Below are 41,515 nucleotides of genomic sequence, written 5' to 3' on the forward strand. Positions count from 1 at the left end.
AAATGTTATAACGTAACGTTTTGGCCGGCAAGCCGACATGACGATCGGCAGGGTTCAGGCTTGCTCGGTAGGTGGCGTGACTTCGGCCTCTGCCTGCTGCGCCGCCAGGTACTTGGCGCGGATGGCGCGGCGCTTCATCAACTGGATGCGAATCACGATAAAGCCGGGCAAGACCCCGGCAAACAGAAAAGTGAAGATGCCCGAGGCGATATGGCCGTCGGCAATGCTGACTACGGCGACGATGCCGATGACGTAGAGATAGGCGAGCGAGACGATAAGCATGCGCAAGGGGGGGGGCTGGTGCGATCAGGCGCGTATTTTAGTCGGTATCGCCAGAGGGCAGCGTGTTTGATCGTAAATCAAGCAAGCGCTCGATTAATGCCTGGTGCGGCGCTAGAATAGCAATATCAAGCCCTTACCCAACGGAAGCCCGCCATGCGTACCCGCATCACCGAACTGTTCGGCATCGACAAACCGTTGATCTGCCCCGGCATGAGCTATATCGCCGTACCGGAGCTGGTGGCCGCGGTGGGTAACGCAGGCGGCCTGGGCATCCTTGCCAGCGGCCCCTGGACGGCCGAGCAGACCCGCGCTGCTATCCGCCGTGTGCGTGAGCTCAGCGACAAGCCCTTTGGCGTGGGCGTGACCCTCCTGATGCCGGGCGCCGCAGAGAACGCCAAGTTGGCGCTGGAAGAGAAGGTGCCGGTGATCAATTTCTCGCTCGGCAAGGGTGACTGGATCGTGGAGGGGGCCCACCGTTACGGCGGCAAGGTGATCGCCACCGTCACCACCGAGAAGCACGCCCGCGCCGCCGAGAAGATCGGTGCCGATGCGCTGCTGGTCACCGGCCATGAAGCCGCCGCCCACGGCGGTGCCGTGACCTCGCTGACCCTGATCCCGGCAGTGCGCGATGCGGTGAGTCTGCCCATCATTGCCGCTGGCGGCTTTGCCGATGGTCGCGGCCTACTGGCGGCGTTGGCGCTGGGGGCCGATGCGGTGGCCATGGGCACCCGCCTTGCCAGTACCCGCGAGAGCCCGGTGCATGCCGCCACCAAGGGCATGATTGTCAGCAAGAGCGTCAACGATACGATCTACAACGCCAATTTCGACGGCATCCCCTGCCGCATCATGGATACCCCGACTGCCCAGCGTAAATCGCGCCGCGCACTGACGCTGGTCGAGGCAGTACCGCGCGCCATGCTGGCCGCCCGCCGTATTGGCATGCCGTTCTACAAAGTCCTGGCCGGCGCCCTGGCCCAGCCGGCCGCCATCAAGCAACTGGCTCAATTTGGCGCGGCCACCGAATCGATCCGGCTGGCCATCGAAGAGGGCGACCACAAGCATGGCGTGCAATTGATCGGTCAGGCGCAAGGTTTGATCAAGGATATCCCCAGCGTGGGCGACCTGTTTGAGCGGGTGCTGCAGGAGGCCGAGCAGGTGCGCGGCCGGCTGCCCGCCTGATACACGCGGCGCCTTCGGCCCGCCTGAGCCATGGGCGGGCCACGACATAATGTGTAAGTCGCTACCTTCCCCTGTTTGGTGGATGTTCCGAGCCTGCGCTTTTGCTAAGCTCGCCCCGCGCGCAATCTCTGTAGTCGTTCTGCATGCGGGCGTAGTGGCTAGCAGCCGCCTATGAACATAAACAAACAAGGGGGAAAGGCCAAAGCGTTTGGCTAGGGGACATTTGCGCTTGCAAGGGGCGGGCCTACTGCTGGCTTTGTCGTTGGCATGCTGTGGTGGCGGTGGCTGCTGCGAAGGCATTACCACGACTCCGGTCAACCTGCAACTGAGCAGCAGTGGCACTGAAGCGTTCAGCGGCGGCGGGTCGATCATTACCCATCACTGCGAGCGGTCAGGCTAGTAGCGATACGGTCAGTTGGGAGCTGGAGGGCGTCGGCGGCCTGAGTGCTACCACCGGTGCCAGTGCGCAGCACACACTGCCACCGACGATCGCCTCCGCCGGAGTGTCCACGGTGACTGCCACGGTGCGTGGTGTGAGCCAGAAAGTAAATATCGAGCTGCACCCCTATGGACAGATCACCCTGATCGCGGGGCGGATGGATGCGGAGAGTAATCTGGATAGCCCAGACCCGTTGGCAGCCAGATTTTTTGCCCCGGCCAACTTGACGCGAGACGCAAACGGTGGCCTTTACCTGTGCGACGCGCAAGGCCCCCCCTCTGGCGGCGTACTGCGCAAGATGGTACCTGATGGCACGGTCAGCACCCTGAGCACGTTTGACGTGCAGGGGAATCCAGTCACTTCCTTCAACTGTGGCGACAGAATTGGTTGCGGACGGCCGTGGGGGACTGTACTTGGCTACCGGGGATCGTATCGCCTTTCGCGCTGCCGACGGGAGGTTTCGCAATCTGATGGCCACGTCCGCACCGGCCGCCCAACGCGACGGTCCGATTGCTTCTTCACTGATGGGTGCGCCTCGCGATATCGCCGCGGACGGCCAGGGAGGCATCAACTTCCTGGATCAGCAGGGCGGGTCACATTTGCTAGACGAACTTGACGATCCGGTCATCTGCATCCGTCATCTCTCGGCACAGGTTGGGGTCAGCACGCTGATGGAGTGGTGGACATTCAGCAAGGCCCCGGGCTGGCCAACGAGATTGGCGATGGGCAGCGATGGCAATCTCCGCGTGCTTTATACAGACCGTGCATGGCCTTGCTAGTTTTGTATCCAACGTACAACTCAGACGCCTGCGATCTTATGTTCTAACGGCACGCAAATTGGACCTGTTTATACGATCAATCCCCAAAAACCTTTTGATCAATATAATGCCAACACCCACCGCGGCTATATGGTGGTAGATGGGAGCGGAAATACCTATTTCCTCATTGGCAAGAGCGACGTGCTGGGAAATATACCCAAATGATCCCAGAGGTGGGGTGGTCGGCGAGCAAGGCAATCTTCTGGTGGCCGATGCAGGTAATCGGACTATCCGCCGCATTACTAAGGGCCGGAAGATTACGATCTTGCCTGCGCCACGTCTACCCGCCGGATGGTAGATGGTCCCGCAGCCGAGCTAGCTTCAACTATATCGCTGCAATCACTCAAGACGTTGACGGTAGGCTGCGCGTGCTGGAGTAGTGAGAGCGTGGGCTGAGCTGGGTGGTCCCCTAGCCTGGGGCACTAGAGTGCTACGTGACGTCTCGCTGGATTGCACGGTGTCGGATTCGCGAATTCTTCCCGATTCCAACGGCCTAGTGGGGGAAGCACTGCCTGGGGGGCTGTCCCAGGACAAGCAGGGTAATGCCTACGCAGTCATTTGTTCGTCTGATCTTTCCGCATACAAGCGGCTTCTCAAGTTGGATGCAACTGGGGCGACGAGCATGTTATTTGAAGATTCGACGAAGACTGGTTATGAAAACGGTCCGCTGGCGCAGGCTTATTTCAAATCTTCCTACGCTACCGCCATCGATGCGGCCGGCAACCTCTATGTGACAGATACGTTGACACATAGCATTCGCAAAATCACACCATGCGGCATGGTCAGTACCTTCGCCGGCAATATGGGGCTGGCGGGGGAGAGATGGCCTCGGCGATATGGCACTCTTCTATTCGCCCGGACCGGTCACGATTGATGTTGCGGGTAATCTCCACGTATTTGACATGGGGGTGTGGGCAGGATACAGCCCGGTGACAGCTGCATTGCGCCAGACTAACCCCGCCGGTGAAGTCGGCACGCTCTACACGGTTCCGTCGAGGAATTCGAACGGGGCGTCGCTATTATTGGCGTGTGTGACTGGTATGGCCGCTGGCGAGCAGGGAATGTTCATATCACTGGCGGCCAAGACCCCGAATATGCTCTTCCAAAGATTTGCTCGGGTTGGGGCTATGTTCCGAAGGGTGTGGTGCACAAGGTAATGCCAAACGGCAGGCCCCAAGTGGTGGCCTGAGACGCTAGCAATCGGCTTGTCGATACTCGCTTGGGGCTTTGCCAGGTAGCCTCGACTATCCGACCCGCATCAGCTATCTAGGCAAGCGCCGTTTTGAGGTGGCGGTGAGCGACAGTGTGCTGATGCTGACCCTGCCCTAAAGAAGGACTCAAACAAAAAGCCCCCGGTGTTTGCGGGGGCTTTTCTTGCCGGCAGACAGATGGCCTGCGCTGGGTGGATCAGCCCAGACGCTTGGCAACCACGTCCCAGTCGACCAGCTTCCAGAAGGCTTCCAGGTAGTTGGGGCGGCTGTTGCGGTAGTCGATGTAGTAGGCGTGTTCCCACACATCGGCGGTCAAGAGGGCGGTGTCCGCGGTGGTCAGCGGGGTAGCGGCGGCGCTGGTGTTGACGATGTCGAGGCTGCCGTCAGCCTTCTTTACCAACCAGGTCCAGCCCGAACCGAAGTTGCCGGCGGCGGCGGTATTGAAGGCCTTCTTGAATTCATCCACCGAGCCCCACTTGGCGTTGATGGCGTCCAGCAGCTTGCCGGCCGGGCCGCGGGCTTCGCCGCTGGCGTTGGGCTTGAAGCCCAGCCAGAAGAAGGTGTGGTTCCAGACTTGGGCGGCGTTGTTGAACAGACCGCCGGCCGGGGCCTTCTTGACGATCTCTTCGAGCGAGGCGTTCTCGTGCTCGGTGCCCTTGATCAGATTGTTCAGGTTGGTGATATAGGTCTGGTGGTGCTTGCCGTAGTGGTACTCGAGCGTTTCCTTGGACATGTGCGGGGCCAGGGCGTCGATTGCATAGGGCAGTTCGGGAAGCTTGTGTTCCATGACTTATTCTCCAGGACGGTTAAGAGCCGGGCCCGGGTAGGGGCCGGCCTGGGATCGGGGTGGGCCATCATAGCGCGCACGCGTGGCTGCGCCAATGGTTGACTAAAACACTACGCTATTGCTGCGGGCTATATAGATGGCCCTTGCGGGGCGGGCCGGCGGGCTTTGCGCTATCATGCCGCGATCCCTACGCAGATACACGATCATGATCTGGCTTGCCCTCGTCTTTGCGCTGCTGCTCGAACAATTCCGCCCTATCAACCGCGGCAACCTTTTCTATGGGGCCTACCGGGGCTTCGTCGACGCGGTCGAACGTAACTTCAACGCTGGTGAATACCAGAATGGCGTCGTTGCCTGGGTGATCGCCGTGCTCACGCCCACCGCCATCGTCTCTATCGTCTGGGGGGCGCTCTTTATGGTGCACTGGAGCGCGCCCTGGCTGTTCGGCCTGGCGGTGCTCTACGTCACAATGGGCTTTCGCCAGTTCAGCTCCGCCTTTACCGGTGTGGCCGACGCCTTGAAGGAAGAAGACCTCGCCAGCGCCCGCAGCCTGCTGGGAAGTTGGACCCGCGAGCCGGCCAGCGAGTTGCATGAGACCGAGGTGGCCCGGGTTGCCATTGAGCAAGGCCTGATCGACGTCTACCGCCACGTGTTCGGCCCCATGTTCTGGTTCATCCTGCTGGGCCCGGCTGGCGCCGTGGCCTACCGTGCCGCCACCATCCTGCAACTGAAGTGGGGCGTGCGTGATCGCCGTCGTGGCGAGCTGTTCGGCAGCTTTGCTGCCAAGGCGGCCGACATCATCGATTGGCTGCCCATCCGCGCTACCGCAGCGAGCTTCGCCATCGTTGGCGATTTTGAAGATGCCGTGTTGTGCTGGCGCCAGCAGGCCGAGCGCTGGAGCAGCGAAGCCTACGGCATCCTCCTGGCTGCCGGAGCCGGTGCCATCGGTGTGCGCCTGGGCATGCCGCTGCACCAGGAGCATACCGTCCGCTTCCGCCCCGAGCTGGGCCTGGGTGAGGAGGCCGACGCCAATATGTTGGCCAGCGCCGTGGGCCTGGTCTGGCGTACCTTGCTGTTCTGGCTGCTGCTGATCTTGCTGATCACCGTGGCCGGCCATTTTGGCCGTTTTGCAGGGTGATGATGAGGGTGTTTCGGCTTTAAGGTTGGCTTAATCTGGGCTGCCTAATGTGTGAACCGTTGCCGGTGCTGGCCTAAGGCCAAACACCTAGGACCAACGACCTCACACCTGAATGGAGTTCACCATGAACAAGCTGCTCGCCGCCCTGATCGCTTCCGCCTTCGCCTTCGTTTCCTTCGGCGCAGTTGCTGCCGACGCTCCTGCCGACAAGCCGGCTGCTCAGAAGACCGAAAAGAAGGCCAAGAAGCACCACAAGGCTGCCAAGCCGGCCGCCAAGACCGAAGAAAAGAAGTCCTAAGCGGACCTCTGCTTCGCCTAGAAAAGGACGACTTCAGGTCGTCCTTTTTCTTTTGCTCTGGTCGACGGGCACTTTAGTCTGCGCGCAGGGTCGGTGAGGACGTTAAGATGACAGTCTCACAGGAGTCACCATGCCCAGCATCCATTTCCAGGACGGTAGCGCCCGTGCTGTCGCCAATATCTTTTGTATAGGCCGCAACTACGCCGCCCACGCCGCCGAACTCGGCAACCAGGTCGAGCCTGAGCCGGTGGTTTTTCTCAAGCCTACCTCGGCCCTGCTGGAAGAAGGCCAGCCGCTGCGGCTGCCTGCCTTCTCGCAGGATGTGCACCACGAGGCCGAGCTGGTCGTGCTGATCGGCCAGGGGGGCAAGCACATTGCGCCCGAAGCCGCCCTGCAGCACGTGGCCGGCTATGCCCTGGGCCTGGACCTGACCGCGCGTGATCTGCAGACTGTCGCCAAGCAAAAGGGTCTGCCCTGGACCTTGGCCAAGGGCTTTGACGGATCGGCCTGTGTGTCGCGCTTCGTGCCGGCTGCCGCTCTGCCGGCGCCGGGCGAGGCCACCTTCAGCCTGGACGTGAACGGCCAGCGCCGCCAGAGCGGCGACTGCCGCATGATGATCTACGATCTGCCCTTCCTGATCGCCTATTTGTCCGACCGCTTTACCCTGCAGGCGGGTGATCTGATCTATACCGGCACTCCGGCCGGCGTGGCGGCCCTGCAAGCGGGCGATCAACTGGCGCTGAGCTTGCCCGGCCTGATCGACGCCCGCTTCGAGGTAGCCTGAGCCATGGCCAGGCCGCGCCGGCTGCGTGCGCGTGGGCCCTGGCAGGACGAGCTGCCGGATCACCGGCTGCTGCCGGCCGAGCCGGTGCCGCGCTGGTGCAAGCACCTGGCGCTGCTGGGCTTTGGCTTGTTTTGGTTGCACTACCTGGGGTGGCTGGGGGACGGGGGCGAGCGCGGTCTGGAGACCGGCTTCACGCTATTCCTGATCGCCCAGCTACCGCTGTTGTGGCGCTGGTTGCGCGGTCAGATCGGCCGCTGGCGCGGCCGTTGAGCGGCCGCTGGCGCGTGTTCAGTCTGCCTTGGGCAGGCTGGCCAGGTCCCAGCGCGGCTTGACGGCGAAGGGACCGGCAACGCGGCCATGGCGCAGCCGCTGGGCGCCAGCGTAGGCGATCATGGCGCCGTTGTCGGTGCACAGGTCCAGCGGTGGGTAGTAGACCTTGAGCTTGCGCTTGGCCGCCATGGCGTCGAGCCCGGCGCGCAGCTGCCGGTTGGCACCCACGCCGCCGGCCACCACCAACTGCTTGAGCCCGGTCTGCTTGAGCGCCTGCCAGCACTTGGCCACCATCAGTTCTACAAAGGCAGCCTGAAAGGCGGCACAGATATCGGCGCGGGTGGTCTCGTCGATCTCGCCCTGCTTCTTCACCAGCGTCAGTACGGCGGTCTTGAGCCCGGCAAAGCTGAAGTCCAGATCGCCGGAGTGCAGCATGGGGCGCGGCAGGGTAAAGCGTAGCGGATCGCCGCTATCGGCCAGCTTGGAGAGCGCCGGCCCGCCGGGGTAGCCCAGGCCCAGGAGCTTGGCAGTCTTGTCGAAGGCCTCGCCGGCCGCATCGTCCAGGGTCTCGCCGAGCAGTTGGTAGTCGCCCACGCCGTGTACCGCCATCAGCTGGGTATGACCACCCGATACCAGCAGCGCAACAAAGGGGAAGGCCGGTGCCGGCTCGGCCAAGAGTGGCGAGAGCAGATGGCCCTCCAGGTGGTGCACGCCGATCACCGGCTTGCCCAGTGCCACGCCCAGGCCATTGGCCACGGCGGCGGCGGTCAGCAGCGCACCAGCCAGGCCCGGTCCTTCGGTGTAGGCAATGGCGTCGAGGTCGGCCAGAACCTTGCCGGCGTCCTGCAGGCAGGCCTCGGTCAAGGGCAGTACGCGGCGGATATGGTCTCGCGAGGCCAGCTCAGGCACCACGCCGCCATACTCGGCGTGCATGGCCATCTGCGTATGGATATGGTGGGCCAACAGGCCACGCTCGGTGTCGTAGAGCGCGACACCGGTTTCATCGCACGAGGATTCGAGACCAAGTACCAGCATGGGTGTTTCCGTTCAGTCCAGCGTGACCGTCAGGTCACTGCGCTCGGTCGAGACGATGTTGAGCACATCCATGATGCGCAGGAACCAGTCGCCCAGGGCAACGCGGGAGAAGCCGGCGTCGTGCCAGACGATCTCCACCTGGCCTTCCACGTCGTTGGACAGCACGTCGTAGACGGCATCCAGCGTGTGGCCCAGTTCGTGATCCAGCTCCAGCTGGCCTTCCAGCTGCTCGTAGAAGTCTTCGACCTGGGAAATGTTGACGAATTCGATGCGGGTCAGCGGCATGCGGGTATCTCGGTAAATTGCTGGTAGTGGTCGACCGTCACGTAGCGACGGCCGGTCTGCCGGGGTTCATAGATCAATCGCTTGGCGTTGCGCTTGCCGCCACGGTAGTCCAGATCGGCCTCACGCCAGTCGCCGCGGGGCAGGCGGCCTTCAAAGTTGCCAAAGCGATCGCCACCTATGCTCTTGCCTGCCGGTAAGGGCTGGCCCGGGCGCCAGCCTTGGTCCTTGGCGGCACGCTTGTCGAGGTAGTCCTCGGGCAGGCGGCCATGCTGGTTGAGCTCGCTCAGGGTGGCAGCCAGCCTTGGCGCATCCAGCTTGGCGGGCAGTTCGCGGTTCAGTTGCTCGGCGACCTGGCGGCAATCGGCCAGGGGGGCGGCAAAGGCAGGCAGGGCAAGCAGCAGGAGCAGAAGGATGCGCATTGTAGGGCCGGCTTGGACAAAGAGGCGAATTATCGACCGCGGCGGCGGCCAGGTCAAAACCTGATCGGTATGGCAAGTCCATGATCAGTAAGGGGTTTGCTGTAAGTCAGCGAGCCGGGCATGGAACCGAGGGCCGAGCCTGCTTATCATAGCCAGCATGAACAGACGCACTATCCACCTGGCCAGCCTGCTGGCGCTGGCATGTTGCGGGGTTCCGGCCAATGAGCTGCCGGACCTTGGCGATTCGGCATTGGCCAACCTGCCACCGCATGAGGAACGCCGCATCGCGGACCTGACCACCCGCGAACTGCGCCGCTCCGGTGCAGTGCTGTCGGACGTGGAGATCGCCGACTACCTGCAACGCCTGGGCTATAAGCTGGTGGCCGCCAGCAACGACAACCGGGTGAACTTCCGCTTCTTCCCCATCGACGACGGCGCCATCAATGCCTGGGCCGTGCCGGGCGGCGTGATCGGCGTGAACGGCGGCCTGATCGTGCTCACCCAGCACGAATCGGAGCTGGCAGCGGTGATGGCGCATGAAATCGCCCACGTCACCCAGCATCACTATGCCCGCATGCTGGAATCGCAGAAGGGCTCGGGCCTGATGTCGCTGGGGGCCTTGGCGCTGGCCATCCTGGCGGCTTCGCGCAGCTCCACCGGTGACGCGCCCATGGCCGCAATCGCCGCTACCGAAGGCTACCAGGCCCAGCGCTATCTCGATTTCTCGCGTGACTTTGAACGTGAAGCGGACCGGGTGGGCATGCAGACGCTGTCGAGTGCCGGCTTTGACGTGCGGGCCATGCCGACATTCTTCGACCGCATGCAGAAGTACTACCGCAATGTGGACAACGGCGCTTTCGCCTTCCTCCGCACCCACCCTGTGACCGGTGAGCGGATAAGCGACAGCGAGGCGCGCGCTGCCCAGCAGCCCTACAAACAGTGGACCGACAGCATGGACTACCTGCTGGTGCGCGAGAAGGCACGGACCCTGCAGCTGGGTAACCGCGGGGCGATCGATTACTACCGCGGCACCACCGAGCAAAAGAAATACGCCAGCGAGGCGGCGCAGCAATACGGCTACGCCTATGCCTGTCTGTTGGCCAGCCAGTACGAGGAAGCCTGGAAGCACCTGGAGCTGGCGCGCAAGGCGCTGCCTGCCGGCCATCCCATGCTGGAATCGCTGGCCGGCAACATTCGCAACCAGCAAGGCAAGTACGAAGAAGCAACGCAGATCTACCAAGCAGCGCTGCAACGCTACCCCAGCGCGCCGGCGCTGGGCTACGGGCCCATCGACGTGCTGCTCAGGCAGGGGAGCGCCAAGGAGGCGGTAGCGCAGATTGAGAAGGCGCTGGGCGAGCGGCCCAGTGACCCCGAGCTGCACAAGCGGCTGGCGGAAGGCTACGAGAAGCTCAACCAGGCCGGCCCGGCCCATAGGGCCATGGCCGAATACTACGCCTTGATCGACGAGCCCACGGCGGCCATTGAACAGCTCAACGTTGCTCGCCGCAGCGGCGGGGACTTCTATCAGTTGTCGGCCATCGAGGCCCGTATCCGCGAGCTGCGCGACCGGATTCCGCTCGACAAGAACGGCAAGCCGATCAAGGATCGCGACGACGGCCGTTAGTGCCACTCAGCGAGGCTTGGTGCCTCGCTGGCGTTCAATCGTCGTGGTTTAGCCGCCGGCCTGCTCCATGCCCGCCTTGCGGCGCATGCAGGCAAGATAGAGATTGCCGTCCGGGCCGGTACCACTGCGCTGGGCGTGCCAGATCATTTCCCCCAGGCAATCCATCATCTCGTGCTGGGCGCGATGTTCGTCGCCCGTGTGCTCGCACAACGCCTGGTAGAGCTCGCGTACGCCATGCGGCTGGTTGATGGACAGCTGCTCCTCGATGGCGAGGTGCATATTCATATGTAGGAAAGGGTTGGTCTCGCCGAACTCGGGCAGATAGTTCTGCTCCAGATAGCGCTCCGGTGCGTCCACGATCTTGTGGTACTCGGGGTGGCGCACCAACACGGCGAATGCGATCTTCTCCAGGTCGGTCAGCGGCGCGGACTGCTTTTGCTTGGCCCAGGTGTCGAACAGAAAACGCCGGGCCTGGTCGCGGGTGGGATTGAACATGGGAAGCGCGATCGGGTAGGGGTAAGAAACCCGCTATTGTCCTCTCTTATGCCGAACTCTGCATAGCGAGACTATCCCGCATTAGCCAGGTAGACCGGCCAAAATGACGCTCTGGTGCAATAGCCGGTTGGCGCCGCCCTGGTGGCTGATCTGGCCGTTTCCGTAGAAGCCGGCCAAGGGCGTGCCCGGCCAGCGTTCGACCACGGTCTGCCATTCCCGATCCAGGCCACCGTGCAGCGCTGCCCCGCGCGAGGCGCAGGAGAACATCAGCGCGGCAGCCGGCGACGGCGCTTCGGTCAGTGCCCGCATCTCGGCCAGGGCGGTATCGGCCGAGCGTTGCACCCAGGCCACCCGTTGGCCGGGAAAGAGTTGCGCCGCCACGGTGACGCCACAGTCCGGGTTCAGCGACACGATGGGCCAGCAACCCAAGGGCTGGTCGCGGTCGTCCAGGGTGGCGAGGCCCAGTTCATGCAGTGGCGGCAGGTGGTTCTGGGTGCGTCGCAAGGTGGCGCTGGCAAGGCGTCCGTCCAGGGTCTTGAGGTCAAAGCCGGCGCTATCGGTGACTCGGTAGGGTGGGCTGATCAGCGCCATGCCACGTGAAAGGCCCAGCTGCGCAGGGGGGAGCGCAAGATCACAGCAGCCATCCGGCACAAGCTGCCCCTGCCGCCATACCTTGTAGGGCCCGAGGCCGGTCGCGTCGCCGGCTATGCCGCCATAGCGTGGGGTGGCGGTCTCCAGCCAGGCAATATCGATGGCATTGGGGGCAGCCAGGCTCAGGCGCGGGCCTGCCACGGCAGGCTGGGGCTCGTCCCAGGCCAGTACGCAGGCGGCGGGTGCGTCTACCACCCAGTCGTCCTCGTTGAATACCCCCAAGGCGGTGCAGCCGGTTACCGCCAGGGTCTGGGCGGCCCGTGCCGCCGCCACCAGGGCGGGGCGCGGGTCTTGGGCAAAGTCGGCGGTCAGGAACAGCAGCAGTGAAGCCGCGCGCGGCTGCCCAAGCCGGGATAGCGCCCGCTCGACCGCTTCGGCCGCCAGTTGCGGGTGGGCGCGCGCAGCGCGTGCAAGCCCGGAGGCATAGTGGATCGACATGTTTACATTATCCTTCATGCCGCCCGGCTTCGCGCAGCGCTATCATGTTGTGATTGCAACCGCGAACGGAGATGTGCCCATGGCTGACACCGTCTATGACTTCACCGCCAACCGTCTGGATGGCAAGGCCGAAAGCCTGGCCGACTACCGCGGCAAGGTACTGCTGATCGTCAATACCGCCAGCGAGTGCGGTTTTACCCCGCAATACGCCGGGCTGGAAAAGCTGCAGCAGCAGTATGCCGACCGGGGGTTGGTGGTGCTGGGCTTCCCCTGCAACCAGTTCGGCAGCCAGGAGCCGGGGGATGCCGCGCAGATTGGCGCCTTCTGTGAAAAGAACTTCGGCGTCAGCTTTCCCATGTTCGAAAAGATCGACGTCAATGGCGACGGGGCCCACCCGCTCTATCGCCACCTGAAATCGTCGGCCAAGGGGTTGCTGGGTACCGAGGCGATCAAGTGGAACTTCACCAAGTTCCTGGTCGACAAGCGCGGCCACGTGGTGGATCGTTTTGCACCGACCACCAAACCCGAGGAATTGACCGGCCAGATCGAAGCGCTGCTGTAGGCGAGCGACAGGGTGTAGGGGATACCGGCAGGGCGATAAAGGCCTGCCGTCATTGCCCGGCGAGGTGATTTCGGCTAGAATTCATGGTGAAAATCACTGAATTATCAGAGGGAACGGGATAGGCGCGCCTATCCCGTTTTCTTACGTCTAGGGTAGGGTGCGCCTGCCCGGGCCGATATACGCAATCTAGGAGTCGCTGGTGTCCCAACAACGTCCCCAAGCCCTGCTCGCCCTTGCCGATGGCACGCTGTTCCATGGCATCAGCATCGGTGCCAATGGCCACACGGTCGGTGAAGTCGTTTTCAACACCGCCCTGACCGGTTACCAGGAAATCCTGACTGATCCGTCGTACTGCCGTCAGCTGGTCACGCTGACCTATCCCCATATCGGCAACGTCGGTGTGAACAAGGAAGACTGCGAGTCGAACGGCGTGTTCGCCGCCGGCCTCATCATCCGCGATCTGCCGCTGCGTTCCTCCAACTTCCGTCAGGAAGAAACGCTGGACGCCTACCTTGCGCGTAACAACACCGTCGCCATTGCCGATATCGACACCCGCAAGCTGACCCGCATCCTGCGTGAAAAGGGTGCTCAGCCCGGCTGCATCATGGCCGGCGAGATCGATGTGGACAAGGCTATCGCCCTGGCGCGCGGCTTTGGCAGCATGGCGGGCCAGGATCTGGCCAAGGTTGTCAGCTGCAAGCAGCCCTACGCCTGGTCCACCCGCGAGTGGCAGCTGGGCATGGGCTATGCCACCCAGACCGATAGCCGCTTCCATGTGGTCGCCTACGACTTCGGCGTCAAGCACAACATCCTGCGCATGCTGGCCGAGCGCGGCTGCAAGCTGACCGTGGTACCGGCCCAGACCTCGGCCGAGGACGTGCTCAAGCTCAATCCGGACGGTGTCTTCCTCAGCAACGGCCCAGGCGATCCTGAGCCTTGCGACTATGCCATCGCCGCGATCAAGACCTTCCTGGACAAGAAGCTGCCGGTATTTGGCATCTGCCTGGGTCACCAACTGCTGGCGCTGGCCGCCGGTGGCAAGACCAGCAAGATGAAGTTCGGCCACCACGGCGCCAACCACCCGGTCCAGGATCTGGACGATCGCCGCGTGCTGATCACCAGCCAGAACCATGGCTTCCAGGCGGATGAAACCAGTCTGCCGGCCAATGTGCGGATCACCCACCGCTCGCTGTTCGACGGTACCGTGCAGGGTATCGCCCTGACCGACCGTCCTGCCTTCAGCTTCCAGGGCCACCCGGAAGCCAGCCCGGGCCCGCATGACGTGGCCTATCTGTTCGATCGCTTCACCGCCGCCATGGCGCAACACAAGCAATAAGGACACGCCATGCCCAAGCGCACAGACATCCAATCCATCCTCATCATCGGCGCCGGCCCCATCATCATCGGCCAGGCCTGTGAATTCGACTACTCCGGCGCCCAGGCCTGCAAAGCCCTGCGCGAAGAAGGCTACAAGGTCATCCTGGTCAACTCCAACCCGGCCACTATCATGACCGACCCGGAGATGGCCGATGTAACCTATATCGAGCCCATCACCTGGGAAGTGGTCGCCAAGATCATCGAGAAGGAGCGCCCGGACGTGGTGCTGCCCACCATGGGTGGCCAGACTGCACTGAACTGCGCGCTCGACCTTTGGCGCCACGGCGTGCTGGAGAAGTTCGACGTCGAACTGATCGGCGCCACCCCTGAGGCCATCGACAAGGCCGAGGACCGGCAGAAGTTCAAGCTGGCCATGGACAAGATCGGCCTGGGCTCGGCCCGCTCCGGTATTGCCCACACGCTGGAAGAGGCACTGGCCGTGCAGGCCCGCGTCGGCTTCCCGGCCATCATCCGTCCCAGCTTCACCATGGGTGGTACCGGTGGCGGCATCGCCTACAACATCGAAGAATTCGTCGAGATCTGTACCCGCGGCCTCGACCTCTCGCCCACCCACGAGCTGCTGATCGAAGAATCGCTGCTGGGTTGGAAAGAGTATGAGATGGAAGTCGTGCGCGATCGCAACGACAACTGCATCATCGTCTGCTCGATCGAGAACTTCGACCCCATGGGCGTGCACACCGGCGACTCCATCACCGTTGCTCCGGCCCAGACGCTGACTGACAAGGAATACCAGATCATGCGCAACGCCTCGCTGGCGGTGCTGCGTGAGATCGGCGTCGATACCGGCGGTTCGAACGTGCAGTTCTCGGTCAACCCCAAGGATGGCCGTCTGATCGTCATCGAGATGAACCCGCGCGTGTCGCGTTCCTCGGCCCTGGCCTCCAAGGCTACCGGCTTCCCGATCGCCAAGGTCGCCGCCAAGCTGGCGGTGGGTTATACCCTGGATGAGCTGAAGAACGACATCACCGGTGGCCTGACCCCGGCTTCGTTCGAGCCCTCCATCGACTACGTGGTCACCAAGATCCCGCGTTTCGCCTTCGAGAAGTTCCCGCAGGCCAACAGCCGCCTGACCACCCAGATGAAGTCGGTGGGCGAGGTGATGGCCATCGGCCGCACCCTGCAGGAATCCATGCAGAAGGCCCTGCGCGGCCTTGAGACCGGCCTGGCCGGTTTTGACGAGCGCACCACCGATATGGACGTGCTGGCCGCTGAGCTTGGCGCGCCTGGTCCTGAGCGCATCCTCTATGTGGCCGATGCCTTCCGCGTTGGCATGTCGCTGGACGAGGTGTTCAGCCACACCAAGATCGACCCCTGGTTCCTGGCCCAGATCGAAGACATCATCCTCGACGAGAAGGCGCTGCAGAGCGTGACCCTCGACAACCTGGATGCTGCCGAACTGCGCCGCCTCAAGCGCAAGGGCTTCTCCGACCGCCGTATTGGCACCCTGATCGGCGCCGAGGCCGCCGCCGTGCGCGCCCGTCGCCACAGCATGGGCGTGCGCCCGGTTTACAAGCGGGTGGATACCTGTGCGGCCGAGTTCGCCAGCAACACCGCCTATATGTACTCCACCTACGAGGAGGAGTGCGAGGCCGCGCCGACCAACCGCAAGAAGATCATGATCCTCGGCGGCGGTCCCAACCGTATCGGCCAGGGCATCGAGTTCGATTATTGCTGCGTGCACGCCGCACTGGCGCTGCGTGATGATGGTTACGAAACCATCATGGTCAACTGCAACCCCGAGACCGTCTCGACCGATTATGACACCTCCGACCGCCTGTACTTCGAGCCGCTGACGCTGGAAGACGTGCTGGAGATCGTCCATGTCGAGCAGCCGGCCGGCGTGATCGTGCAGTACGGCGGTCAGACCCCGCTCAAGCTGGCCCGCGCGCTGGAAGCCAACGGTGTGCCCATCGTCGGTACCACTCCCGACATGATTGACGCTGCCGAAGACCGTGAGCGCTTCCAGAAGCTGCTGCAGGATCTGGCGCTGCGCCAGCCGCCCAACGCCACCGCCCGCAACGAGAAGGACGCGTTGGTGCTGGCGGCCGAGATCGGCTACCCGCTGGTGGTCCGCCCCTCGTACGTGCTGGGCGGCCGTGCCATGCAGATCGTGCACTCCGAAGACGACCTGAGTCGCTATATGCGCGAGGCCGTCAAGGTGTCCAACGACAGCCCGGTGCTGCTGGATCGCTTCCTCAACGATGCCATCGAGGTGGATGTGGATGCCATCAGCGACGGCGAGAACGTCATCATCGGCGGCATCATGCAGCACATCGAGCAGGCCGGCGTGCACTCGGGCGACTCCGCTTGCTCGCTGCCGCCCTACTCGCTGTCGGACGAACTGCAGGACGAACTGCGCCGCCAGACCATCGCCATGGCCAAGGGCCTGAATGTGGTCGGCCTGATGAACGTGCAGTTCGCCATCCAGGGCGAGACCGTGTTCGTGCTGGAGGTCAACCCGCGCGCCTCGCGTACCGTGCCCTTCGTTTCCAAGGCCACCAGCCGTCCGCTGGCCAAGATCGCGGCCCGCTGCATGGTTGGCCAGAGCCTGCCCGAACAGGGTATGGTCGGCGAAGTTATTCCGCCGTACTATTCGGTCAAGGAAGCGGTCTTCCCCTTCATCAAGTTCCCGGGTGTGGATAGCATCCTTGGACCAGAGATGAAGTCGACTGGCGAAGTCATGGGCGTCGGTGATACCTTCGCCGAGGCTTATGTGAAGTCGCAGCTCGGTGCCGGTGAGCGCCTGCCGACCTCCGGCAAGGTGTTTATCTCGGTCCGTGACGGCGACAAGTCGCAGCTGCCCGAAGTTGGCCGCCTGTTGGTGGATGCCGGCCTGGAACTGGTTGCCACCCGTGGCACCGCCGCCGTGCTGCATGCGGCCGGTATTCCGGTGACCGAGGTCAACAAGGTCAAGGAAGGTCGCCCGCATATTGTCGATATGATCAAGAACGGTGAAATCGCGCTTATCATCAACACCGTTGACGAGCGCCGTGCCTCGATTCAGGATTCCTACTCGATCCGTTTTGAGGCACTCAAAGGTCGCGTTCCGATCTACACCACCGTGGCGGGCGGGCGTGCAGCGGCCTATGGCATCAAGCACATGAAGGAATGGACGGTCTACTCGGTGCAAGGTCTGCACCAGCGTTTGCAGACTGCCTAAGTCCCACTGGTCCCAGCTGGCCGCCGCGCCTTTGCGCGGCGGCCCTGTTTTTGTCCCGATGGTTTTGCCATCGGGTTTGTTTTTAAGACCCGGCCCGACAGGAGGCCGGCATGGAGAAGTTGAGCATGGTCAAAGTACCCCTTACCACCCTGGGCGCCGAGATGCTGAAGTCGGAGCTGCAGCGCCTCAAGAGCGTCGAGCGTCCCAATGTCATCGCTGCCATCGCCGAAGCGCGCTCGCACGGCGATCTGTCGGAAAACGCCGAATACGACGCTGCCAAGGAGCGCCAAGGCTTTATCGAAGGCCGTATTGCCGACCTGGAGGGCAAGCTCTCCAATGCCGTGGTGATCAATCCGGCCGATATCGATGCCGAAGGCCGTATCGTGTTCGGTACCACCGTCGACCTGGAGGACCTGGAGTCCGGTGATACCGTGACCTACCAGATCGTGGGTGACGACGAGGCTGACATCAAGCTCGGCAAGATCTCGGTCTCCAGCCCCATTGCCCGTGCGCTGATCGGCAAGTCCTCTGGCGACGTGGCCGAGGTGATGGCGCCTGGTGGCATTCGCGAATACGAAGTACTGGACGTCAAATACATCTGATCGTCACCTAAGAGGCCCGGATGCAAACCTTTCCGAATGCATTGCGCTCCTTCCTGACCGTGTTCTGGATAGGTGGCATGTGGATCATCGGCGTGCTGGTCGGTCCCCTGTTGTTCCATTACCTGGATAACGGCCTGGCTTTCCGCGTGGTCACGGTGTTTTTCCGTGCCATGGCCTGGGTCGGCATCGTCGCCGGCCTGTATATCCTCCTGCACATGCTGTGGGAGGAGGGGCTGCGCGCTTTTCAGACACTGGAGCTGTGGCTGATCGTCGGCATGCTGGCACTGACCCTGGTCAACCACTTTGCCGTCTTCCCCATCCTGTCTGACGTGAAGCCCACCATGCATACCGCAGCGGAAGGTATGTTCGGCGGAGGTTTTCAGAGCTGGCAGACCATTTCCAGTCTGATTTACCTGATCCAGAGCGTGTTTGGCCTGATCTACGTAATCCGCGGTCCTGTCAAATAGTATTCGGGTGTTCTGTCGTATCGAGACGACGGCCGATCGATAAATGCGACTTTTTTGTGACGGTCTCTATCGGTCGGCGCTAATCTTCCTCGCTGCATCCGCACAAAACCCAACGCGGAGCAATCAGGGGAGAACCGAATATGTCCAATACCAATCTTGAGATTGTGTGCCGGCGCCTGCCCGCCGGTGACGGCGAATTGTCCGCGCCGGCATTGGGGCTCAGCATCAACCAGCGCAAGCTGCTGCAGTGGATGGACGGCCAGATCACCGTCGCCGGCTTGGCTGAACGCCTGGCCAGTGGCCACGCGGTCGAGACCGAACAGGTCCTGCGTGATATTGAACGTCTGCACAAACTCAATCTGATCGTGGCGCCCGGCCTTGCTGCCGGCGCCAATCAGCCCGCCGCCAGCGCCCAGTTCGCCCGCAAGAAACGCAGCCCCCTGTGGCTGGTCGGTGGCGGTGCGGTCGCCGTTGTCGGTGGCCTCTTGGCCTTCGGCAGCCTGAGTGGCAACGACCCCAAGCCCGCAGCCGCTGGTCAGCAAGTGGCAGCCAATGGCGCGGCCGGTGGCGAGGTAGCGGAAGAGCCCAAGGACGAAAAGATTTTTGGCGTGATGCCCAATCCGGGCCGCTGGTTCTCGCCAGGGCAAAAGCCCGAACCCAAGCCGGAACCTGCACCTGCCGCCAAGCCCGAGACCAAGCCGGCCGATAACAAGCTGGCACAGGCCACGCCAGCCAAGCCGGCAGCGGCACCTGCTGCCGTAACGCCGGCAGCGGTCAGCCAGCCTGTGGCTGCAGCTCCGGCGCCGGTACAGGCGGCACCGGAGCCCGCACCTGCCAAGGTAGAGCCGGTTGCTCCGCCGGTACAGGTGGCCAGCGCCCAGCCTGCCCAGGCCAAGCCGCCAGCGCCAGCCGCTGTGGTACCGCCGCCGCCCAACCGCAAGCCCATCTACCGCGAATCGCCCGAGTTCCCGCGCGAGGCTTCGCGCAACGGCGTGGATACCGGCACCGTCAAGGCGCGCATGACGGTCAACGAGGCCGGACAGGTGGTCAAGGTCGATATCATCGATGCCAAGCCGCGCCGGGTGTTCGATCGGGCGGTGGTGGCGGCGCTGTCCAAATGGAAGTTCCAGCAGGCCGCGAGTGGTTTCACGGTGGATACCGAGATCGAATTCAAGGACAATTAAGTCCACGGTGCTGCAAAAGCTCTTGGAGCCGCTAAGAAAACAGCGGTTCTAGGTAAAAAAGACCGGCCTGGGCCGGTCTTTTTATTTCGCCTTGTACTTCTGGGCGGGCTTGCCCTTGCTGTTGGCCGGCTTGCCGGCGCGGCCGGTAGCCACGGTTTCCTTCTTGGCCGGTGCCTTGGCGGCGGCCGGCGCGGCCGGACGCTTCTGGCCAGGCTTGGGCAACTGGATCTTGGGCTTGCCATCCTGGGTAGGGCGGTACAGTACCAAGAGCTTGCCGATATGCTGCACGGCGGCACAGCCCAGTGCCTCGCAGATCTCGTCCAGCCAGCCGGCGCGTTGCTCGCGGTCGTCGCCGAGTACGCGGACCTTGATCAGCTCGTGCGCGTCGAGGTTCAGGGCGATCTCGCGCAGCACTGCGTCACTCAGGCCATTGTTGCCTATCATGACGACAGGGTTCAGCCCGTGGGCCTGGGCGCGCAGGTAAAGGCGCTCGTCTCTAGTCAGTTCCATCATGTAACTCCGCGAAAAAGCGACGAATTCTAGCTTATTCAACCACCTGGCGTAGATAAGTCTTTAGTCCATGACACGAAGCAAAACCAGCAAGGCGTGGCTGCAGGAGCACGTCAACGACCATTATGTGCAGCAGGCCCAGAAGGACGGCTACCGGGCTCGGGCCGCCTACAAGCTGCTCGAGATCGACGAGAAGGACAAGCTGCTCAAGCCAGGCTTGTGGATTGCCGACCTAGGTGCCGCGCCAGGTAGCTGGTCGCAGGTGGCACGCCGCAAGATAGGCGACAAGGGGCGGGTGTTCGCGCTGGACATCCTCGAGATGGATCCTATCCCAGGGGTGGAGTTCATCCAGGGCGACTTCCGCGAGGACAAGGTGCTGGCACAATTCACCGAACTGCTGGGTGGCCGCCTCGTGGACCTTGCGATCTGCGATATTGCCCCCAATATGAGCGGCATGGCCGTCACCGATCAGGCCCGCAGTTTCTACCTATGTGAGTTGGCGCTCGATTTTTGCCGCGATTGGCTGAAACCCGGCGGGCATTTCCTGGTCAAGACGTTTCAGGGTTCAGGCTATACCGAGTACATGCAGCAGATGCGCGATACCTTCCAGACGGTGGTTACGCGCAAACCGGCCGCCTCGCGCGACCGTTCGACGGAAATCTATCTGTTGGGTAAGGGAAAAAAGCCCTGACGGGCCTTCTTCCAGCCGATAGAATCCGAATTGCAGTATCAGGCCGCCGCCGGCGCGGCCGTTTCCAGACCGCCGGCAATAGGAGCGTCCCGTGAACAATCTGGGCAAAAACATTGCAATCTGGGTGATCATCGGTCTGGTACTGATGACTGTGTTCAACCAGTTTTCCAAGCGTCAGGAGCAGAAGAGCCAAGTCAGCTACTCGGCCTTCATGCAGGACGTCGAGGACAACCGCGTCAAGACCGTGGTGATCGAGGGGGGGCGTACCTACCCCTTCTACCTGATCCGTGGCCAGAAGACGGACAACTCCACCTTCTCGACCGTCGGGGTGCCCGACGCACGCATGGTCGATACCCTGCTCAAGCACAACGTCGACTTCTCGGCCCAAGCGCCTGAGGAGCAATCGCTGCTGATGAGCCTGTTCCTGAACTGGTTCCCCATGCTGCTCTTGATCGGCGTGTGGATATTCTTCATGCGCCAGATGCAAGGCGGCGGCAAGGGTGGTGCCTTCAGCTTTGGCAAGAGCCGCGCCCGCATGCTGGATGAGAACAACAATACCGTGACCTTTGCGGACGTCGCTGGTTGCGATGAATCCAAGGAAGAAGTCACCGAGATCGTTGAATTCCTGCGCGACCCGAGCAAGTTCCAGAAGCTCGGCGGCCGGATTCCGCGCGGCGTGCTGATGGTGGGCTCGCCCGGTACCGGTAAGACCCTGCTGGCCCGTGCCATTGCCGGTGAGGCCAAGGTGCCTTTCTTCTCGATCTCCGGTTCGGACTTCGTCGAAATGTTCGTTGGTGTGGGTGCTGCCCGCGTCCGCGACATGTTCGAGAATGCCAAGAAGAACGCCCCCTGCATCATCTTCATCGATGAAATCGACGCCGTCGGCCGCCAACGTGGTGCCGGACTGGGTGGCGGTAACGATGAACGTGAGCAGACCCTCAACCAGATGCTGGTCGAGATGGATGGCTTCGAAGGCAACTCCGGCGTGATCGTGATCGCCGCCACCAACCGTCCTGACGTGCTGGACCCGGCGCTGCTGCGCCCCGGCCGCTTCGACCGCCAGGTGATCGTGCCGCTGCCGGATATCCGTGGTCGCGAGCAGATCCTGGGTGTGCACATGCGCAAGGTGCCGATCGCCAACGACGTGGATGCCGCCGTGCTGGCCCGCGGCACCCCCGGTATGTCGGGTGCCGACCTGGCCAACCTGGTCAATGAAGCTGCCCTGTTCGCCGCCCGCGGCAACAAGCGCCTTGTGGATATGCACGACTTCGAGCAGGCCAAGGACAAGATCTTCATGGGTCCGGAACGTCGCTCCATGGTGATGACCGAGGACGAGCGCCGCGCCACTGCCTACCACGAGTCCGGCCATGCCGTTGTGGCCAAGCTGCTGCCGGGTACCGATCCGGTGCACAAGGTCACCATCGTGCCGCGCGGTCGTGCCCTGGGCCTGACCTGGCAGTTGCCGGAGCGTGATGCGATCTCGCTCTACAAGGACCAGATGCTGAGCCGCCTGGCCATCCTGTTTGGCGGCCGTATTGCTGAGGACCTGTTTGTCGGCCGTATCTCGACCGGTGCCTCGAACGACTTCGAGCGTGCCACCGCGATCGCCCGCGATATGGTGACCCGCTACGGTATGTCGGACCTGCTGGGCCCCATGGTCTACGGCGAGAACGACGGCGAGGTCTTCCTGGGTCGTTCGGTGACCACCCACAAGAATCTGTCCGAAGCGACCATGCAGAAGGTGGATTCGGAAATCCGTCGCATCATCGACGAGCAGTACGCGCTGGCCCAGCGCCTGCTGGAAGAGAACCGCGACAAGGTAGAGGTCATGACCGCCGCCCTGATGGAATGGGAAACGGTCGACGCCGAGCAGGTCGAGGACATCATGCAGGGTCGTCCGCCGCGCCCGCCCAAGCCTTCGGCCAGCATCAAGCCGCCGCCTTCAGGCGATACGCCGAGTGGCACGGTGCCTGAGCCGACCACCCGACCCGCCCAGGAACTCTGATCTAAACCCCTCAACGACAGCGAGCTTGCTCGCTGTCGTTGCCATTTGGTAGCCCGTATATGCTGCACGCCGGTCGTTTTCGCCTTGCCCTGGACCGTCCCTTGGTGATGGGCATCGTCAATATCACGCCGGATTCCTTCTCTGATGGTGGCCGTTACCTCGACCTGCACGCCGCGCTGGCACACGCCAGGCAATTGCTGGCAGACGGGGCGGATATCCTCGATATCGGCGGTGAATCCACCCGCCCTGGTGCAGCCACCGTACCGGAGCAGGAAGAGATAGACCGGGTGGTGCCGGTGATAGCGGCGCTGCGCGACTGTGGCGTGCCGCTGTCCATCGACACCCGTAAGACCGAAGTCATGCAGGCAGCGCTGGCGGCCGGTGCCGATCTGGTCAATGACATTGCGGCCCTGGAGGCGCCCGGTGCGCTGGCGGCAGTCGCGGCCAGCGGCGCAGCGGTCTGCCTGATGCACAAGCAAGGTGAACCCCAGACCATGCAGGCCGAGCCGCACTACCAGGATGTGTTGGCCGAGGTGGCCGACTATCTGCTGGCGCGGCGCAATGCCGCGCTCGCAATGGGCATAGGCGCCGAGCGTATCGTGCTCGACCCGGGCTTTGGCTTCGGCAAGACGCTGGCGCACAACCTGACCCTGTTCCAGGCCCTGCCCAGGCTTTGCGGGCTGGGTAGCCCGCTCTTGGTGGGGGTGTCGCGCAAATCCATGCTGGGCGCCTTGCTGGACGGTCGCCCACCACAGGGGCGCGATGCTGCCAGCGTGGCGGCGGCGCTGCTGGCTGCGCAGCGCGGTGCCGCCATCGTGCGTGTGCATGCGGTGCGTGATACGGTGGATGCCCTGCGGGTGATGCGGGCGCTGACCGCCTGAGCCGGCTGGCGTTAGAATGAGTTAGCGGCCCACCGAGTGGCCGCACGAGGATAGGAAAACGGAGAAGATGAGCAGAAAATACTTTGGCACCGATGGCGTACGCGGCCGGGTTGGCGACTACCCCATCACTCCCGACTTCACCATGCGACTGGGCTACGCTGCTGGCAAGGTGCTGTCGGCACGCCGCGGCGACGGTACCAATGCCGCCGTGCTGATCGGCAAGGACACCCGGATCTCCGGCTATATGCTGGAGTCCGCCTTGCAGGCAGGCCTCTCGGCTGCCGGTGTGGATGTACATCTGACCGGCCCCCTGACCACGCCGGGCATCGCCTACCTGACTCGTGCGCTACGCCTGTCGGCCGGGGTGGTGATCTCGGCTTCGCATAATCCCTTCGAGGATAACGGCATCAAGTTCTTCGGCGAGGGCGGGCTCAAGCTCGACGATGCGGTGGAACTGGAAATCGAGGCCGAGCTCGATAAGCCCATGACCTGCGTGACCGCCGACGAGCTCGGCAAGGCCTGGCGCGTCAACGACGCCGCCGGCCGCTATATCGAGTTCTGCAAGAGCACCTTCCCCAACGAGCTGGACCTGCGTGGTGTCAAGATCGTGGTGGACTGCGCCCACGGTGCCGGTTACCAGATCGCCCCGCACGTCTTCCATGAGCTGGGTGCCGACGTGATCGCCATGGGCAATCTGCCCAACGGCACCAATATCAACGATGGTGTCGGCGCCACCAAGCCCGAAGCCATGCGCCAGCGGGTACAGGCTGAGGGTGCCGACTTCGGCATCGCCCTGGATGGCGATGGTGACCGGCTGGTGATGGTGGACAGTGCCGGCACGCTCTACGACGGTGATCAGCTGCTCTATGTGATCGCCAAGTTCCGTCGCGAGCACGGTCAGCTGAGCGGCGGTGCAGTGGGTACCTTGATGTCCAACCTGGGCCTGGAGCACGCCTTGGCTAGGCTGGAGATCCCCTTTGCGCGTGCCAAGGTGGGTGACCGCTATGTGCTGGAAGTGCTGAAGGAGAAAGGCTGGCAGATTGGCGGCGAGAACTCCGGCCACCTCCTGTGCCTCGACAAGCACACCACCGGCGATGGCATCGTCTCTGCCTTGCAAGTGCTGGCGGCCGTACGCCTGTCCGGTCGCAGCCTGGCGGACTTCTGTGCCGACCTGCACATCTATCCGCAGATTCTGCGCAATGTGAAGATCCAGAAAGGCTTCGACTTCCGCGACAGCCTGACCATCCAGGCTGCGCTGGTCGAAGCCGAGTGCGAACTGGCCGGCCGTGGCCGGGTGTTGCTGCGGCCTTCGGGTACCGAGCCGGTGCTGCGGGTCATGGTAGAGGCGGACGATCTGGCGCTGACCGAGCGCTGGGTGGCCCAGCTCTCCGAGGTGGTGGCGCAAGCCGCCATCTGAGGCAGGAAGACCCAAAAAAAAGCGACGCCTTGGCGTCGCTTTTTTTGCTTCCGGCAGGGGAGGGGATCAGCCGAACTTGCCGGTGATGTAGTCCTCGGTTTCCTTCTTGGTCGGCTTGGTGAAGATCTGGTCGGTGGAACCGACTTCAATCAGCTCGCCCAGATACATATAGGCGGTGATGTCCGATACGCGGGCCGCCTGTTGCATATTGTGGGTCACCATGGCGATGGTGTAGTCCTGCTTGAGCTCGTGCACCAGTTCCTCGATATGGGCGGTCGAGATCGGGTCCAGCGCCGAGGTCGGCTCGTCCAGCAGCACGACTTCGGGCTTCACGGCCACCGCACGGGCAATGCATAGGCGCTGCTGCTGGCCGCCGGAAAGGCCCAGGCCCGACTGCTTGAGCTTGTCCTTCACTTCATTCCACAGCGCAGCCTTTTGCAGTGCCCATTCGATGCGATCGTCCATCTCCGAGCGGGAGAGGTTCTCGTACAGCTTCACGCCAAAGGCCACATTGTCATAGATCGACATGGGGAAGGGGGTGGGCTTCTGGAATACCATGCCGATCTTGGCGCGCAGCACATTCAGATCCACACCCTTGTCCAGCACGTTGCCGCCGTTGAACAGGATCTCGCCCTCGGCGCGCAGCTTGGGGTAGAGGTCGTACATGCGGTTGAAGGTGCGCAAGAGGGTGGACTTGCCGCAGCCGGACGGGCCGATAAAGGCAGTGACCTTCTTCTCGGGGATGTCGAGGTTGATGTTCTTGAGGGCGTGGAAGTTGCCGTAGAAGAAATTCAGACCGCGTACGGCGAGCTTGGAAGCGGTGGTTTGCGTAGTCATATCGTCACTTTCTGGCGATGGTAGCGAGGCCTTGGGGCCTTACGCGTGTTCTTTCTTGATCAGGCTGCGGGCGATCACATTCAGGGCCAGTACGGCCAGGGTCACGATCAGCGCACCGGCCCAGGCCAGCGAGATCCAGTTCTCGTAGGGGCTCATGGCGAACTTGAAGATGGTGACCGGCAGGTTGGCAAGCGGCTGGTTCATATTGGCGCTGAAGAACTGGTTGTTCAGGGCGGTGAACAAGAGCGGCGCCGTCTCACCGGAGATGCGCGACACCGCCAGCAGTACGCCCGTGATCACGCCGGCCTTGGAGGCGCGCAGGGTCACCGAGCTGATCACCTTCCAGCGTGGGGCACCCAGGGCGTAGGCGGCTTCGCGCATCGAGTTCGGCACCAGTCGCAGCATGTTCTCGGTGGTGCGCAGCACGACCGGGATCACCAGCAGCGCCAGAGCGATACTGCCGGCCCAGCCGGAGAAGTGACCCATCTGCTTCACGAACACGATCCAGACGAACAGGCCGATCACGATGGATGGGGCCGACAGCAGGATGTCGTTGATAAAGCGCGTGGTCGGAGCCAGCCAGCCACGATGGCCGTACTCGGCCAGGTAGATGCCGGCCAGGATGCCGATGGGGGTGCCGATCAGGGTGCCGAAGAAAGCCATCAACAGGCTGCCGAAGATGGCGTTCCAGAGACCGCCGCCGACGCTATCCGGGCCCGGCGTGACCTGGGTAAAGACCTGCAGGCTCAGTGCGGCCACGCCGTTGCTGAGCAGTGTCCACAGGATCCAACCCAGCCAGAACAGGCCAAAGGCCATGGCCAGGGTGGCCATGGTGAGGTTGAAGGCATTGACCAGGCGACGGCGCGCGTACAGGGATTTGTTCATATCATTGTCCTCGCGCGATCAGGAGTGGCTGCCCTCGCCCTTTTGCAGGCGCAGCAGCAGCAGTTTGGAGAAGGACAGCACGACGAAGGTGATCAGGAACAGGATCATGCCCAGCTCGATCAGCGCGCCGTAGTGCAGGTCGGCGCTCGCTTCGGCAAATTCGTTGGCCAGGATGGAGGCGATCGAGTTGCCGGCGTGGAACAGCGAATCCACCGAGTCGTAGGAGTTGCCGATCACGAAGGTGACGGCCATGGTCTCGCCGAGGGCGCGACCCAGACCCAGCATGATGCCGCCGACTACGCCGTTCTTGGTGTAGGGCAGGACTACATTCCAGACTACTTCCCAGGTGGTGGCACCCAGACCGTAGGCCGATTCCTTGAGCATGGCCGGCACCACTTCGAACACGTCGCGCATGACCGAGGCGATATACGGGATGATCATGATCGCGAGGATCAGGCCGGCGGTGAACATGCCGATGCCGAAGGGCGGGCCGTCGAACAGCTTGCCGATCAGCGGAATGCCCGAGGTGACCTCGGTCAGCCAGGCCTGGATGGGCGGAATGGTGATGCCCAGGCTTTCGAAGTGCTTACCTTCCATCAGGATGGGGGCAACCACGAAGAGGCCCCAGATGCCGTAGATGATGGACGGGATGCCGGCCAGCAGCTCGATGGCAATGCCCAGCGGGCGGCGCAGCCAGATCGGCGACAGTTCGGTCAGGAAGAGGGCGATGCCGAAGCTCACCGGCACGCCGATGGTCAGGGCGATGGCCGAGGTGATCAGGGTGCCCTGGATGGGGCGCCAGGCACCGAAGTGCTGGTTTACCGGATCCCAGGCGGAAGAGAACAGAAAGCCGCCGCCGTATTCGGCGATGGAATTCCAGCTGCCGTGGATCAGCGAGATCGCGATGGCGGACAGCAGGGCCAGTACCAGCAGGGCGGCACTGCGCGTCAGGTTGAGAAACACGGCATCGGCGAGCCGGAAGCGCTGTGTACGGGCTTGATCGGACATGGGTGTCTCAGGCTTGTTTGCAACAAAGCGGCAGGAATCGATGTTGAGCACCAATTCCTGCCGCCTAAGCTTCTCCACAGCCGCCGGGGCGGCCGCGGAGGGAGCGCAGTTTACTTTAGAACAGCAGCGCCAGCGGCGTCGGTCATTTGCTTCCAGGAAGCCTTGATCTGGGCAACCACTTCATCCGGCATCGGGATGTAGTCCAGGTCCAGCGACAGCTTGTCGCCCTCCGGGCCGTAGGCCCAGTCGAAGAACTTCAGCACTTCGGCAGCATTCTGTGCCTTGTCCTGCTTCTTGTGCATCAGGATGAAGGTGGCGCCGACGATGGGCCAGGAAGCCTTGCCCGGTTCGTTGGTCAGGATCTCGTAGAAGCCAGGTGCGTTCTTCCAGTCGGCGTAGGAGGCGGCAGCACGGAAGGCTTCCTCGCTCGGGGTCACGAACTGGCCATCCTTGTTCTGCAGGCTGACGTAGGACAGCTTGTTCTTCTTGGCGTAGGCGTACTCGACGTAGCCGATGGCACCCTTCAGGCGTTGCACATAGGCGGCCACACCTTCGTTGCCCTTGCCGCCGATACCGGCAGGCCAGGCTACGGCGGTGCCTTCACCGACGTTCTTCTTCCACTCCGGGCTGACCTTGGAGAGGTAGTTGGTGAAGATGAAGGAGGTACCCGAACCGTCGGCGCGGCGGACGATATTGATGCCCAGGGTCGGCAGGGTCAGGCCCTTGTTCAGGGCGGCGATCTCAGGCGCGTTCCAGGTCTTGATCTTGCCGAGGTAGATGTCGGCCAGTACTTGCGGGGTCAGCTTCAGCTGGCCGGGGTTGATGCCGGGCAGGTTGTAGACCGGTACCACGCCGCCCATCACGGTGGGGAACTGCTGCAGGCCATTCTTGGCCAGGTCTTCCGGGGTCATCGGGGCGTCGGAGGCGCCGAAGTCCACGGTCTTGGCTTGGATCTGCTTGATGCCGCCACCGGAACCGATGGACTGGTAGTTCAGGCCGGTACCGGTCTTGTTCTTGTAAACCTCGGCCCACTTGGCGTAAAGCGGGTAGGGGAAGCTGGCGCCGGCGCCGGTGATGTCGGCGGCTTGGGCGATGCCGAAACCCATACCAAAAGCGGCGATCACGCCGAGTTTGCGGCCAAGGGACAGATACATGCTGTTTCTCCGTGTGTTGAATTCGGTATTCAAAGCGCTCAAACCTTGCCGGTCCTCGATTGGTCAGCCAGATTTTGCAGACGGAGCGATAGTAATCATCGAATATTTCGGAAACATTACAACTCGGTTGCATGTCCCTCTGACGAGGTGTTGGTTTGACGCAGTGCAAAACAAACCTTAGAATGCCGGGCCTTTGCTGGGTGCTGAGTAAGGCCAAATGATACGCAAGCGGGTGGTGGGCAACTGGAAGATGAACGGCTCCACCGCGGTGATCGGTGAGGTGCTCGATCAGCTGCGCACGGAGCGCTACGGCGCTGAAGTGTCGGTTTGCGTGCCGGCCCCGTACCTGCATCTGGCGGTCGACAAGCTGGCTGGTTCGCCCTTCCAGGTGGGAGCGCAGAACGTCAGCGAGTATGGCGACGGCGCCTATACCGGCGAAGTATCCGCCCGCATGCTCAAGGATGTGGGTTGCAAGCTGGCCATCATTGGTCACTCCGAGCGGCGGCGTTATTTTGCCGAGTCGGACGCGACGGTGGTTGGCAAGCTGGCTCGGGTGCTGGAGGTGGGGCTGTACGGCATCGTCTGTGTGGGCGAGACGCTCGCTGAACGGGATGCCGGTCGTGCCGAGGCAAAGATAGAATCACAGCTGGCCCAGTTGCATACCTTGATGGCGCGCGGGGCTGGTCCGGATCGCTTCTGCGTGGCTTATGAGCCCATTTGGGCGATAGGTACCGGGCGGGCTGCTTCTAGTGAGCAGATCGCCTCCATGCATGAATGGATCAAGCGCTGCTTGGGCTCGTCCTATGCGGTGCTGTACGGCGGCAGTGTAAAGGCTGGCAATGCGACGGAAATCATGTCGATTGCTGGTGTCGATGGCGTGCTGGTAGGTGGGGCATCGCTGGACGTGAAGGATTTTGGCGAAATTTGCCGAGCTGCGGGCTGAGACTAATATGGAAGTTCTGAAGGGCATCATCCAGGTATTGAACGTGCTTTCGGCGCTGGCGGTGATCGTGCTGGTGCTGCTGCAGCATGGCAAGGGTGCTGACATGGGCGCTGCTTTCGGTAGCGGCTCGGCTGGCAGCCTGTTCGGTGCAAGTGGTTCTGCAAATTTTTTGAGTAGAAGCACCGCAGTTTGTGCTACTATCTTCTTCTGTTCTCTGTTTGCACTTGTCTGGGTGGATTCCAAGCCCCAGGGCGGTGCGGCGGTGGGGGTGATGTCCGGTGTGACGCAGACCCAACCGGTTGAGAAAAAGCAGGATACGCCGGTCAAGCCGGCTCAAAACGACGGTCAGAGCAGTATCCCTAACTGATCTCGTTCAAAAATTTGGTGCGCTGCCGACATGGTGAAATTGGTAGACACGCTATCTTGAGGGGGTAGTGGCGCAAGCTGTGTGAGTTCGAGTCTCACTGTCGGCACCAGATTCTTAACTGTCGCGCTGGCCTTCCCGAAGTGGGCCTTGCGACGGTGTCAATGGAAGCTAGACTTCCATCACGTCTAAATACTATTTACCGTACCGGGGAGCTTTCATGCTCGAGAATTACTTCCCAGTCCTGCTCTTCATGCTGGTCGGGTTGGTAGTGGGGGTGCTCCCCATGGCGCTTGGCAAGGCGGTCAGTCTATTGCTGGGTACCAGCCGTCCGGATGCTGAAAAGCTCTCTCCTTACGAATGCGGTTTCGAGGCCTTTGAAGACGCGCGCATGCAATTTGACGTGCGTTATTACCTCGTAGCCATTCTGTTTATCCTGTTTGATCTCGAAGTGGCCTTCCTGCTGCCCTGGGCGGCGGTTATCAAGGAGGTGGGCTTTCCCGGCTTCGTCTCCATGATGGTCTTCCTGGCGGTGCTGGTGGTTGGCTTCGTATATGAGTGGATGAAGGGGGCGCTGGAATGGGAGTAGCCGAAAATCCTGTGGCCCAGGATGTGATGGACAAGGGTTTCATCACCACCACCGTCGATACGGTGGTCAACTGGACCCGTACCGGCTCGCTGTGGCCGATGACCTTCGGTCTGGCCTGCTGTGCGGTTGAAATGATGCACGCCGGCGCAGCCCGTTATGACCTGGACCGCTTCGGCATCGTGTTCCGCCCGAGCCCGCGCCAGTCTGACCTGATGATTGTTGCCGGGACCCTCTGCAACAAGATGGCACCTGCCCTGCGCAAGGTCTATGACCAGATGCCAGAGCCGCGCTGGGTGCTTTCCATGGGCTCCTGCGCCAATGGTGGCGGTTACTACCACTATTCCTATTCTGTCGTGCGTGGTTGCGACCGTATCGTCCCTGTGGACGTGTACGTGCCTGGCTGTCCGCCGACCGCAGAGGCCCTGCTCTACGGCCTGATTCAGCTGCAAAACAAGATCAAGCGCACCAACACCATCGCGCGTTAACCATAGAAACGCATCATGGCAACCAAACTCGACGCGCTGTTCCAATCGCTACAAGCGGCCTTGGGTGACAAGGCCGTTTCCTTGACCAATGCACTGGGTGAGCTGACCCTGGTGGTCAAGGCTGCTGACTGGCCAGCCATCTCCCGCACGCTGTGTGACCACGAAACCCTGCAGCTGAAGACCTGCGTCGACTTGTGCGGCGTGGATTACAGTGCCTACAAGGATGGCGGCTGGGATGGCCGACGTTTTGCCGTGGTCTATCACCTCTTGTCGGTCTCGCTCAACACCCGCCTGCGGGTGCGTGTCTATTGCGAGGACGACGAGCTGCCCATCATCAATTCGGTGCTGGATGTCTGGCCGGGTGTGAACTGGTTTGAGCGCGAGGCGTTCGATCTGTACGGCATCGTATTCACTGGTCACCCGGACCTGCGTCGCATCCTGACCGACTACGGTTTTGTCGGTCACCCCTTCCGTAAGGACTTCCCGCTGTCCGGCCACGTGGAAATGCGTTACGACCCGGCCCAGGGCCGCGTCATCTACCAGCCGGTAAGTATCGAGCCGCGCGAAATCACCCCGCGCATCATTCGCGAGGAGAACTACGGTGGCTGAGATCAAGAACTACACGCTGAACTTCGGTCCTCAGCACCCGGCAGCGCACGGCGTGCTGCGCCTGGTGCTTGAGCTGGACGGTGAAGTCGTACAGCGTGCCGATCCGCATATCGGTCTGTTGCATCGCGCGACCGAAAAGCTGGCCGAACACAAGACTTTCATCCAGTCCGTGCCCTATATGGATCGTCTCGACTATGTGTCGATGATGAGCAATGAGCACGCCTATGTGATGGCAATCGAAAAGCTGCTCGGCATCGAAGTGCCGATCCGCGCCCAATACATCCGCGTCATGTTCGATGAGATCACCCGCGTGCTGAACCACCTGATGTGGATCGGCGCGCATGGTCTTGATTGCGGCGCGATGACCGTATTCCTGTATGCCTTCCGTGAACGGGAAGACCTGATGGACTGCTACGAGGCAGTGTCGGGCGCCCGTATGCACGCGGCCTACTATCGTCCGGGCGGTGTTTACCGTGACCTGCCGGACAGCATGCCGCAGTACCAGGCTTCCAAGGTCCGCAATGCCGCTGCCATCAAGCAGCTCAACGAGAACCGCCAAGGTTCGCTGCTGGACTTCATCGAAGACTTCACCCGCCGCTTCCCCACTTATGTCGACGAGTACGAAACCCTGCTCACCGACAACCGGATCTGGAAGCAGCGTACCGTCGGTATCGGCGTGGTGTCGCCTGAGCGTGCCATCCAGCTGGGCCTGACCGGCGCCATGTTGCGCGGCTCGGGTGTGGAGTGGGATCTGCGCAAGAAGCAGCCCTACGAAGTCTACGACAAGCTCGATTTCGACATCCCGGTCGGCGTCAATGGCGACTGCTACGACCGTTACCTGGTCCGTGTCGAGGAAATGCGCCAGTCCAACCGCATCATCAAGCAGTGCGTGGACTGGCTGCGCAAGAACCCCGGCCCGGTTATCGTCGACAACCACAAGGTGGCCCCGCCCAGCCGTCTGGACATGAAGTCCAACATGGAAGAGCTGATCCACCACTTCAAGCTCTTTACCGAAGGCATGCACGTGCCCGAGGGCGAAGCCTACGCTGCTGTCGAACACCCCAAGGGCGAGTTCGGCATCTACCTGGTCTCCGATGGCGCCAACAAGCCTTACCGCTTGAAGATTCGTGCACCTGGCTTTGCCCACCTGGCAGCGCTGGACGAGATGGCCCGTGGCCACATGATTTCGGATGTCGTGGCGATCATCGGTACGCAAGACATCGTGTTTGGGGAGATTGACCGCTGATGCTGAGCCCGGATTCCCTCGCGCAGATCGATCGCGAACTGACCAAGTACCCGGCCGACCAGAAGCGCTCGGCCACCATGTCGGCCCTGCGCATTGCCCAGGTCGAAAAGGGCTGGCTGACGCCTGAGTTGATCAAGTTCGTGGCTGATTACCTGGGCATTGCGCCCATGGCCGCCCACGAAGTGGCGACCTTCTACAACATGTTCGACCGCAAGCCGGTCGGCAAGCACAAGCTGACCGTGTGCACCAACCTGCCGTGCGCGCTTTCGGGCGGCGCCGATGCCGGCGAATACCTGCAAAAGAAGCTGGGTATCCACTACGGCGAGACCACAGCGGATGGCAAGTTCACCCTCATGGAAGGGGAGTGCATGGGTGCCTGCGGCTACGCGCCGGTGATGCTCGTGAACAACCACACCATGTGCAACCATATGACGCCGGATGCGATCGATCGCAAGCTGGCTGATCTCAACTAAGGCCGGGGACGAAGCGCATGACCGTTTACGTCAAAGGCGTTGTATTCGACGGCGTCGACTTTGATGATCCGAACTCCTGGAGCATCGACGCCTACATGAAGCGTGGCGGCTATGCCGCCCTGAAGAAGATTCTGTCCGAAGGCATCACCCAGGACGCCATCATTGCCGAGCTCAAGACCTCGGCCCTGCGTGGCCGTGGTGGTGCGGGCTTCCCCACCGGTCTGAAGTGGTCCTTCATGCCGCGCAGCTTCCCGGGGCAGAAGTACTTGGTCTGCAATACCGACGAGGGCGAGCCGGGTACCTTCAAAGACCTCGACATCATCCTCAACAATCCGCACGCCCTGATCGAAGGCATGATCATCGGCGGTTTCGCGATGGGCATCGACGTCGGCTACAACTATATCCACGGTGAAATCTTCGAAGCCTATCAGCGCTTCGAGGCTGCCATCGAAGAAGCCCGCAAGGCCGGCTTCCTGGGCAACAACATCCTGGGCAGCGAGTTCAGCTTCCAGCTGCACGCCCACCACGGTTACGGCGCCTATATCTGCGGCGAAGAAACCGCGCTGCTCGAATCGCTGGAAGGCAAGAAGGGCCAGCCGCGCTTCAAGCCGCCGTTCCCGGCCAGCTTCGGCCTCTACGGCAAGCCAACCACGATCAACAATACCGAGACCTTTGCCTCGGTGCCCTACATCATCCGCGAGGGTGGCCAGAAGTTCCTGGAACTCGGCAAGCCCAACAACGGTGGCACCAAGCTGTTCTCGATCTCCGGTCACGTCAATCGTCCCGGCAACTACGAGATCCCGCTTGGCACGCCTTTCAGCGAACTGCTGGAAATGGCCGGTGGCATGCGTGGCGGCAAGAAGCTCAAGGCAGTCATCCCCGGTGGCTCGTCCGCCCCGGTACTGCCCGGCCACATCATGATGGAAACCACCATGGACTTCGATGCCATCGCCAAGGCGGGTTCCATGCTGGGTTCGGGTGCCGTGATCGTGATGGACGAGACGGTCTGCATGGTCAAGGCCCTGCGTCGCCTGTCCTACTTCTATTACGAAGAGTCGTGCGGCCAGTGCACCCCCTGCCGTGAAGGTACCGGCTGGCTGTACCGCGTGGTCGACCGTATCGAGCGCGGCGAAGGCCGGCCCGAAGACCTCGACCTGCTGGATTCGGTAGGTAAGAACATCGCCGGCCGCACCATCTGTGCGCTGGGCGACGCCGCTGTAATGCCGGTGCAGGGCATGCTTCGTCACTTCCGTGACGAATTCATGCACCACATCGAGCATAAGAAATGCATCGTGCCGGGATATTGATCCGCCACGTGTTTTAGCAGCAGATTGCAAGACCAACTCCTGTCGGCGGGTGAGGCGTAAGCCTGCACCCGCTTGCAGTTAAGACGAAAGTTCGGGCAGCCCGACCATGCTTGAAATCGAAATCGACGGTACCAAACTGACAGTTCCCAACGGCACCACGGTCATTGAGGCCGCGCGTTCCAATGGCACCCACATTCCGCACTTCTGCTACCACAAGAAGCTGTCGATTGCGGCCAACTGCCGTATGTGTCTGGTGCAGGTGGAAAAGGCGCCCAAGCCGCTGCCGGCCTGTGCGACCCCTGTCAGCGACGGTATGAAGGTTTTCACGCACTCCGATATGGCCGTCAAGGCACAGAAGGGTGTGATGGAGTTCCTGCTGATCAACCACCCGCTGGATTGCCCGATCTGCGACCAGGGCGGTGAGTGCCAACTGCAGGATCTGGCCGTCGGTTACGGTGGTTCGAGCTCCCGTTACGAAGAAGAAAAGCGCGTGGTGGCGAACAAGGACCTCGGTCCGCTGATCTCCACCGACATGACCCGCTGCATCCACTGCACCCGTTGCGTCCGCTTCACCGAAGAAGTCGCCGGCATGCAGGAAATCGGCATGGCCAACCGCGGTGAGCACTCCGAGATCATGTCCTTCATCGGCATGACTGTGGATTCGGAAATCTCCGGCAACGTGATCGACCTGTGCCCGGTCGGTGCGCTGACCTCCAAGCCTTTCCGCTACACCGCCCGTACGTGGGAGCTGTCGCGCCGCAAGAGCGTGAGCCCGCACGACGGCCTGGGCGCCAACTTGATCGTTCAGGTCAAGGGCGACCGCGTCATGCGCGTGCTGCCGTTCGAGAACGAGCCGGTCAACGAGTGCTGGATCGCCGACCGTGACCGCTTCTCCTACGAAGCCCTCAATAGCGAACAACGTCTGACCAAGCCCATGCTCAAGCAGGGTGGTCAGTGGATCGAGACCGATTGGCAGACCGCGCTGGAATACGTCGGCAATGGCCTCAAGTCCATCACTCGCGATCATGGCGCCGATAGCATCGCCGCCATCGGTACCGCGCACTCGACCGTTGAAGAGCTGTTCCTGCTGAACAAGCTGAGCCAAGGCCTGAATGCCGGCGCCGCCAGCTTCGGCGGTCGTTACGCCGATGCCCGCCTGGCTGCCTCGCAGCAAGGCGCTACCTGGCTGGGCCAGGCCATCGCCGACGTGGCGCAGTCCAAGGCTGCGCTGGTGATCGGTTCCACCCTGCGCAAGGAACAGCCCCTGCTGGCCCAACGCCTGCGCCAAGGTGTGAAGCGTGGCCTCAAGCTGTCGCTGATCAACCCCATGGCCGACGAGCTGTTCGTCGCCCCGTCTGCCCAACTGATCGTTCGCCCGGACCAACTGGTCGAGGGCCTCGCCGCCGTGGTCAAGGCCGCCGCCGAGATCAAGCAGGCTGCCGTACCGGCCGCCGTGGCCGCGGTTGAAGTGAACGCCGCCGCCCGCGCCATCGCCCAGCAACTGGTTGATGCGACCGCCAACGAAGGCGACCGCGCCACCGTATTGCTCGGCAACCTGGCTGCCCATCACCCGCGCGCTGCCGAACTGGCTACCCTGGCCAACCAGCTGGCCGCCATCACCGGCGCCACCTTGGGTTGGATGAGCGAAGCCGCCAACACCGTCGGCGCCCAGCTCTTGGGCCTGACCGCGACCGATGCGCTGGCCAAGCCGCGCAAGGCCGTGCTGCTGTTCAACACCGAAGTCGAGTTCGACAGTCACAACCCGCAAGCTGCGCTGGCAACTGCCAAGCAGGCTGAAATGGTTGTCGCCTTCTCCGCCTTCAAGCACGGTGCCGTCGACTACGCCGACGTGCTGTTGCCCATCACCCCGTTCTCGGAAACCGCCGGCAGCTTCATCAATATGGATGGCCGCCTGCAGAGCTTCAACGGCGTGGTCAAGCCGCTGGGTGACAGCCGTCCGGGTTGGAAGGTGCTGCGTGTGCTGGGCAACCTGCTGGAGATCGCCGGTTTTGATTTCGACAGCGCCGAAGCGGTTCGCAACGCCGCCCTGCCGCAAGGCGAGGCTGGCATTGCTGCCAAGCTGAACAATGCCGTGACCGAAGTGGCTGCCAGTCTGCAAGCACCGGCTACCGGCCTGGTGCGCCTGGGTGAAGTGCCGATCTACCAGGGCGATGCCCTGGTCCGCCGCGCACCCTCGCTGCAAAAGACCCGCGACGCCGCCGCCCCCGTGGTCGGCCTGTCCGCCGCTACCGCCGCCCAACTGGGCGTGGCTGCCGGTGACAACGTCAAGGTCCAGCAAGGCGATGCCAGCGTGACCCTGCCGGTCGCGATCGACGCCGGTCTGTCTGACGGTACCGTCCGCGTGGCGACCGCCCACCCGAGCACTGTGGCGCTGGCCGCGATGTTCGGTCCCATCAATGTGACGCGCGCCTGAGGAGAGAAGAACAATGATCGACGCGCTGCATAACGGCATCCTGTCCCTGTTCGGGCCCACCCTGGGCATCCTGGTCTGGACCCTGATCAAGATCGTCTGCATCGTCGCGCCGGTATTCGGCGCCGTGGCCTACGCCACGCTGTACGAGCGCAAGGTCATCGGCTACATGCAGATCCGTATCGGCCCTAACCGGGTTGGTCCCTTCGGTCTGCTGCAACCGATCGCCGACGGCCTGAAGCTGTTGCTCAAGGAAATCATTTCCCCGAGCGCCGCCTCCACCGGCCTCTTCTTCCTGGCGCCTATCATGGTGCTCGCTCCGGCGCTGGCCATCTGGGCGGTGGTCCCCTTCGCTCCCGGCCTCGTGCTGTCGGACGTGAATGCCGGCCTCTTGTACGTGATGGCCATCAGTTCGCTGGGCGTGTACGGCATCATCGTCGCCGGTTGGGCTTCCAACTCCAAGTACGCCTTCCTCGGTGCACTGCGCGCCTCGGCCCAGGTGATCTCCTACGAACTGGCCATGGGCTTCGCCCTGGTGGGCGTACTGATGGTATCGGGCAGCCTCAATCTGACCGATATCGTCAATCAGCAGAACCACGGCATCGGTGCTGGCTCGATCTTCTCCTGGAACTGGCTGCCGCTGTTCCCGTTGTTCCTCGTCTACCTGATCGCCGGCGTGGCCGAAACCAACCGCGCCCCGTTCGACGTGGCCGAAGGTGAATCGGAAATCGTGGCCGGTCACATGATCGAATACTCGGGCATGTCCTTCGCCCTGTTCTTCCTGGGTGAATACGCCAATATGTGGCTGATCTGCGCGATGACGTCGATCATGTTCCTGGGCGGTTGGCTGTCTCCGTTCCCGGCCTCCATCCCGGTGCTGGGCGCCGCCAGCGCACTCTGGCTGTTCCTCAAGATGGCCTTTGTGATGTTCCTGTTCCTGTGGTTCCGCGCAACCTTCCCGCGTTACCGCTACGACCAGCTGATGCGCTTGGGCTGGAAAATATTCATCCCCGTGACCCTCATCTGGATTGTGGTGGTCGCTGCCTGGATGCAAACCTCGTACACGCTGTGGTAAGCCGATAGCCATGGAAAAGATTCAGAACTTCCTCAAGACCTTCCTGCTGTATGAACTGGTCAAAGGCATGGCGCTGACCGGCCGTCACCTGTTCCAGCGCAAGATCACCGTGCAGTTCCCGGAAGAGAAGACGCCGTATTCGCCGCGCTTCCGTGGTCTGCACGCCCAGCGCCGCTACGCCAACGGCGAAGAGCGCTGCATTGCCTGCAAGCTGTGCGAAGCCGTTTGCCCGGCCATGGCGATCACCATCGAATCGGAAGTACGCGAGGACGGTACCCGCCGCACCTCCCGCTACGACATCGACCTGACCAAGTGCATCTTCTGTGGTTTCTGCGAAGAGGCCTGTCCCGTCGACGCCATCGTGGAGACCCATGTGCTTGAGTACCACGGTGAAAAGCGCGGCGACCTGTACTACACCAAACCCATGCTGCTTGCCGTGGGCGACAAGTACGAAGCCCAGATCGCGAGCAATCGCGAAGCCGATGCCAAGTATCGCTAATCGGAAATCAAGAGCCCGGCTGCCATGACTTTGACTACCGTCATCTTTTATATCTTCGCGGCGATCCTGATCGCCTCCTCCCTGCGCGTGATCACCGCCAAGAACCCGGTGCACGCTGCACTGAGCCTGGTGTTGTCCTTCTTTACCGGTGCCGTGCTGTGGATGCTGATCGAGGCCGAGTTCCTGGCCATCTCGCTGGTGCTCGTCTACGTCGGCGCGGTCATGGTGCTGTTCCTCTTCGTTGTGATGATGCTGGACATCAACTTCGAAGAGCTGCGCGAAGGCTTCTGGAACTATCTGCCGATCGCCTCCTTGGTTGCCATCGTGATGGCTGCCGAGATGGTGATGGTGCTGATCGCCCCGACCACCGGCCTGTCGCACTTCTCGGAAGTCGCAGCCTTGCCGGCAGGTGTCTCCAACATCAAGCAGCTGGGTGTGCCGATCTACACCGACTACCTGCTGCCGTTTGAGCTTGCTGCCGTGCTGCTCTTGGTGGCCATGATTGCCGCCGTGTCGCTGACTCTGCGCCGCCGCAAGAACACCAAGTACATCAACCCGGCTGAGCAGGTCGCCGTGAAGCGCAAGGACCGCGTCCGCATCGTCAAGATGCAGGCCGAGGTCGAGCTGCCGGAAGCCCCGGCAGCCGATGACGCTGCCGACAAACCTGCCGCCTGAATCGAGACGACGAGTAACAAGCCATGACGCTGACCCATTACCTCGTGCTGGCCGCGATCCTGTTCGCGATCTCGGTTTTCGGCATCTTTATGAACCGCAAGAACGTGATCGTGCTCTTGATGGCGATCGAGCTGATGCTGCTCGCCGTGAACATGAACTTCATCGCGTTCTCGAAGTACCTCGGCGACACCGCCGGCCAGATCTTCGTGTTCTTCATCCTGACCGTGGCTGCAGCTGAATCCGCCATCGGTCTGGCGATCCTGGTCGTGCTGTTCCGCAATACCCGCTCGATCAATGTGGAAGACCTCGACAGCCTGAAGGGCTGATCGTTGCGGAACCGAGCCCGACGAATCAACAAGAAACAGCCTGCGCGAAAACATGGATAAACCAACGCTCTACCTGCTGATCGCCCTGTTCCCGCTATTCGGCGCCATCATTGCCGGCCTCTTTGGCCGTGCGATCGGTCGCGCCGGTGCGCACTGGGTCACCATACTCGGCGTGGCCGCCTCCTGTGCAGGCGCTTTCTATGTGCTGTTCGACCAGATCAATGGCGGCGCGGCCTATAACGGCAACGTCTACACCTGGATGACCGTGAACGGCCTCGACGTTTCGGTCGGCTTCCTGGTCGACAAGCTGACCGCCATGATGATGGTGGTGGTGACCTTCGTGTCGCTGATGGTGCACATCTACACCATCGGTTACATGGAAGAAGATCCTGGCTACCAGCGTTTCTTCAGCTATATCTCGTTGTTCACCTTCTCCATGCTGATGCTGGTGATGAGCAACAACTTCGTGCAGCTGTTCTTCGGCTGGGAAGCGGTGGGCCTCGTGTCCTACCTGCTGATCGGCTTCTGGTTCAAGCGCCCGACCGCCATCTTCGCCAACCTGAAGGCCTTTCTGGTCAACCGCGTGGGTGACTTCGGCTTCCTGCTCGGCATCGGCCTTGTGCTTGGCCACTTCGGTTCCTTCTACTACGCCGACGTGTTTGCCCACGCCCCGGCCCTGAAGGACGCCACCATCAGCCTGTTCCCGGGTGTGCAGTGGTCGCTGTTGTCGGTCACCTGCATCCTGCTGTTCATCGGTGCCATGGGTAAGTCCGCCCAGTTTCCGCTGCACGTCTGGCTGCCCGATTCGATGGAAGGCCCGACCCCGATCTCCGCACTGATCCACGCCGCCACCATGGTGACGGCCGGTATCTTCATGGTCAGCCGTATGTCGCCGCTGTTCGAGCTCAGCGATACCGCCCTGAACTTCATCATGGTGATCGGCGCCATCACCGCGCTGTTCATGGGCTTCCTCGGCATCATCCAGAACGACATCAAGCGCGTCGTGGCCTACTCGACCCTGTCGCAGCTCGGCTACATGACCGTGGCGCTGGGCGCCTCGGCCTACTCGGTCGCCGTGTTCCACCTGATGACCCACGCCTTCTTCAAGGCCCTGCTGTTCCTTGGTGCGGGTTCCGTCATCATGGGCATGCACCATGACCAGGACATCCGCAATATGGGCGGTCTGCGCAAGTACATGCCCATCACCTGGATCACCTCGCTGGTGGGTTCGCTGGCCCTGATCGGTACCCCGTTCTTCTCCGGCTTCTACTCCAAGGATTCGATCATCGAAGCGGTGCATGCCTCGCACCTGCCGGCAGCCGGCTTTGCCTACGCCGCCGTGATCATCGGTGTATTCGTGACCGCCTTCTACTCCTTCCGCATGTACTTCCTGGTTTTCCACGGCAAGGAACGTTGGATGGATCCCAAGCACGATCACCACGAGCACGATCACCACAGCGATGAGCATGCCGACGAGCACCATCACGGTCTGGGCCCCAACGACAAGCCGCGCGAGTCGCCCTGGGTGGTGACCCTGCCGCTGATTCTGTTGGCCGTGCCTTCGCTGATCATCGGTTAC

43 protein-coding genes, 1 tRNA gene and 1 pseudogene are annotated in these 41,515 nt (G+C 62.2%); 33 read left to right on the plus strand and 12 right to left on the minus strand.

Annotated elements, in window-relative coordinates; translation table 11 throughout:
• Positions 1-54: 54 nt before the first annotated feature.
• Positions 55-288, minus strand: coding sequence for a hypothetical protein (locus VIM95_RS04215; RefSeq protein ID WP_331983347.1), 234 nt, complete (start codon positions 286-288; stop codon positions 55-57).
• A gap of 138 nt (positions 289-426) precedes the next feature.
• Here VIM95_RS04215 and VIM95_RS04220 point away from each other — a divergent pair.
• The 3 genes and pseudogenes from VIM95_RS04220 to VIM95_RS04230 all read left to right on the plus strand — a co-directional run.
• Positions 427-1,461: pseudogene (locus VIM95_RS04220) on the plus strand (NAD(P)H-dependent flavin oxidoreductase); the annotation flags it as partial.
• Between the two features lie 909 nt (positions 1,462-2,370).
• Positions 2,371-2,679: a hypothetical protein gene (locus VIM95_RS04225; protein ID WP_331983349.1), complete on the plus strand. Its 309-nt coding sequence runs from the start codon at positions 2,371-2,373 to the stop codon at positions 2,677-2,679.
• A 466-nt stretch (positions 2,680-3,145) separates the two neighbouring features.
• Positions 3,146-3,592: a hypothetical protein gene (locus VIM95_RS04230; RefSeq protein WP_331983351.1), complete on the plus strand. Its 447-nt coding sequence runs from the start codon at positions 3,146-3,148 to the stop codon at positions 3,590-3,592.
• 533 nt (positions 3,593-4,125) lie between these two features.
• On the opposite strand, the gene VIM95_RS04235 is transcribed toward VIM95_RS04230, so the two are convergent.
• The gene (locus VIM95_RS04235) at positions 4,126-4,716 is read right to left on the minus strand and encodes a superoxide dismutase (protein ID WP_331983353.1); all 591 of its coding nucleotides are present in this window, start codon (positions 4,714-4,716) and stop codon (positions 4,126-4,128) included.
• 205 nt (positions 4,717-4,921) lie between these two features.
• Here VIM95_RS04235 and VIM95_RS04240 point away from each other — a divergent pair, with 205 nt between their 5' ends.
• From VIM95_RS04240 to VIM95_RS04255, 4 genes are all read left to right on the plus strand, one after another.
• Positions 4,922-5,854, plus strand: a complete 933-nt coding sequence (locus VIM95_RS04240; protein ID WP_331983355.1) for a CobD/CbiB family protein — start codon at positions 4,922-4,924, stop codon at positions 5,852-5,854.
• Positions 5,855-5,978: 124 nt separating this feature from the next.
• Positions 5,979-6,152 (plus strand): hypothetical protein, encoded by a 174-nt coding sequence (locus VIM95_RS04245; protein WP_331983357.1) that lies wholly within the window; start codon positions 5,979-5,981, stop codon positions 6,150-6,152.
• A gap of 130 nt (positions 6,153-6,282) precedes the next feature.
• On the plus strand, positions 6,283-6,936 hold the full coding sequence (locus VIM95_RS04250) for a fumarylacetoacetate hydrolase family protein (protein WP_331983359.1): 654 nt from the start codon (positions 6,283-6,285) through the stop codon (positions 6,934-6,936).
• Positions 6,937-6,939: 3 nt separating this feature from the next.
• Entirely contained in the window at positions 6,940-7,206 is a 267-nt protein-coding gene (locus VIM95_RS04255; RefSeq protein WP_331983361.1) for a hypothetical protein, read from the plus strand.
• A gap of 18 nt (positions 7,207-7,224) precedes the next feature.
• Here VIM95_RS04255 and tsaD read toward each other — a convergent pair whose 3' ends face one another.
• From tsaD to VIM95_RS04270, 3 genes are read right to left on the minus strand one after another with little or no spacing between them, the layout of a single operon-like run.
• Positions 7,225-8,241, minus strand: coding sequence for a tRNA (adenosine(37)-N6)-threonylcarbamoyltransferase complex transferase subunit TsaD (gene tsaD, locus VIM95_RS04260; protein ID WP_331983363.1), 1,017 nt, complete (start codon positions 8,239-8,241; stop codon positions 7,225-7,227).
• Positions 8,242-8,253: 12 nt separating this feature from the next.
• Positions 8,254-8,526: a barstar family protein gene (locus tag VIM95_RS04265; protein ID WP_331983365.1), complete on the minus strand. Its 273-nt coding sequence runs from the start codon at positions 8,524-8,526 to the stop codon at positions 8,254-8,256.
• The gene (locus VIM95_RS04270) at positions 8,517-8,945 is read right to left on the minus strand and encodes a ribonuclease domain-containing protein (protein ID WP_331983367.1); all 429 of its coding nucleotides are present in this window, start codon (positions 8,943-8,945) and stop codon (positions 8,517-8,519) included. Before VIM95_RS04270 ends, VIM95_RS04265 begins: the two co-directional genes overlap by 10 nt.
• Before the next feature lie 157 nt (positions 8,946-9,102).
• Between VIM95_RS04270 and VIM95_RS04275 the strand changes: the two genes are divergently transcribed.
• Entirely contained in the window at positions 9,103-10,569 is a 1,467-nt protein-coding gene (locus tag VIM95_RS04275) for a M48 family metalloprotease (protein WP_331983369.1), read from the plus strand.
• Positions 10,570-10,617: 48 nt separating this feature from the next.
• Here the strand turns inward: VIM95_RS04275 and VIM95_RS04280 are convergent, their stop codons facing one another.
• Together VIM95_RS04280 and VIM95_RS04285 are read right to left on the minus strand one after the other, a co-directional pair.
• Positions 10,618-11,064, minus strand: coding sequence for a DUF1841 family protein (locus VIM95_RS04280; RefSeq protein ID WP_331983371.1), 447 nt, complete (start codon positions 11,062-11,064; stop codon positions 10,618-10,620).
• Positions 11,065-11,145: 81 nt separating this feature from the next.
• Positions 11,146-12,153, minus strand: a complete 1,008-nt coding sequence (locus tag VIM95_RS04285; RefSeq protein ID WP_331983373.1) for an FIST C-terminal domain-containing protein — start codon at positions 12,151-12,153, stop codon at positions 11,146-11,148.
• Positions 12,154-12,232: 79 nt separating this feature from the next.
• Here VIM95_RS04285 and VIM95_RS04290 point away from each other — a divergent pair, with 79 nt between their 5' ends.
• The 6 genes from VIM95_RS04290 to VIM95_RS04315 all read left to right on the plus strand — a co-directional run bounded on the left by VIM95_RS04290 (position 12,233) and on the right by VIM95_RS04315 (position 19,526).
• Complete coding sequence (locus VIM95_RS04290) at positions 12,233-12,715, plus strand: glutathione peroxidase (RefSeq protein ID WP_331983375.1); 483 nt, start codon at positions 12,233-12,235, stop codon at positions 12,713-12,715.
• A 199-nt stretch (positions 12,716-12,914) separates the two neighbouring features.
• Positions 12,915-14,051: a glutamine-hydrolyzing carbamoyl-phosphate synthase small subunit gene (carA, locus tag VIM95_RS04295; RefSeq protein ID WP_331983377.1), complete on the plus strand. Its 1,137-nt coding sequence runs from the start codon at positions 12,915-12,917 to the stop codon at positions 14,049-14,051.
• Positions 14,052-14,060: 9 nt separating this feature from the next.
• Positions 14,061-17,273: a carbamoyl-phosphate synthase large subunit gene (gene carB / locus VIM95_RS04300; RefSeq protein ID WP_331983379.1), complete on the plus strand. Its 3,213-nt coding sequence runs from the start codon at positions 14,061-14,063 to the stop codon at positions 17,271-17,273.
• Positions 17,274-17,398: 125 nt separating this feature from the next.
• The gene (gene greA / locus VIM95_RS04305) at positions 17,399-17,875 is read left to right on the plus strand and encodes a transcription elongation factor GreA (protein WP_331983431.1); all 477 of its coding nucleotides are present in this window, start codon (positions 17,399-17,401) and stop codon (positions 17,873-17,875) included.
• 20 nt (positions 17,876-17,895) lie between these two features.
• Positions 17,896-18,342 carry a DUF4149 domain-containing protein gene (locus VIM95_RS04310; RefSeq protein ID WP_331983381.1) on the plus strand — a complete coding sequence of 149 codons (447 nt, stop codon included), beginning with the start codon at positions 17,896-17,898 and terminating at the stop codon, positions 18,340-18,342.
• Positions 18,343-18,482: 140 nt separating this feature from the next.
• Complete coding sequence (locus VIM95_RS04315) at positions 18,483-19,526, plus strand: TonB family protein (protein ID WP_331983383.1); 1,044 nt, start codon at positions 18,483-18,485, stop codon at positions 19,524-19,526.
• A gap of 81 nt (positions 19,527-19,607) precedes the next feature.
• Here VIM95_RS04315 and yhbY read toward each other — a convergent pair whose 3' ends face one another.
• Complete coding sequence (gene yhbY, locus VIM95_RS04320) at positions 19,608-20,036, minus strand: ribosome assembly RNA-binding protein YhbY (RefSeq protein WP_331983385.1); 429 nt, start codon at positions 20,034-20,036, stop codon at positions 19,608-19,610.
• A gap of 70 nt (positions 20,037-20,106) precedes the next feature.
• On the opposite strand from yhbY, the gene rlmE reads away from it, so the two are divergent.
• The 4 genes from rlmE to glmM all read left to right on the plus strand — a co-directional run bounded on the left by rlmE (position 20,107) and on the right by glmM (position 25,030).
• Positions 20,107-20,727 carry a 23S rRNA (uridine(2552)-2'-O)-methyltransferase RlmE gene (gene rlmE / locus VIM95_RS04325; RefSeq protein WP_331983387.1) on the plus strand — a complete coding sequence of 207 codons (621 nt, stop codon included), beginning with the start codon at positions 20,107-20,109 and terminating at the stop codon, positions 20,725-20,727.
• A gap of 91 nt (positions 20,728-20,818) precedes the next feature.
• Complete coding sequence (gene ftsH, locus VIM95_RS04330) at positions 20,819-22,732, plus strand: ATP-dependent zinc metalloprotease FtsH (protein WP_414648472.1); 1,914 nt, start codon at positions 20,819-20,821, stop codon at positions 22,730-22,732.
• 59 nt (positions 22,733-22,791) lie between these two features.
• A complete protein-coding gene (gene folP / locus VIM95_RS04335) occupies positions 22,792-23,613 on the plus strand; it encodes a dihydropteroate synthase (protein ID WP_331983389.1) in 822 nt (273 codons plus the stop codon).
• A 67-nt stretch (positions 23,614-23,680) separates the two neighbouring features.
• Positions 23,681-25,030, plus strand: a complete 1,350-nt coding sequence (glmM, locus tag VIM95_RS04340; protein WP_331983391.1) for a phosphoglucosamine mutase — start codon at positions 23,681-23,683, stop codon at positions 25,028-25,030.
• A gap of 66 nt (positions 25,031-25,096) precedes the next feature.
• On the opposite strand, the gene pstB is transcribed toward glmM, so the two are convergent.
• The 4 genes from pstB to pstS all read right to left on the minus strand — a co-directional run bounded on the left by pstB (position 25,097) and on the right by pstS (position 28,866).
• On the minus strand, positions 25,097-25,867 hold the full coding sequence (gene pstB / locus VIM95_RS04345; RefSeq protein ID WP_331983393.1) for a phosphate ABC transporter ATP-binding protein PstB: 771 nt from the start codon (positions 25,865-25,867) through the stop codon (positions 25,097-25,099).
• A 39-nt stretch (positions 25,868-25,906) separates the two neighbouring features.
• Positions 25,907-26,752, minus strand: coding sequence for a phosphate ABC transporter permease PstA (pstA, locus tag VIM95_RS04350; RefSeq protein WP_331983395.1), 846 nt, complete (start codon positions 26,750-26,752; stop codon positions 25,907-25,909).
• An 18-nt stretch (positions 26,753-26,770) separates the two neighbouring features.
• The gene (gene pstC, locus VIM95_RS04355; protein WP_331983397.1) at positions 26,771-27,760 is read right to left on the minus strand and encodes a phosphate ABC transporter permease subunit PstC; all 990 of its coding nucleotides are present in this window, start codon (positions 27,758-27,760) and stop codon (positions 26,771-26,773) included.
• 110 nt (positions 27,761-27,870) lie between these two features.
• Positions 27,871-28,866 (minus strand): phosphate ABC transporter substrate-binding protein PstS, encoded by a 996-nt coding sequence (gene pstS / locus VIM95_RS04360; RefSeq protein WP_414648473.1) that lies wholly within the window; start codon positions 28,864-28,866, stop codon positions 27,871-27,873.
• Between the two features lie 265 nt (positions 28,867-29,131).
• On the opposite strand from pstS, the gene tpiA reads away from it, so the two are divergent.
• The 15 genes from tpiA to nuoL form a co-directional block, all read left to right on the plus strand.
• Positions 29,132-29,857: a triose-phosphate isomerase gene (tpiA, locus tag VIM95_RS04365; RefSeq protein WP_331983401.1), complete on the plus strand. Its 726-nt coding sequence runs from the start codon at positions 29,132-29,134 to the stop codon at positions 29,855-29,857.
• Between the two features lie 7 nt (positions 29,858-29,864).
• The gene (secG, locus tag VIM95_RS04370) at positions 29,865-30,224 is read left to right on the plus strand and encodes a preprotein translocase subunit SecG (RefSeq protein WP_331983403.1); all 360 of its coding nucleotides are present in this window, start codon (positions 29,865-29,867) and stop codon (positions 30,222-30,224) included.
• A 24-nt stretch (positions 30,225-30,248) separates the two neighbouring features.
• Positions 30,249-30,333, plus strand: a tRNA-Leu gene (locus VIM95_RS04375).
• 108 nt (positions 30,334-30,441) lie between these two features.
• Complete coding sequence (locus VIM95_RS04380) at positions 30,442-30,810, plus strand: NADH-quinone oxidoreductase subunit A (protein WP_331983405.1); 369 nt, start codon at positions 30,442-30,444, stop codon at positions 30,808-30,810.
• Positions 30,801-31,295, plus strand: a complete 495-nt coding sequence (locus tag VIM95_RS04385; protein WP_331983407.1) for an NADH-quinone oxidoreductase subunit B family protein — start codon at positions 30,801-30,803, stop codon at positions 31,293-31,295. Before VIM95_RS04380 ends, VIM95_RS04385 begins: the two co-directional genes overlap by 10 nt.
• Positions 31,296-31,310: 15 nt before the next feature.
• Positions 31,311-31,904 (plus strand): NADH-quinone oxidoreductase subunit C, encoded by a 594-nt coding sequence (locus VIM95_RS04390; RefSeq protein WP_331983409.1) that lies wholly within the window; start codon positions 31,311-31,313, stop codon positions 31,902-31,904.
• Positions 31,897-33,150, plus strand: a complete 1,254-nt coding sequence (locus tag VIM95_RS04395) for an NADH-quinone oxidoreductase subunit D (RefSeq protein ID WP_331983411.1) — start codon at positions 31,897-31,899, stop codon at positions 33,148-33,150. Before VIM95_RS04390 ends, VIM95_RS04395 begins: the two co-directional genes overlap by 8 nt.
• Entirely contained in the window at positions 33,150-33,623 is a 474-nt protein-coding gene (nuoE, locus tag VIM95_RS04400) for an NADH-quinone oxidoreductase subunit NuoE (protein WP_331983413.1), read from the plus strand. The genes VIM95_RS04395 and nuoE overlap by 1 nt, the downstream gene beginning before the upstream one ends.
• A 17-nt stretch (positions 33,624-33,640) precedes the next feature.
• Entirely contained in the window at positions 33,641-34,930 is a 1,290-nt protein-coding gene (nuoF, locus tag VIM95_RS04405) for an NADH-quinone oxidoreductase subunit NuoF (protein ID WP_331983415.1), read from the plus strand.
• 106 nt (positions 34,931-35,036) lie between these two features.
• Complete coding sequence (nuoG, locus tag VIM95_RS04410) at positions 35,037-37,364, plus strand: NADH-quinone oxidoreductase subunit NuoG (protein ID WP_331983417.1); 2,328 nt, start codon at positions 35,037-35,039, stop codon at positions 37,362-37,364.
• 13 nt (positions 37,365-37,377) lie between these two features.
• Positions 37,378-38,436 carry an NADH-quinone oxidoreductase subunit NuoH gene (nuoH, locus tag VIM95_RS04415; protein ID WP_331983419.1) on the plus strand — a complete coding sequence of 353 codons (1,059 nt, stop codon included), beginning with the start codon at positions 37,378-37,380 and terminating at the stop codon, positions 38,434-38,436.
• 10 nt (positions 38,437-38,446) lie between these two features.
• Entirely contained in the window at positions 38,447-38,935 is a 489-nt protein-coding gene (nuoI, locus tag VIM95_RS04420) for an NADH-quinone oxidoreductase subunit NuoI (protein ID WP_331983421.1), read from the plus strand.
• 24 nt (positions 38,936-38,959) lie between these two features.
• A complete protein-coding gene (locus tag VIM95_RS04425) occupies positions 38,960-39,610 on the plus strand; it encodes an NADH-quinone oxidoreductase subunit J (RefSeq protein WP_331983423.1) in 651 nt (216 codons plus the stop codon).
• 23 nt (positions 39,611-39,633) lie between these two features.
• A complete protein-coding gene (gene nuoK / locus VIM95_RS04430) occupies positions 39,634-39,936 on the plus strand; it encodes an NADH-quinone oxidoreductase subunit NuoK (protein WP_331983427.1) in 303 nt (100 codons plus the stop codon).
• Positions 39,937-39,988: 52 nt separating this feature from the next.
• Positions 39,989-41,515, plus strand: a 1,527-nt coding sequence (nuoL, locus tag VIM95_RS04435; protein ID WP_331983429.1) for an NADH-quinone oxidoreductase subunit L, incomplete at its 3' end; no start/stop codon positions are given.

The sequence above is a fragment of the Chitinimonas sp. genome, assembly GCF_036568685.1.
Lineage (GTDB): Bacteria > Pseudomonadota > Gammaproteobacteria > Burkholderiales > Chitinimonadaceae > Chitinimonas.

What these genes read in the sequence shown, in the direction of transcription:
- VIM95_RS04225 (WP_331983349.1), top strand. Translation starts at nt 2,371, where the DNA reads ATGGCCACGTCCGCACCGGCCGCCCAACGCGACGGTCCGATTGCTTCT.
- VIM95_RS04235 (WP_331983353.1), bottom strand. Translation starts at nt 4,716, where the DNA reads ATGGAACACAAGCTTCCCGAACTGCCCTATGCAATCGACGCCCTGGCC.
- greA (WP_331983431.1), top strand. Translation starts at nt 17,399, where the DNA reads ATGGTCAAAGTACCCCTTACCACCCTGGGCGCCGAGATGCTGAAGTCG.
- folP (WP_331983389.1), top strand. Translation starts at nt 22,792, where the DNA reads ATGCTGCACGCCGGTCGTTTTCGCCTTGCCCTGGACCGTCCCTTGGTG.
- rlmE (WP_331983387.1), top strand. Translation starts at nt 20,107, where the DNA reads ATGACACGAAGCAAAACCAGCAAGGCGTGGCTGCAGGAGCACGTCAAC.
- nuoH (WP_331983419.1), top strand. Translation starts at nt 37,378, where the DNA reads ATGATCGACGCGCTGCATAACGGCATCCTGTCCCTGTTCGGGCCCACC.
- nuoF (WP_331983415.1), top strand. Translation starts at nt 33,641, where the DNA reads ATGACCGTTTACGTCAAAGGCGTTGTATTCGACGGCGTCGACTTTGAT.
- VIM95_RS04390 (WP_331983409.1), top strand. Translation starts at nt 31,311, where the DNA reads ATGGCAACCAAACTCGACGCGCTGTTCCAATCGCTACAAGCGGCCTTG.
- VIM95_RS04425 (WP_331983423.1), top strand. Translation starts at nt 38,960, where the DNA reads ATGACTTTGACTACCGTCATCTTTTATATCTTCGCGGCGATCCTGATC.
- VIM95_RS04285 (WP_331983373.1), bottom strand. Translation starts at nt 12,153, where the DNA reads ATGTCGATCCACTATGCCTCCGGGCTTGCACGCGCTGCGCGCGCCCAC.
- VIM95_RS04290 (WP_331983375.1), top strand. Translation starts at nt 12,233, where the DNA reads ATGGCTGACACCGTCTATGACTTCACCGCCAACCGTCTGGATGGCAAG.
- glmM (WP_331983391.1), top strand. Translation starts at nt 23,681, where the DNA reads ATGAGCAGAAAATACTTTGGCACCGATGGCGTACGCGGCCGGGTTGGC.
- yhbY (WP_331983385.1), bottom strand. Translation starts at nt 20,036, where the DNA reads ATGGAACTGACTAGAGACGAGCGCCTTTACCTGCGCGCCCAGGCCCAC.
- nuoE (WP_331983413.1), top strand. Translation starts at nt 33,150, where the DNA reads ATGCTGAGCCCGGATTCCCTCGCGCAGATCGATCGCGAACTGACCAAG.
- nuoI (WP_331983421.1), top strand. Translation starts at nt 38,447, where the DNA reads ATGGAAAAGATTCAGAACTTCCTCAAGACCTTCCTGCTGTATGAACTG.
- VIM95_RS04245 (WP_331983357.1), top strand. Translation starts at nt 5,979, where the DNA reads ATGAACAAGCTGCTCGCCGCCCTGATCGCTTCCGCCTTCGCCTTCGTT.
- VIM95_RS04265 (WP_331983365.1), bottom strand. Translation starts at nt 8,526, where the DNA reads ATGCCGCTGACCCGCATCGAATTCGTCAACATTTCCCAGGTCGAAGAC.
- VIM95_RS04275 (WP_331983369.1), top strand. Translation starts at nt 9,103, where the DNA reads ATGAACAGACGCACTATCCACCTGGCCAGCCTGCTGGCGCTGGCATGT.
- pstS (WP_414648473.1), bottom strand. Translation starts at nt 28,866, where the DNA reads ATGGGTTTCGGCATCGCCCAAGCCGCCGACATCACCGGCGCCGGCGCC.
- VIM95_RS04310 (WP_331983381.1), top strand. Translation starts at nt 17,896, where the DNA reads ATGCAAACCTTTCCGAATGCATTGCGCTCCTTCCTGACCGTGTTCTGG.
- pstB (WP_331983393.1), bottom strand. Translation starts at nt 25,867, where the DNA reads ATGACTACGCAAACCACCGCTTCCAAGCTCGCCGTACGCGGTCTGAAT.
- VIM95_RS04380 (WP_331983405.1), top strand. Translation starts at nt 30,442, where the DNA reads ATGCTCGAGAATTACTTCCCAGTCCTGCTCTTCATGCTGGTCGGGTTG.
- VIM95_RS04280 (WP_331983371.1), bottom strand. Translation starts at nt 11,064, where the DNA reads ATGTTCAATCCCACCCGCGACCAGGCCCGGCGTTTTCTGTTCGACACC.
- pstC (WP_331983397.1), bottom strand. Translation starts at nt 27,760, where the DNA reads ATGTCCGATCAAGCCCGTACACAGCGCTTCCGGCTCGCCGATGCCGTG.
- nuoG (WP_331983417.1), top strand. Translation starts at nt 35,037, where the DNA reads ATGCTTGAAATCGAAATCGACGGTACCAAACTGACAGTTCCCAACGGC.
- VIM95_RS04270 (WP_331983367.1), bottom strand. Translation starts at nt 8,945, where the DNA reads ATGCGCATCCTTCTGCTCCTGCTGCTTGCCCTGCCTGCCTTTGCCGCC.
- VIM95_RS04315 (WP_331983383.1), top strand. Translation starts at nt 18,483, where the DNA reads ATGTCCAATACCAATCTTGAGATTGTGTGCCGGCGCCTGCCCGCCGGT.
- VIM95_RS04240 (WP_331983355.1), top strand. Translation starts at nt 4,922, where the DNA reads ATGATCTGGCTTGCCCTCGTCTTTGCGCTGCTGCTCGAACAATTCCGC.
- pstA (WP_331983395.1), bottom strand. Translation starts at nt 26,752, where the DNA reads ATGAACAAATCCCTGTACGCGCGCCGTCGCCTGGTCAATGCCTTCAAC.
- carB (WP_331983379.1), top strand. Translation starts at nt 14,061, where the DNA reads ATGCCCAAGCGCACAGACATCCAATCCATCCTCATCATCGGCGCCGGC.
- secG (WP_331983403.1), top strand. Translation starts at nt 29,865, where the DNA reads ATGGAAGTTCTGAAGGGCATCATCCAGGTATTGAACGTGCTTTCGGCG.
- VIM95_RS04255 (WP_331983361.1), top strand. Translation starts at nt 6,940, where the DNA reads ATGGCCAGGCCGCGCCGGCTGCGTGCGCGTGGGCCCTGGCAGGACGAG.
- nuoK (WP_331983427.1), top strand. Translation starts at nt 39,634, where the DNA reads ATGACGCTGACCCATTACCTCGTGCTGGCCGCGATCCTGTTCGCGATC.
- VIM95_RS04250 (WP_331983359.1), top strand. Translation starts at nt 6,283, where the DNA reads ATGCCCAGCATCCATTTCCAGGACGGTAGCGCCCGTGCTGTCGCCAAT.
- tpiA (WP_331983401.1), top strand. Translation starts at nt 29,132, where the DNA reads ATGATACGCAAGCGGGTGGTGGGCAACTGGAAGATGAACGGCTCCACC.
- tsaD (WP_331983363.1), bottom strand. Translation starts at nt 8,241, where the DNA reads ATGCTGGTACTTGGTCTCGAATCCTCGTGCGATGAAACCGGTGTCGCG.
- VIM95_RS04385 (WP_331983407.1), top strand. Translation starts at nt 30,801, where the DNA reads ATGGGAGTAGCCGAAAATCCTGTGGCCCAGGATGTGATGGACAAGGGT.